The 49,560-nt window shown below is 70.6% G+C and carries 38 protein-coding genes (1 of these 38 cut by a window edge); 30 read left to right on the plus strand and 8 right to left on the minus strand.

Annotated elements, in window-relative coordinates; all coding sequences use genetic code 11:
• A protein-coding gene (locus Aau02nite_RS18020; protein WP_246595238.1) for an aldo/keto reductase crosses the window boundary here: on the minus strand, positions 1 to 240 show its start. Its footprint begins 717 nt before the window's first position; only the first 240 of its 957 coding nucleotides appear in the window; it begins with the start codon at positions 238 to 240; its stop codon lies beyond the left edge, outside the window.
• 156 nt (positions 241 to 396) lie between these two features.
• On the opposite strand from Aau02nite_RS18020, the gene Aau02nite_RS18025 reads away from it, so the two are divergent.
• Positions 397 to 2,004, plus strand: a complete 1,608-nt coding sequence (locus tag Aau02nite_RS18025) for a beta-1,3-glucanase family protein (protein WP_212989616.1) — start codon at positions 397 to 399, stop codon at positions 2,002 to 2,004.
• Between the two features lie 285 nt (positions 2,005 to 2,289).
• Here the strand turns inward: Aau02nite_RS18025 and Aau02nite_RS18030 are convergent, their stop codons facing one another.
• The 3 genes from Aau02nite_RS18030 to Aau02nite_RS18040 are packed head-to-tail and all read right to left on the minus strand — an operon-like array spanning position 2,290 to position 6,627.
• Positions 2,290 to 3,120 carry an SWIM zinc finger family protein gene (locus Aau02nite_RS18030; RefSeq protein WP_212989617.1) on the minus strand — a complete coding sequence of 277 codons (831 nt, stop codon included), beginning with the start codon at positions 3,118 to 3,120 and terminating at the stop codon, positions 2,290 to 2,292.
• A gap of 2 nt (positions 3,121 to 3,122) precedes the next feature.
• Complete coding sequence (locus tag Aau02nite_RS18035) at positions 3,123 to 6,191, minus strand: DEAD/DEAH box helicase (protein WP_212989618.1); 3,069 nt, start codon at positions 6,189 to 6,191, stop codon at positions 3,123 to 3,125.
• A 55-nt stretch (positions 6,192 to 6,246) separates the two neighbouring features.
• The gene (locus Aau02nite_RS18040; protein ID WP_212989619.1) at positions 6,247 to 6,627 is read right to left on the minus strand and encodes a VOC family protein; all 381 of its coding nucleotides are present in this window, start codon (positions 6,625 to 6,627) and stop codon (positions 6,247 to 6,249) included.
• Positions 6,628 to 6,694: 67 nt separating this feature from the next.
• On the opposite strand from Aau02nite_RS18040, the gene Aau02nite_RS18045 reads away from it, so the two are divergent.
• From Aau02nite_RS18045 to Aau02nite_RS18155, 23 genes are all read left to right on the plus strand, one after another.
• Positions 6,695 to 7,465, plus strand: coding sequence for a TetR/AcrR family transcriptional regulator (locus tag Aau02nite_RS18045; protein ID WP_212989620.1), 771 nt, complete (start codon positions 6,695 to 6,697; stop codon positions 7,463 to 7,465).
• A 33-nt stretch (positions 7,466 to 7,498) separates the two neighbouring features.
• The gene (mqnC, locus tag Aau02nite_RS18050) at positions 7,499 to 8,740 is read left to right on the plus strand and encodes a cyclic dehypoxanthinyl futalosine synthase (RefSeq protein WP_212989621.1); all 1,242 of its coding nucleotides are present in this window, start codon (positions 7,499 to 7,501) and stop codon (positions 8,738 to 8,740) included.
• 176 nt (positions 8,741 to 8,916) lie between these two features.
• Positions 8,917 to 12,438: a LamG-like jellyroll fold domain-containing protein gene (locus tag Aau02nite_RS18055; protein ID WP_212989622.1), complete on the plus strand. Its 3,522-nt coding sequence runs from the start codon at positions 8,917 to 8,919 to the stop codon at positions 12,436 to 12,438.
• Positions 12,438 to 18,857 (plus strand): RHS repeat-associated core domain-containing protein, encoded by a 6,420-nt coding sequence (locus Aau02nite_RS18060; RefSeq protein WP_212989623.1) that lies wholly within the window; start codon positions 12,438 to 12,440, stop codon positions 18,855 to 18,857. The genes Aau02nite_RS18055 and Aau02nite_RS18060 overlap by 1 nt, the downstream gene beginning before the upstream one ends.
• Positions 18,842 to 19,633, plus strand: coding sequence for a DUF4253 domain-containing protein (locus Aau02nite_RS18065; protein ID WP_212989624.1), 792 nt, complete (start codon positions 18,842 to 18,844; stop codon positions 19,631 to 19,633). The genes Aau02nite_RS18060 and Aau02nite_RS18065 overlap by 16 nt, the downstream gene beginning before the upstream one ends.
• Positions 19,634 to 19,947: 314 nt before the next feature.
• On the plus strand, positions 19,948 to 20,643 hold the full coding sequence (locus Aau02nite_RS18070) for a demethylmenaquinone methyltransferase (RefSeq protein ID WP_212989625.1): 696 nt from the start codon (positions 19,948 to 19,950) through the stop codon (positions 20,641 to 20,643).
• 52 nt (positions 20,644 to 20,695) lie between these two features.
• Positions 20,696 to 20,977, plus strand: a complete 282-nt coding sequence (locus tag Aau02nite_RS18075) for a hypothetical protein (RefSeq protein ID WP_212989626.1) — start codon at positions 20,696 to 20,698, stop codon at positions 20,975 to 20,977.
• Between the two features lie 87 nt (positions 20,978 to 21,064).
• Entirely contained in the window at positions 21,065 to 22,363 is a 1,299-nt protein-coding gene (locus Aau02nite_RS18080; RefSeq protein WP_212989627.1) for a geranylgeranyl reductase family protein, read from the plus strand.
• A gap of 79 nt (positions 22,364 to 22,442) precedes the next feature.
• Positions 22,443 to 22,808 carry an NADH-quinone oxidoreductase subunit A gene (locus Aau02nite_RS18085; protein ID WP_023357563.1) on the plus strand — a complete coding sequence of 122 codons (366 nt, stop codon included), beginning with the start codon at positions 22,443 to 22,445 and terminating at the stop codon, positions 22,806 to 22,808.
• A gap of 5 nt (positions 22,809 to 22,813) precedes the next feature.
• Positions 22,814 to 23,485, plus strand: coding sequence for a NuoB/complex I 20 kDa subunit family protein (locus Aau02nite_RS18090; protein ID WP_212989628.1), 672 nt, complete (start codon positions 22,814 to 22,816; stop codon positions 23,483 to 23,485).
• Complete coding sequence (locus Aau02nite_RS18095; protein WP_212989629.1) at positions 23,482 to 24,195, plus strand: NADH-quinone oxidoreductase subunit C; 714 nt, start codon at positions 23,482 to 23,484, stop codon at positions 24,193 to 24,195. The genes Aau02nite_RS18090 and Aau02nite_RS18095 overlap by 4 nt, the downstream gene beginning before the upstream one ends.
• Positions 24,192 to 25,532 carry an NADH-quinone oxidoreductase subunit D gene (locus tag Aau02nite_RS18100; RefSeq protein ID WP_212989630.1) on the plus strand — a complete coding sequence of 447 codons (1,341 nt, stop codon included), beginning with the start codon at positions 24,192 to 24,194 and terminating at the stop codon, positions 25,530 to 25,532. The genes Aau02nite_RS18095 and Aau02nite_RS18100 overlap by 4 nt, the downstream gene beginning before the upstream one ends.
• Positions 25,533 to 26,726, plus strand: coding sequence for an NADH-quinone oxidoreductase subunit NuoE (nuoE, locus tag Aau02nite_RS18105; RefSeq protein WP_212989631.1), 1,194 nt, complete (start codon positions 25,533 to 25,535; stop codon positions 26,724 to 26,726).
• The gene (nuoF, locus tag Aau02nite_RS18110) at positions 26,723 to 28,039 is read left to right on the plus strand and encodes an NADH-quinone oxidoreductase subunit NuoF (protein ID WP_212989632.1); all 1,317 of its coding nucleotides are present in this window, start codon (positions 26,723 to 26,725) and stop codon (positions 28,037 to 28,039) included. The genes nuoE and nuoF overlap by 4 nt, the downstream gene beginning before the upstream one ends.
• Positions 28,039 to 30,561, plus strand: a complete 2,523-nt coding sequence (locus Aau02nite_RS18115) for an NADH-quinone oxidoreductase subunit G (RefSeq protein WP_212989633.1) — start codon at positions 28,039 to 28,041, stop codon at positions 30,559 to 30,561. Before nuoF ends, Aau02nite_RS18115 begins: the two co-directional genes overlap by 1 nt.
• The gene (nuoH, locus tag Aau02nite_RS18120) at positions 30,558 to 31,949 is read left to right on the plus strand and encodes an NADH-quinone oxidoreductase subunit NuoH (RefSeq protein WP_246595239.1); all 1,392 of its coding nucleotides are present in this window, start codon (positions 30,558 to 30,560) and stop codon (positions 31,947 to 31,949) included. The genes Aau02nite_RS18115 and nuoH overlap by 4 nt, the downstream gene beginning before the upstream one ends.
• A 1-nt stretch (position 31,950) precedes the next feature.
• The gene (gene nuoI / locus Aau02nite_RS18125) at positions 31,951 to 32,607 is read left to right on the plus strand and encodes an NADH-quinone oxidoreductase subunit NuoI (protein ID WP_212989634.1); all 657 of its coding nucleotides are present in this window, start codon (positions 31,951 to 31,953) and stop codon (positions 32,605 to 32,607) included.
• Positions 32,607 to 33,383, plus strand: a complete 777-nt coding sequence (locus tag Aau02nite_RS18130; RefSeq protein ID WP_438841146.1) for an NADH-quinone oxidoreductase subunit J — start codon at positions 32,607 to 32,609, stop codon at positions 33,381 to 33,383. Before nuoI ends, Aau02nite_RS18130 begins: the two co-directional genes overlap by 1 nt.
• Positions 33,380 to 33,679 carry an NADH-quinone oxidoreductase subunit NuoK gene (gene nuoK / locus Aau02nite_RS18135; RefSeq protein WP_203772979.1) on the plus strand — a complete coding sequence of 100 codons (300 nt, stop codon included), beginning with the start codon at positions 33,380 to 33,382 and terminating at the stop codon, positions 33,677 to 33,679. Before Aau02nite_RS18130 ends, nuoK begins: the two co-directional genes overlap by 4 nt.
• A gap of 12 nt (positions 33,680 to 33,691) precedes the next feature.
• Positions 33,692 to 35,617 carry an NADH-quinone oxidoreductase subunit L gene (gene nuoL, locus Aau02nite_RS18140; protein ID WP_212989636.1) on the plus strand — a complete coding sequence of 642 codons (1,926 nt, stop codon included), beginning with the start codon at positions 33,692 to 33,694 and terminating at the stop codon, positions 35,615 to 35,617.
• Positions 35,614 to 37,152, plus strand: coding sequence for an NADH-quinone oxidoreductase subunit M (locus Aau02nite_RS18145; RefSeq protein WP_212989637.1), 1,539 nt, complete (start codon positions 35,614 to 35,616; stop codon positions 37,150 to 37,152). The genes nuoL and Aau02nite_RS18145 overlap by 4 nt, the downstream gene beginning before the upstream one ends.
• 2 nt (positions 37,153 to 37,154) lie before the next feature.
• A complete protein-coding gene (gene nuoN, locus Aau02nite_RS18150) occupies positions 37,155 to 38,687 on the plus strand; it encodes an NADH-quinone oxidoreductase subunit NuoN (protein WP_212989638.1) in 1,533 nt (510 codons plus the stop codon).
• A gap of 324 nt (positions 38,688 to 39,011) precedes the next feature.
• Complete coding sequence (locus Aau02nite_RS18155) at positions 39,012 to 40,004, plus strand: polyprenyl synthetase family protein (RefSeq protein WP_246595244.1); 993 nt, start codon at positions 39,012 to 39,014, stop codon at positions 40,002 to 40,004.
• A 76-nt stretch (positions 40,005 to 40,080) separates the two neighbouring features.
• Here Aau02nite_RS18155 and Aau02nite_RS18160 read toward each other — a convergent pair whose 3' ends face one another.
• Positions 40,081 to 41,292 (minus strand): MFS transporter, encoded by a 1,212-nt coding sequence (locus Aau02nite_RS18160; RefSeq protein ID WP_212989639.1) that lies wholly within the window; start codon positions 41,290 to 41,292, stop codon positions 40,081 to 40,083.
• A gap of 153 nt (positions 41,293 to 41,445) precedes the next feature.
• Here Aau02nite_RS18160 and Aau02nite_RS18165 point away from each other — a divergent pair, with 153 nt between their 5' ends.
• The 3 genes from Aau02nite_RS18165 (at position 41,446) to Aau02nite_RS18175 (ending at position 43,550) form a co-directional block, all read left to right on the plus strand.
• The gene (locus tag Aau02nite_RS18165) at positions 41,446 to 42,240 is read left to right on the plus strand and encodes an IclR family transcriptional regulator (RefSeq protein ID WP_212989640.1); all 795 of its coding nucleotides are present in this window, start codon (positions 41,446 to 41,448) and stop codon (positions 42,238 to 42,240) included.
• Positions 42,241 to 42,351: 111 nt separating this feature from the next.
• Positions 42,352 to 42,846, plus strand: a complete 495-nt coding sequence (locus tag Aau02nite_RS18170; protein ID WP_246595245.1) for a sigma-70 family RNA polymerase sigma factor — start codon at positions 42,352 to 42,354, stop codon at positions 42,844 to 42,846.
• Positions 42,843 to 43,550 carry an anti-sigma factor family protein gene (locus Aau02nite_RS18175; RefSeq protein ID WP_212989642.1) on the plus strand — a complete coding sequence of 236 codons (708 nt, stop codon included), beginning with the start codon at positions 42,843 to 42,845 and terminating at the stop codon, positions 43,548 to 43,550. The genes Aau02nite_RS18170 and Aau02nite_RS18175 overlap by 4 nt, the downstream gene beginning before the upstream one ends.
• A gap of 13 nt (positions 43,551 to 43,563) precedes the next feature.
• Here the strand turns inward: Aau02nite_RS18175 and rarD are convergent, their stop codons facing one another.
• From rarD to eccE, 3 genes are all read right to left on the minus strand, one after another.
• Complete coding sequence (rarD, locus tag Aau02nite_RS18180; RefSeq protein WP_212989643.1) at positions 43,564 to 44,511, minus strand: EamA family transporter RarD; 948 nt, start codon at positions 44,509 to 44,511, stop codon at positions 43,564 to 43,566.
• A gap of 90 nt (positions 44,512 to 44,601) precedes the next feature.
• Complete coding sequence (locus Aau02nite_RS18185; RefSeq protein ID WP_246595240.1) at positions 44,602 to 45,003, minus strand: phage holin family protein; 402 nt, start codon at positions 45,001 to 45,003, stop codon at positions 44,602 to 44,604.
• 162 nt (positions 45,004 to 45,165) lie between these two features.
• Complete coding sequence (gene eccE, locus Aau02nite_RS18190; protein ID WP_281420996.1) at positions 45,166 to 47,028, minus strand: type VII secretion protein EccE; 1,863 nt, start codon at positions 47,026 to 47,028, stop codon at positions 45,166 to 45,168.
• Between the two features lie 301 nt (positions 47,029 to 47,329).
• Between eccE and Aau02nite_RS18195 the strand changes: the two genes are divergently transcribed.
• The 3 genes from Aau02nite_RS18195 to Aau02nite_RS48065 form a co-directional block, all read left to right on the plus strand.
• Positions 47,330 to 47,653 carry a WXG100 family type VII secretion target gene (locus tag Aau02nite_RS18195; RefSeq protein ID WP_281420997.1) on the plus strand — a complete coding sequence of 108 codons (324 nt, stop codon included), beginning with the start codon at positions 47,330 to 47,332 and terminating at the stop codon, positions 47,651 to 47,653.
• A gap of 23 nt (positions 47,654 to 47,676) precedes the next feature.
• Positions 47,677 to 47,970 (plus strand): WXG100 family type VII secretion target, encoded by a 294-nt coding sequence (locus tag Aau02nite_RS18200; protein ID WP_212989645.1) that lies wholly within the window; start codon positions 47,677 to 47,679, stop codon positions 47,968 to 47,970.
• A 252-nt stretch (positions 47,971 to 48,222) separates the two neighbouring features.
• A partial coding sequence (locus Aau02nite_RS48065; protein ID WP_498368216.1) for an SseB family protein occupies positions 48,223 to 49,560 on the plus strand: 1,338 nt, incomplete at its 3' end.

The following is a 49,560-nucleotide window of genomic DNA, read 5'->3' on the forward strand; positions in this document are numbered from 1 at the left end:
CAGCACGATCTCGTCCCGCCGGCCCTGCAGGGCCGCACCGAGGCACTCCTCGGAACTGCCGTGCGGGGTGCCGTAGATGTCGGCGGTGTCGAACAACGTGATCCCCGCGTCGAACGCCGCGTCGACGACCGCGCGGGTCCCGTCGAGGTCGAGCTTGCGGCCGAAGTTGTTGCAGCCGATGCCGACGACCGAGACGACCAGGCCCGAGGTGCCGAGGCGGCGGTAGCTCATGTCACTCATGATCCGAGCCTATGTCGTCGGCGTTGCCGAAATAATCCGGCAACACATCAGCCGTTGTCTATTGACACACACTGTTAACTATTTGATGCTGTGAGAGCGCTCTCACGAGGGCGTTCCCCCATCCCCCCTGCGCCGTCCGTCTCCCGAGGAGTCATCGTGCGTATCCGAACAAAACTCCTGCATGCGCTGGCCGCGCTGACCGTCACGGTGCCGCTCGCGGCCGTGGCCGCGGCCACGCCGGCCCAAGCGGTCGGCCCGGCTCTGCTGCCGGTCACCGTCACCAACAACTCCGGCCGCGGCGAGGCCGTCTACGTGTACGTGATCGGCATCAACCTGAACACCAACCGCCTCGGCTACGTCAACCAGGGCGGCACCTTCACCCCGTGGCCCGCCGGCTCGCTCCCGCCCTCGCCCGCCCCCGACGTGGCGATCGGCGGCCCCGGCAACGGCGGCGCCACGACGATCAACTTCCCGCGCGGCTTCTCCGGACGGGTCTACTTCTCGCTGGGGGAGAAGCTCAAGTTCTTCCTGACCCCGGACGGGCTGGTGCAGCCGGCGCCGTGGGCCAGCGGCGACGCCAACTACAACATCCTGTTCGACTGGAGCGAGTTCACCTACAACGATGCCGGCCTGTGGCTCAACAGCTCGCAGGTCGACATGTTCTCGGTGCCGCACGCGGTGACGGTGACCGGTGCCTCGGGCGCGACCAAGAAGACCGGCGAGCCGGTGAACAACGGCCGCAACAACGTGTTCAACGCCATCAAGGCGCAGCCGGGCTGGGCCAACACGGTGTACACCCGTTCGGACGGGACCGTGCTGCGGGCGCTGGCCCCGGGCAAGGCGGCGGGCGCCGGGCTGTTCAACGCGAACTACCTGGACTCGTACATCACGTCGGCGTGGAACGCGTACACGACCAAGACGCTCACCGTGGTGCCGTTCGGTGACCAGCCGAACACCAAGTACTTCGGCCGGACCTCCGGCAACGTCATGAACTTCACGAACAGCGCCGGTCAGCAGGTGGCCTCCTTCAACAAGCCCTCGTCGGCCAGCGTGTGGGGCTGCGACGGTGACCTGCCGGCGCCGAACGACCTGGTGAAGGGCCCGATCTCGCGGACCCTGTGCGCGGCGCTGAACCGCGGCACGCTGGGCACCATCGACACCCAGCCGAGCACCAACGCGGCGCAGTTCTACCAGAACAACCCGACCAACCAGTACGCCAAGATCATCCACCAGAACATGGTCGACGGTAAGGCGTACGCGTTCGCCTTCGACGACGTCGGCGCCTTCGAGTCGCTGGTGCACGACGGCGACCCGCGCGCGGCCGGGCTGATCCTGACCCCGTTCGGTGCGGGCGGGCCGACCACGCCGCCGCCGGCGGGCGGGGGACAGGCCCTGATCAGCAACTGGAACGGCAAGTGCGTCGACGTGCCGAACGCCGGCTTCGTCGACAGCGCCCCGCTGCAGACGTGGACCTGCAACGGATCCAACGCCCAGAAGTGGACGTCGGTGGGCGGCGCCCTGCAGACGCAGAACAACAAGTGCATGGACGCAGCCGGCGGCGCGACGGCCAACGGCACGCCGGTGCAGCTCTACACCTGCAACGGAACGGCGGCTCAGCAGTTCGTGCTGTCGGGAGCGGGTGACCTGGTGAACCCGCAATCGAACCGCTGCGTGGACATCAAGGACTGGAACGCTGCCGACGGTGGCCGCCTCCAGCTCTGGGACTGCGGGGGCTCGGCCAACCAGAAGTGGCGCAAGGGCTGACGGTGCGGTGATCGGCGGGCCTGCGCGGCATTCGCAGGCCCGCCGCCCGCCACCTTGCGGTATCCGGCGGGCCTGCTGACGTGCGCAGGCCCGCCGAAATCCGTCCATTGCCGCGACCGCCCCGGCCGGCCCGGCGACCGGGGCTCGACGTGGGTAGCGGTGCCGACGACGAGCCGGACGCCGGCAGCGACCGGACCGATGTGACGACGGGCCACCGCGGCCGCGCCGGGCCTGTGCGGACAGCGAGGCGGCGTGACCGCGACAACTACCCGGCCACCCGGCGAACTATGGGGACGACGGGTCGGCGAGGTCGCGGTAGGCCGGGCGGAGGATGTCGACCAGCGGGATGTGGCGGACGCGGATCTGGGGGGCGTCCAGCACCCGCAGCAACAGCTCCGGCGGCACCGTCACCCGGCCCGGGCGTTCGCGCAGCCGGCTCAGCGAGATGGCCGGTGTGTAGAAGTCGGTCAGCCGTGCCTGGAGCTCGACCTCCTCCACCGCGAGCGGATCGATGGTCTCGACCGGCTCGGGCAGGCCGCGCAGCGCGGCCAGCAACTCGTCCCGGCCGCGTCCGCGCCAGGCCAGCACCAGGAACGGGTCGTCGTCGAAGGCCTCCGCCAGCACGTAGAGCACCGCGGACACGTGCTTGCACGGCGTGCCCCAGTCCGGGCACGAGCAGGCCATCCCCAGTGCGGACGGGAACAGCGGCAGCTCCAGCTCGTCGAACAGGTCCACCAGCTCGTGCGGGATCTCGCCGGCCAGCAGGGCCGCGCGATACAGCGCCTGTGACCCCAGTGCCGCCAGCACCCGCGTCCACTGTGCGTCGTCGTACGCCGGGATGTCGATCGTCACCTCGTACGGCTGCGGCCGCGAGCCCTGCACCCGTCCCGCGACCCGGCCCGGCGTCAGCTCGAAGCCGATGACCTGGCCTTTACGCGCGTACGCCCGCCCGCGGGACAACCGGCCCGCGTCGCAGGTGCGCTCCAGGATGTCGACGAAGCGCCGCGACCACCACTGCTCGCCGATCTTGCCGCGTTTGGCGCGTACGGCGATGCCGCCGTCCACCTGGATCGGCCCGGTGCTGTCGAACCAGCGTCCCTGCGGGTCCACGGGCATCCTCAGCTCACCGCCACCGGGTCGAGCGCGAACAGTTCCCGCAGCTGGTCGGTGTTGAGGTCGGTGACCCAGTCCTCGCCCGTACCGACCACCGAGGACGCCAGCGCCTTCTTGCGCTCGATCATCGCGTCGATCTTCTCCTCCAGCGTGCCGGTGCAGATGAACTTGCGGACCTGCACGTTGCGGGACTGTCCGATGCGGAACGCCCGGTCGGTGGCCTGGTCCTCGACCGCCGGGTTCCACCAGCGGTCCACGTGGATGACGTGGTTGGCCGCCGTGAGATTCAGGCCCGTCCCGGCCGCCTTGAGCGAGAGCAGGAACAGCATCGGCTCCGTGTCGGTCTGGAAGCGTTCGACCAGCTCGTCGCGCCGCGCCTTGGACAGTCCACCGTGGAGCCACAGCACGGGCCGGTCCAGATGCGCGGCCAGGTACGGCTGCAGCATCGTCCCGAACTCCGAATACTGCGTGAAGACCAGGGCCTTGTCGCCGTCGGTGATGATCTCCTCGGTCAGCTCCTCCAGCCGGGCCAGCTTGCCGGAGCGGCCGGGCAACCGCGAGCCGTCCTTGAGCAGGTGGGCGGGATGGTTGCAGACCTGCTTGAGCTTGGTCATCGCGGCGATCACGTTGCCCCGCCGCTGGATGCCCTCGCTGTTGTCGATGACGGCCATCATGTCCTCGACCACAGCCTGGTACAGCGTCGCCTGCTCGGCGGTGAGGGTGCACCAGACCTTCATCTCGTTCTTCTCCGGCAGGTCCGAGATGATCGACTTGTCCGTTTTGAGGCGGCGCAGGACGAACGGCCCGGTGGCGCGTTTGAGTGCGGCCGTCGCGTCGGCGTCCCCGCGTACCTCGATCGGCTCCTGGAATCGGCGGCGGAACCGCTTCGCGGGCCCGAGCAGCCCGGGGTTGCAGAACTCCATGATGGACCACAGCTCGGCGAGGTGGTTCTCCACCGGCGTGCCGGTCAGGGCCAGCCGGGTCCGGGCCGGGATGGCGCGTACCGCCTGGGCCTGCCGGGTGCCGCTGTTCTTGATGGCCTGCGCCTCGTCACACGCGATCCGTCCCCATTGGACCTCGCGCAGAACGCCGAGATCGCGCAGGGCGGTGCCGTAGGTCGTGATGACGAGATCGGCCGTGGCGACCGCGGACCGGAAGTCCTCGTCACGCTTGCGGGCCCCGCCGTGATGGACGTGCACCCGCAGCGACGGCGCGAACCGGGCGGCTTCCTTCTGCCAGTTGCTGACCAGTGACATCGGGCAGACCAGCAGAGTCGGCGCGACCGGCACGTCGGGATCCGTACGCTCGGCGAGCAGCAGCGACAACGTCTGCGCCGTCTTCCCGAGGCCCATGTCGTCGGCGAGGATGCCACCCAGGCCGAGCCGGGCCAGGAAGTGCAGCCACGACAGTCCCCGCTCCTGGTACGGCCGCAGCGTCCCCTGGAAAGCCGCGGGTGTGGGCACCGGCGTGAGCCGCTCGGCCGCCTGCCCGGAGATCAGGTCACCGAGCGCCCCGTCGGCGGCCACCTCGACCAGCGGCAGATCCTCCTCGCCGCCGTCGACCACCTGCTGCAGCACCTCGCCGGCGGTCAGCTCACCCTCGCGGCGCTTGCCCACGGCCTTGAGCGCGGCCTTGAGCTGCCGGTCGTCCAGCTCGACCCACTGCCCGCGGACCCGCACCAGCGGCACCTTGAGCCGGGCCAGCTCGGCCAGCTCCTCGGCGCTGACCGTGCCGTCGCCGATCACCAGGTCGATACGGAAGTCGACCAGCTGCTCCAGGCCGAACCCGGAGTCGGCGGCGGCCTTGCCGGACGGCGTCTTGCTGCGGGTGCGGGTGGTGAGCTTCAGCCCGACCGCCTTGCGCCCGGCCCAGGCCGGCAGCTGCACGCCGAAGCCGGCTGCCTGCAGCAGGGGAGCGGCCTGGCGGAGGAAGTCGTGGGCCTCGCCCGTGTTCAGGGCCATGCCCGCCGGCCGGGCGTCCAGCAACGCCTCGTGCAGAGCGGGGAACAGCCGGACCGCGCGGCCGAGCCCGGCGAGCAGTGTCTCGTCGGGATTGGCCGGCAGGCCGGGCATGCGCGCACCGGTCCAGAGGTCCTCGGCGGGCAGGTAGAGGCTCGGGTCGTCGGCGGACTGCAGGGCGAAGTCGAGCGCCCAGTCGTCGGTGCCGGGCGCGGGCTCGGTCAGCCGGAAGCTGACCCGGATCGGGCCGTTGGCGTCGTGCGCCGAGCGCAACCAGCCGACCAGGGGCTTGGACAGCTCGGCGACCTCGGCCGCCTTCGCCCCCGGCAGCGAGGGGTCGGCGCCGGTCAGCGAGAAGAGCCAGCGCTCGGCGAGCGCTGTCCGGGGACCGGGGCGCAGCCCCAACAGCATCCGCTCCGGCATCAGGGAGCGGGCGGCGGTGTCCACCAGGACCTCGAGCGCGTCCCGCAAGGTGCGGCCGACACTGCCCGCGGCGCCGGTGTCGTCGGACGACCCGCCCACCGCGGCCGAGCGGCACACCGGTGGCATGGCCGCCGCGAAATCCCGGTAGCCGGCCGCGTCGGCCCCGGTGAGCACCGGCCGCCAGCGCCCGGCGGGCGTCCCCGACTCCACCACCAGCTGGGGCAGCATCCGGCCCCGGCGAGCCATGTCGCAGGCGTGCCCGGCCAGCACGCACAGATACCGCAGCGACGCCGCGGCGAGCCAGGGCCCGTCCGGATCGGGCTCGGCCAGTGCACCCAGCGCGGTCAGCGCCAGCTCGCCCGGCAGCACCAGCGCCGGCGTCTCCCAGGCGGCGAGTCGCAGCCCCCGGCCCGGTGCCTCGCTGCCGGCCTCCGGCGACGGCAGCGGGCCCTTGGCCGTCCCGGGCAGCTGCAGGGTCAGCTCCGACTCGGCGGCCTTGGCCAGCGCGTCCCGGAGGTCGTCCGACGAGCCGGTCAAAGCCGCGGCGAGCCCTCCGGCCGACACCGCGAACGGGTGGGGCCGGCGGCGGGCCCGGGAAGAGGTGGTCAGGGGGAGAGCGGGATCCTCGGCCCAGAGCGCGAGCCTCCCGGGCGCCGACTCACCGGCGATCCACACGCCATGCACGACGAGCACTGCGACTCCGATTCCGATCGACCTGTCGAGGTTAACGACTGAACGCGCCCGTGGCTCAGGCGGCAGGCCATTCGACCAGCTCGTACGAGATGCCGTTGGGGTCGGAGACCATGAAGAGGCGCTCCCCCCACGGCTCCTCGCGCAGCGGGAGCGTGATCGGCACGCCCTCCGCGCGCAGGCGCTCCTGCTCGGCCTCGAGATCGTCCACCACGAAGGCCACGATCACGCCCGTCGCGCGCTGCTCCCGCAACGGCTCGGGCAGCACCTCGATGCCCCGGCGCAGGAAGACCACGTCCACCGCGCCGTCGTCCCGGCCGAGGGAGGCGAATCCGTCGGCCGCCATCCGCTCGACGAAGCCGAAGTGGGTGGCGAGAAACTTGCTCGAGGCGGCGACGTCGTCGACGGTGAGCGATACAGCAGATGATGAGACCCGCACCGGAACCCCCAGGCTGATTAGTTGGACGCCGTATAAGATACGTCGTACAAGAAAGGAGTGCCACCCCGTGGCCGAGGCGCGACGCACCATCGACCTGCTCTGGTTCGACCAGCCGGCGAGCCGGCGCGGCCGCAAGAAGGGCCTGACCGTGGCCCAGGTCGTCGATGCCGCCATCACGCTCGCCGACGACGAGGGGCTCGACGCGGTGAGCATGCGGCGGGTGGCCCAGGAGCTGGGCGTCGTGCCCATGACGCTGTACACGTACGTGCCGGACAAGGCCGCTCTGCTCGACCTCATGCTCGACGCCGTCTACCTGCGGATGTCGCGGGAAGGCGGCGCGGAGGCGTCCTGGCGGGAGCGGCTGGCGGCGGTGGCGGAGGACAACCGGCTGCTCTACGCCCAGCACCCCTGGGCGGCGGGCATCTCGCAGAGCCGGCCGCCACTGGGCCCCGGCCTGATGGCGAAGTACGAGTACGAGCTGCGCGCCTTCGACGGCACCGGCCTCGACGACGTGGAGACCGACTCCGCGCTGACGTACCTGCTCGGTTTCGTGCAGGCCTCCGCCCGGGCCGCCGCGGACGCGCGGGCCGCGGCCGAGCGCAGCGCTCGCACTGATCAGGAGTGGTGGGCGGAGAACGGCCCGCTGCTGGAGAAGGTCTTCGATCCGCAGGCCTACCCGACGGCCGTGCGGGTCGGCGCCGCGGCGGGCGCCGCGCTGGGTGCCGCCTTCGATCCCGGCCATGCGTACGCCTTCGGCCTCGAACGGGTCCTCGACGGCCTCGGTGTGCTGATCGAGCGCCGGAGCCGCGAGCGGGACGTCAGTGACCGACGCCGCTGACGACTGCCGGATCCGGGACGTAGGCTTCGGGGCGTGACGGCGAACCCGGAGATCGACAGCATCCTGCAGCGTGGGGCCGACGGTGGGCGGATCACGCCCGAGGAGGCGCTGCTGCTCTACACCGAAGCGCCCTTCCACGCCCTCGGCGAGGCCGCTGACGCTGTGCGCCGCCGGCGTCACCCGGACGGGATCGTCACCTACCTGATCGATCGCAACATCAACTACACCAACGTGTGCGTCACGGCCTGCAAGTTCTGCGCCTTCTACCGGGCGCCGAAGCACGCCGAGGGCTGGTCGCACCCGATGGAGGAGATCCTGCACCGCTGCGGCGAGGCGGTCGAGCTCGGCGCGACCCAGGTCATGCTGCAGGGCGGCCACCACCCCGACTACGGCGTGGAGTACTACGAGAATCTCTTCTCCTCGGTCAAGCAGGCCTATCCGCAGCTGGCCATCCACTCGATCGGCCCCAGCGAGATCCTGCACATGGCCAAGGTGTCCGGCGTCTCCATCGAGGAGGCGGTGCTGCGGATCAAGGCCGCCGGTCTCGACTCCATCGCCGGTGCCGGCGCCGAGATGCTGCCGGACCGGCCGCGCAAGGCGATCGCCCCGCTCAAGGAGTCCGGCGCGCGCTGGCTGGAGGTCATGACGGTCGCGCACCGCAACGGCCTCAGCTCCACGGCCACGATGATGATGGGTACCGGCGAGACCAACGCCGAGCGCATCGAGCACATCCGGATGATCCGCGACGTGCAGGACCTCGCCGTGGCGAACGGCTACGTGGACTCGGCCGTCGAGCCGGAGGGCAGCGTGGGCGGCTTCCGCGCGTTCATCCCGTGGACCTACCAGGCGGAGAACAACCACCTCAAGGGCCGCACCCAGGCCACCGCCATGGAATACCTGCGCTTCATCGCGGTCTCCCGGCTCTTCTTCGACAACATCGCGCACCTGCAGGCGTCCTGGCTGACCACCGGCAAGGACGTCGGCCAGCTCGCGCTGCACCTGGGCGTCGACGACCTCGGCTCGATCATGCTGGAGGAGAACGTGATCTCCTCGGCGGGGGCCCGGCACCGGTCGAATCTGCACGAGCTGATCTGGATGATCCGCACGGCGGGCCGGATCCCGGCGCAGCGCGACACCCTCTACCGGCACCTGGCGGTGCACGCGACCGAGGCCGACGACCCGACCGACGAGCGCGTGGTCTCACACTTCTCCTCGATCGCCATGCCCGGCGGCGGCGCGGGCCGCACCGAACTCCCGCTCGTTGACGTTCGGTAGTCGATTGACCGTTCGGCGGAGGAAGAATTTCGGCCGGTCGGACGCAAAGTTCGTCTCAAAGTTTCCTTAAGTTGATGGTGGCGGCGACGGGAAGTGCTTCTAGTCGCCGCCAACCGGTCAATACGGACGCGTGACGGGACAGCGCCGCCAGGGATTGATCAATAGCGTTCCGTCCCGTGATCCGGTCTGTCACCACCCAAAACCGCCTCGCGTCCGCCGTCGTGCCGGCCCTCGCCGTCACCCTGAGCATTGCCCTCGCCGGGGTATCCACCGGCTCACCCGCACAAGCCGCGCCGGTGACACCGGCCGCTACTGCCGTGCCCCCCGACCCCGAGACGGCTGCCTCCCTCCAGGCCCGCGCCAGCGGCAAGCCGGTCGAGGTCGACGCGCTCGGAACCGAGTCGACCCGCGTGGTCGCGAACCCGGACGGCAGCTTCACCGCCGACGTGCACGTCGGCCCGGCCCGGTTCCGGGGCCCGGACGGCGCCTGGCGCGCCGTCGACCTGGGCCTGGAGAAGCGCTCCGACGGGACCGTGGCGCCCAAGGCACACCCTCGCGGTCTGGTCCTTTCCGGCGCCGCGGGCCCCGGCGACCACGACCTCGCCCGGCTGGCCAGCGGCGCCACCGCGCTGTCGCTGGGCTGGAACGGCACGCTGCCCGAGCCGGTGCTCGACGGGGAGAAGGCCACGTACGCGGAGGTGCGGCCCGGCGTCGACCTGGTCGTCGAGGTCACCCGTACCGGATTCGAGCAGTTCCTGGTGGTGAAGAACCGGTCCGCCGCGGCCGAGGTCACGAGTCTGGCGATGCCGTGGCGCACGGACGGGATGACCCCGGTGTCGACACCGGACGGCGGCTTCAACCTGCGCGACAGCCAGGGGCGCTACGTCGGCCACGTGCCCGCGGCGGAGATGTGGGACTCGACGGTCGGGCGCAAGACCGGTGACCACACCAAGCGTGCCCCCGTACGGATGGCCGTGCGCAAGACTGCGCGGGCCTCCGCGCTGGCGCTCGCCCCGGAGACGGACTTCCTCAACAGCCCGGACACCAAGTACCCGGTCATCATCGACCCGTCGCCGACCCTCAAGCCCGGCTTCGACGCGTTCGTGCAGAACAGCTTCAACAGCGACCAGTCGGCGTCCAAGGAGCTCAAGCTCGGCTACGTCGAGGAGGGCGGCACGTTCATCGCCCGGTCCTTCCTGCGCTGGTCGACCAGCGCGCTCAAGGGCAAGCAGGTGACCGCGGCGACGATGTACCTGTGGAACCACTGGTCGTACTCCTGCAATGCCGCCAAGTGGCAGGTCTGGATCACCGGCGGGGTCGGCACCTCGACGAACTGGGACAGCCAGCCCGCCTGGGGCGGTGACGGCAAGCCCGTCGTCGAGTCGACCATGACCAAGGGCTACGGCACCGGCAACTGCGGCGACGGGTGGGTGACCGCCAACGTCCGGAGCACCTTCGAGTGGGCGGCGAAGAACAACGCCTCCACGCTGACCACGGGCATCCGCGCGGCCAAGGCGGATGAGGACAACAACAACCAGAACACCTGGAAGAAGTTCTCCTCCTCCGAGGGTGCCAAGGACCCGTACGTCTCGATCACGTACAACTCGAAGCCGAACGCGCCCAACGACATCACCATCGGCGGCAAGAGCTGCGAGCCCGGTGACCCGCAGGTGTTCGTCTCGCGGACGCCGTACTACCCGAACGTGCAAGCCAAGGTCACCGACCCGGACGGTACGGAGCGCACCCTGACCGGCCAGTTCTACCTGGCCGAGAAGGGCAAGGCCTACCCCGCCGCGGCGACCATGTCGGACACCGCGACCAACGGCACGTACGCGACGAAGGCGATCCCGGCCACCTTCGGCCTGAAGGAGAATGTCACCTACGTGCTGCGGGCGTCGAACACCGACGGGCTGGACTCCTCGGCCTGGTCGGCGACCTGCGAGTTCACCGTCGACAGCGCCGGGCCCGCCAAGCCGCCGACGATCACGTCGACCGAGTATCCGGAGTGCCTGCCGACCGTCTGCAACACCGCCGGCAGTGTCGGCGCCAGCGGCAGCTTCGTCTTCGGCGCGAACGGCGTCACGGACGTGAAGAAGTACCGCTACTGGTTCGACGGCCAGCCGAAGGTCGAGGTCCCCATCTCCGGGGGCGGGGACACCAACGCCTTCGTCCGCATCGCCCCGCCGTCGTTGCCGAGCGCGCTGCACCTCGACGACTTCGGCATCGGCGGCCAGCGGGTGCTGCACGTCGAGAGTGTCGACCAGGCCGGGCGCAGCAGCGCCGAGTACCGCAACCCGGCCCAGCCGGACGAGGCGGTGGGCTACAACATCCTGGCCGGGACCGCGCAGCCCGAGGCGGCGCGCTGGCGGATGGATGATCCAGCCGGCACCACGCTGGCCGACTCCTCGGGCCAGAACCGCAATCTGACGATCCGCGGTGGTGTGACCAAGACGCTGACGAACAACAAGGGCGACGGCGGCACCGCCTTCACCTTCGACGGGACCACCGGGCGCGCGGCTGCACCCGCCTTCCTGGACTACCACGACAACTTCACGGTCAGCGCGGACATCCGGCTCGGCGCCAAGAGCGTGGACCGGGTGATCTTCGAGCACACCACCCGGGGACTCTTCGTCCAGAACTTCTTCCTGATCTTCTACGACGCCGGCATCGACCGGCTGTGCGCGCAGCGCTCCGATGCCATCCGGCCGGAGTCGACGACCAACCCGGTGACCAACTGGAACACCGCGAGCGCCGTCTGCTCCACCGTCGCCGTGCCGTACTCGGTCACCACCAACGTCACCGCGTCCTTCGACGGGTCCCGCAAGACGCTGGACCTGTACGTCAACGGGGTGAAGGTCGGCGTGAGCAGCACGGCCCGGGCGCCGCTGCCGGCCCAGCCGTGGACCGTCGACGTCGAACTCGGCGCCGGCACCTGGAAGGGTGAGATCGACGACGTCCGGGTGTGGAGCCGCAAGCTGCACCCGGAGGAGATCGCGGCGGCGGCCGTCACCGAGGCCGGCCGCTGGGATCTCGACGGCCACGGCCTGGACACCTCGCCCATGCCGGCGCCCCGGGACCTGGTGGACCCGGCGAGCAACGAGGAGTGGTGGCTGGAGGTCGGTCACCTGGAGAGCGACCCCGGATCGGCGCGCTTCGACGGGACCAGGTCGCTGGCGGCCACCCCGTCACCGATCCGCACCGACCAGTCGTTCACCGTTTCGACCTGGGTGAACCTGGCGAGCCTGCCGACCGGCAACCAGACCGTGGTGGCCCAGGACGGCGTCAACCGGTCCGGCTTCTACCTGGGCACCCGGGGCTTCGGCACCGCCGGGATGAAGTGGTCGTTCTCGCTGATCGACGGGGACACCACCGCGACCAGCCCGATGGTGCACGCGGAGTCCGCCTCACCCGTGGTCGACGACGACACCGGCTCCTGGGTGCACCTGGTCGGGGTCTACGACGCGGCGAACGCCCAGATCCGGCTCTACGTCGACGGGGTGCTGGCCAAGTCCATCGCCCGGCCGGCCCGCTGGAACGCCACCGGTCCGCTCACCGTCGGCCGGTCCCGCTGGTACAGCACCAGCGTCTACAGCACCGACTTCCTGCGCGGCAGCGTCGACGCGACCCGCGTCTACGCCGGTGCCCTCACCCCGGGCCTCGTGGCCCGGCTCCACGACACCATGGACGGACAGCTCTGATGCGTGCACCCAGCACCCGCCGGCTCGCCGCCGGCCTGGTCGCCCTCATGGCGGTCACCTTCGCCCCGGAGATCCCGGCCTACGCCGCCGAGCCGGAGAAGGCCGAGCAGTACGTCCAGAAGACGCCGTCCGTACCGGGATCGCCGGCGCAGCCCAAGCCGGTCCCGTCGCCGAAGCTGAAGCAGTTCACCCCGCCGAAGGTCGCGTGGCCGGCCGCGGCCGTCACGGAGGTCGAGCTCGCCCCGGCGACGGGCACGACGGCCCGGGCGGCGAAGGCGGCCGAGACCCGGGCCGGGTCGATGCCGGTGTACGTCACGGCGGCGAAGCCGGCCGCCGGAGCTGCGGCGAAGGCCGCGGCCGCCGGGCCGGGCCGGGTCCGGGTCGAGCTGCTGGCCCGTGACAAGGCCCTGGAAACAGGGCATGAGCTGGCCGTACGGCTGTCCGCGCCGAGCGGTACGAGCGCCGTGAACGTCCGCATCGACTACTCCACGTTCGCCGCGGCGTACGGTGCCAACTGGGCCGAGCGGCTGCGCCTGGTCCAGGTGCCCGCCTGTGCGTTGACCGCTTCCCCGGCGGCGACGTGTTCGGCCGAGCCGCTGCCTACCGTCAACCGTGACTCCAGCGTCTCCGCCCCGGTCACAGTCGCCGCGGGCCGGGGCACGATCGTCGCGCTCGCCTCCGGGGCGTCGGGCAGTTCCGGCGACTACGGGGCCACCTCGCTCTCCCCCTCGGCGGCGTGGTCCGTCGGCGGCGCGACCGGCGGTTTCTCCTGGTCCTACGACATCAAGACGCCGCCCTCGCTGGCCGGTCCGGCGCCGGAGGTACGGCTGGGCTACTCGTCGCAAGCGGTCGACGGCCGGATGGTGACGACCAACAACCAGGCCTCCTGGGCCGGTGAGGGCTTCGACTACTCGCCCGGCTTCATCGAGCGGCGCTACGTGTCCTGCAGCGAGGACATGTCGGGCGAGCACAACAACACCACCAAGGTGTACGACCAGTGCTGGAAGACCGACAACGCCACGATGGCGCTCAACGGTTCCGCCACCGAGCTGATCTACAACAGCAGCGAGAAGCGCTGGCACGGCCGCAACGAGAACGGCGCGCGCATCGAGCGCAAGGTCGGGGCGGTCAACGGCGACGAGGGTGAAGCCGCCGCCGAGGGCAAGGACGGCGACAAGGGCGAGTACTGGGTCGTCACGACCCCGGACGGCACGAAGTACTACTTCGGGCTGAACCGCCTGCAGGGCTGGACCACGGGCAAGGCCGAGACCGCCTCGGTACAGACCTCCCCGGTCCACGGCAACAACCCGGACGAGCCCTGCCGCAAGGCGACGTTCGCCGCCTCCGCCTGTGACCAGGCCTACCGGTGGAACCTGGACTACGTCGTCGACCCGCACGGCAACACCATGTCGATGTGGTACGGCAAGGACACCAACAAGTACAGCCGCAACAAGTCCGAGACCGACCTCGTCCCCTACGACCGGGACGGCTACCTCAAGCGCATCGAGTACGGCACCCACCAGCGCGACAAGGTCGGCGGCGTCGCCACGGACACGGTGTACACCGCCACCAAGGCACCGATGCAGGTCGTCTTCGGCACCGCCGACCGCTGCTTCACCGCCTGCACCGACCGCGCCAACTGGCAGGACACCCCGTACGACCAGGAGTGCGTCACCGGTAAGAAGTGTGAGAACTGGAGTCCGACGTTCTGGTCCACCCGCCGGCTGTCGACCGTCACCACGAAGGTCTGGAACCCGGACGCCACCGACTACCGCGACGTGGAGCGCTGGACCCTCACCCACCGCTTCCCCGACAACGGTGACGGCACGCCGGGCAGCCTCTGGCTGAGCGAACTGGCGCACGAGGGGCTGCTCGGCACCCGGGCCACCGTGCCGAACATCGTCTTCAACCCGACGGCCCTGGACAACCGCGTCGACACCGCGCTGCAGAACGGCCTGCGCCCGATGCGCCGGCCCCGGATGGACACCATCGTCACCGAGACCGGCGCCAAGATCGACGTCAACTACAAACCGGTGGACTGCGCGGCCGGTGCGCTGCCCACGCCGGAGACCAACACCAAGCGGTGCTACCCGGTGCGCTGGGCGCCGGAGGACCTGGGCCAGGCCCCCGGCACCGAGATCACCGACTGGTTCCACAAGTACGTGGTCGACAACGTCATCGAGAACGACGCGACCAGCCGGCCCACCGGCAGTCCGCTGGCCACCGTCACCCGTTACGCCTACGAGGGCGGCGCGGCCTGGCGGTACGCCGACGACGACGGTCTGACCAAGGCGAACCGCCGTACCTGGAACCAGTTCCGCGGTTACGAGCTGGTCCGCACGACCGTCGGCGAGCCGGGCGAGCAGAACATGAGCGAGAGCCGCTACTTCCGGGGCATGCACGGCGACCGCAAGGAGAAGGCGGGCGGCACCAAGGTCGCCCGGGTCACCGACTCCAAGGGCGTCGCCACCATCGACGACCTCGACGAGTACGCGGGCATGCTGCGCGAGAGCATCACCTACGACGGCCCGGGCAAGCCGATCTCCGGTGAGCTCGAATGGCCGTGGCGCGGCGAGCCGACCGCCACCCGCACCCTCGGTACGCAGACCACGCACGCCCGGTTCGTCAGCACCGGCGAGACCCGGGGCTGGGCCGCGCTCGACGGCGGCCGCCCGGACCGCTGGACCCGTACGGTGCAGGAGTTCGACGACTTCGGCATGGCGGTCAGGTCCACCGACTACGGCGACACCGGCGTCCCGGGCGACGAGAAGTGCACGCTGACCGACTACGCCCGCAACTCCACGGCCGCCTGGCTGATGAACTACCCCTCGCGGGTCCGGGAGTTAGCCCTGACCTGTGCCGAGGCCACCCAGAGCGGACGGGTGCTCACCGAGGCCGACGTCATCGGCGACGTGCGGACCCACTTCGACGACAAGGCCTGGGGTGCCGCGCCCACGCGGGGCGAGACCACCCGGATCGAGGAGCTGAAGGCCTGGCGGAACAACGCCCCGGAGTACCTGACCACCAAGACCGCGGTCTACGACGACTACGGCCGGGTGACCGACCTGTACGACGTGGCCAACCGGCGTACCCGGACCGCCTACACGCCCGCGGTGGGCGGGCCGCTCAGCAAGGTCGTGGTGACCAACCCGGCCGGCTGGACCGACATCACCGAGTCCGACCCGATGGGCAACGCGACCCGGATCGAGGACGCCAACAGCCGGGTCACGACGAAGCGGTACGACGGCCTCGGCCGCCTCACCGACGTCTGGCTGCCGGGCCGCAGCACGAGCGCAACCCCGAACTTCGCCCATGCGTACGGGATCAGCAACACCGCGGCCACCTGGGTGGAGACGAAGACGTTGAACCCGGCCGGGGCGCAGGTGCCGATGGTCGAGTTCTACGACGCCCTGCTACGGGTGCGGCAGCGGCAGTACGGCTCGGGGACCGGTGTCGGCCGGATCGTGTCGGACAGCTTCTACGACTCGGCCGGCCGCCAGTACCTGACCTGGGGTCCGTACCACGAGCAGAGCAAGGGCGTGGAGCGCGCGCTGTGGGTCCCCGCGGACGCGCACGAGAAGATCGACATCTGGAACCGCAAGTTCTACGACGGTGCCGGCCGGGTCAAGGCGGACGTGCAGTACAGCCGGCTGACCGAGACCTGGCGGACGACCACGACGTACACCGGTGACCGGACGACCGTCGTACCGCCGCTGGGTGGCACGGCCAGCGCCACCGTGACCGACGCCGCCGGCCGCACCACCGAGCTGTGGCAGTACAAGTCGCGGGACCTCGTCGGCGGTTACGACCGCACGGTCCACACCTACGACCGCAAGGGCAAGCAGAGCAAGGTCCGCAACCAGGCCGGCACGGAGTGGCGGTTCGGCTGGGACCTGCGCGGCCGGCAGACCTCCGCGGTGGACCCGGACAAGGGCACGTCGCGGACGACCTTCGACGACGAGAGCCGCGTCGTCACGGTGACCGACGGGCGCGAGCGGACGCTGACGTACAGCTACGCCGACCCGCTGGGCCGCAAGACCGCGCTCCACGAGGGCACCGAGGTCACCCCGGCCCGGCAACTGGCCGCCTGGGGCTACGACGAGGTGCTGGACACCGCCGGTAAGAACATCTCCCTGGGTATGCAGACCTCCAGCACCCGCTACGTCGGCGGGGCCACCGGGGCCGCATACCGCAAGGCCACCACCGGTCTCGACAGCGCGGGCCGGGTCACCAAGTCGACCGTGACGGTGCCGTCGGCCGCCACCGGCCTGGCCGGCACCTACGAGTACCAGTCGAGCTTCAAGGTGGACGGTTCGCCGGCCACGACCCGGCTGCCCGCCATCGGCGGGACCGGCGGGCTGGGGGTGGAGACCCTGTCGTACGGCTACCAGTCGACCGGCCTGGCCACCACCCTGGCCAGCACGCTGGGCTCGAGCTACGTGGTCTCGACCGGCTACACCGAGTACGGCGAGACCGGCCTGATGACGCTGCGCAACGCCAGTGGCCGGACGGCTCAGATCGGGCAGTACTACGAGACGAAGACCCGGCGGCTGAACCGGATCTGGACCACCCGGGAGCAGAACCCGGCCAGCGTGTCCGACCTGTACTTCGGCTATGACGACATGGGCAACGTGATCTCGGCCAAGGAGTCGTCGAGCACCGCCGGCGCCGAGAACCAGTGTTTCTCGTACGACTATCTCGCCCGGCTGACCGAGGCCTGGACGCCCGCCGACCCCGACTGCAAGGCCGCCCCGACGACGGCCGCGCTCACCGGGCCGGCGCCCTACTGGACGTCGTGGCGGTTCGACACCGCCGGTAACCGCACGGAGCAGATCGAGCACCGGACCCCGGCGGGCGAGCGGACCACGACGTACGCGTACCCGGCGCAGACGGCGGCCCGTCCGCACGCGATGACCGGTACGACGACGACCGACACCGCCGGCACGAGGACGGCGGCCTACGGCTACGACAACTCGGGCAACACGATCACCCGTCCCGCGGCCACCGGCACCCAGACCCTGGGCTGGAACGCCGAGGGGCGCATGGAGAGCAGCACCGACAGCACGGGCATCACCACCTACCTGTACGACGCGGACGGCGGCCGGCTGCTCCGCAAGGATCCGAACGGCACGACGCTGTACCTGCCCGGCCAGGAGCTGCGGGTGGATCCCCAGGGTCAGCGCATCGGCTGCACCCGCTACTACCAGCACGCGGGCAAGGCGGTCGCGATGCGGACGACGGCCGGGGTCACCTGGCTGGCCGGCGACCACCAGGGCACGTCGAGCATCGCCATCGACGCGGTGTCGCAGGCGTTCTCGGTGCGGCGGCAGGACCCGTTCGGCAACGCGCGGGGCGCGGTCACCGGCGCCTCCTGGCCGGCCGCGATGGACAAGGGCCTGGTCGGCGGCACGAAGGACAACTCCGGCCTGACCCACCTGGGCGCCCGGATGTACGACCCGGTGATCGGCCGGTTCGTGTCCGTCGACCCGATCGTCGACTTCAACGACCCGCAGCAGATCCAGGGTTACTCGTACGCGAACAACACCCCGGTCACCAAGAGCGACCCCAGCGGCCTGATGCCGATGATGGACGACCGGACGCCCTGCACCCCGGACCTGTGCGGCAACAACTACAACCGCGGCGGGCAGACGGGCAAGAAGCAGAAGCGGGACAACCCGTACCGCAGCGATTACGAGGAGCGGCAGGCCACCGGCAATCCGGCCGAGGCCGAGCGGATCCGCGCGGTGCGCAAGCGGCAGATCATGGAGGGCAAGTTCGGCATCCGGGACCGCCTCAAGGAGCAGATGGACAAGGCGTTCGACCAGGCCGAGAAGAACGCCGCCGCGGCCAGCGGCGGGCGGCGCTGCGCCCTCTGCAGGATCGCGAAGCCGCTGATCGAGGACTTCACCGAGGACATGATGGTGGAGGCGTGGATCGACGCCGCGCTCGCCCGGATCGACGAGTCCCGCCACGACGACAAACACAAGCAGAAGGACAACGTCGCCTTCGACGACGACGAGTTCGTCATCGCCTTCGAGCTGGCGCACACCGGGCGCATCGTGGAGTCACGGGACGAGAGTCTGCGGACGGTGGGCAATCCGGACTCCAAGGTGTTCGACGCGTACGTGGACGACGTGCGCTCGGAGTTCAAGAGCACCACCTCGAACAGTGCCAACCGGATCGGTGACATCTACAGCGGGGCCAACAAACAACACGCCACCCGGCTCTACCTTTACACCGGCGACGACACCGAAGCGGAGAGTGTGAAGAAGGGCCAGGCGAACTTCGCCCGGATGTCCAAGAACCGCGACGTACAGGAACTCCGGGAGGTCCAGGTGATGGGCGAGGTGACGGCGCCGCTGCAGAGCCTCTCCGAGGACCTCGACTGCGAGGGCTGGGACTGGTGGAACGGTTGTTGACCGGGTACGGGCTCGCCGACGTCCAGGAGTCGACGACGGCGGGCGGGGTACGGCTGCTGAGCGCGGCCGTACCCCCGCAGGACCACGACCACATCTGGCGGGCGTTGCGGGCGGACCACGGCCGTACCGGCTGGTGGCCGGTCCTGAGCTGGTCCGCCCGCGAGGCGCACCGGAGCACCTTCGACTATCCGGTGGAAGCGCAGGGCACGGACGCGCTCCGGCGGGCCTTGGCGCTGGACCCCGTCGAGTGCTTCGCGGAACTGACCCGGTCCCGGTGGGAGGAACGGCTCGCCGACCTCGAACCGGCCCAGCGGGCGGAGGTCTGGGCGGAGGACTACGACGCGCAGGCCCTGGCCGGCCGGCTGACCCGGGTCACGTCCCCGCCGCCCGGCCGCCGCCGGGAGACCTCGGCCTACCCGCCGGGCGAGGTGCTGCTGGTGCCGGCCGCGGCCGGCCACGAGGTGCCGGTCCTGGTGCCGGGACTGATCGAGCCCGCCAACTGGTTCGGCGGGCCCGGCCACCCGGATCTGGAGCCGGCGGACCACCTCGCGGTGCTGCGGTTGTGGCACGAGCGGCACGCCGCCGACCTCTACTTCGCCAACGGCTCACGGCTCGAGCTCTCCGTGGGCCGGCCGCCGGTGGAGCCGGTCGAGGTGGCGCAGTGCGCGGTGGAGCAGTTCGTCTACTGCGGCGATCTGGGGCAGCTGGTCGGAGATCCGATCGATGTGGCGCGCAAGCAGGTGCCGGCCGGCCACTGGTCCTTCTGGTGGGACTGAGCGGGCCCCCGCGCTGAGGGGTGTCGATGGGCCGGATGACCGAGGCGACCGGCCGATCGGCCAGGTGCGCCTCGGTGAAGCGGTGAGGTGCTGATTGCTCCTCGGTAACGAGCCGCGTGTGTCTCTGGTCCGGCGCGTTCTCGCTGGTTACGTTGCCTGCGTAACACCGCAACACTGAAGCGTCGCCACGACTCATGACCGTCGGCGGCGGGGTCGGACCCGACCGATGGCGGTCGTATATATAACGCACGAGGCACGGGCGGGATGGGTCACCATCCCGCCCGTTCTGTGTGTGGACCTGGCAGGATCCATACGTGACGCGCGCAGATCTGGACAAGCAGCCGCACGAGGTCGCCGAGATGTTCGACGGTGTGGCCGAGCGGTACGACCTCACCAACACGGTGCTCTCCTTCGGCCAGGACCGCGGCTGGCGCCGGGCCACCCGGGCCGCCCTGGGGCTGCGGCCGGGGGAGCGGGTCCTGGACGTCGGCGCGGGCACCGGGGTGTCGACCGAGGAGCTGGGCCGTTCGGGGGCGTACGCGGTCGGGGCCGATCTCTCCACCGGCATGCTGCGCGCCGGTCGGGCTGCCGGCCGGGCCGTGCCGCTGGTGGCCGGCGACGCGCTCCGGCTGCCGTTCCCCGACGAGGCGTTCGACGCGGTGACGATCTCCTTCGCCCTGCGCAACGTCGTGGACACCGGCGCGGCGCTGCGGGAGCTGGGCCGGGTCACCCGGCCGGGCGGGCGGCTGGTGGTGTGCGAGTTCAGCCACCCGACCAACGCGGCGTTCCGCACCGTCTACCTGTCGTACCTGATGCGCAGCCTGCCCACTGTGGCCCGCGGCGTGTCGAGCAACCCCGAGGCGTACGTCTATCTGGCCGAGTCGATCCGCGCCTGGCCGGACCAGGCCGGTCTCGCCGCCCGCGTCGCGGGCTCGGGTCCGTGGGCGCGGGTCGGGTGGCGCAACCTCACCGGTGGGGTCGTTGCCCTGCACCGGGCCACGAAGATCTGAAAAATTAGCGTTTGCCCGGTTGTCACCGGTCCGGGGTGTTTGACTCGGAGGCATGACGACAATCGACTGCCTGGTCGACGACTCGGACATCGACGTCCCGATCGACGACCGTGACGAGGGCGAACGCCGGGCCCTGGAGCTGGCGCATCGTATCCGGTTGGTGGCCGTTCGGGACCCCGAACAGGCGCAGCGGTTGGTGGATGAGCTGATCGTCGCGCTCGATGCCGCGATGGGCGGTACGTTTTCGGAGCACCTGGACGGAGTCGCCCGCGACGTCCTGCAGCGGGCTCTCGCGAGAAGCCGGAACAGTTCCGAATCAGTTAGGGTTCCCTAACCCCTATCCGCTTCGATGGCCGTCTTAGACTCCGACTGGGCTGGCTTGTGAACTGTTTCACGAGCCCGCGCTTGACGGAGGTGAGCCGTGAACGACCTCGCTGTCTCAGGAGGAACCGTCGCCGACGAGGCCGACGTGATCGTGGTCGGGGCGGGGCCGGGCGGCTCCGCCGCGGCGTACCACATGGCGCGCCACGGCCTGCGCGTCCTGCTGCTGGAGAAGACCGAGTTCCCGCGCGAGAAGGTCTGCGGTGACGGGCTCACTCCACGCGCGACCCGCCAGCTGATCCGGATGGGTGTGGACACCTCCGAGAAGGCCGGCTGGCTGCACAATCGCGGCCTGCGGGTGATCGGTGGCGGCGTCCGCCTGGAGCTGGACTGGCCGGAGCTCGCGAGCTTCCCGAACTACGGACTCGTGCGTACCCGCCTGGACTTCGACGACATGCTGGCCAAGCGCGCGGTCGAGGCCGGCGCCCTGCTGCGCACCGGGGTCACCGTCATCGGCCCGGTGCTCGACGCCGACGGCCGGGCCATCGGTGTCGAGGCCAAGGCCGGCCCCGGTAAGGAACCCGTCCAGTATCGCGCCCCGCTGGTCATCGCGGCGGACGGCGTGTCCGGCAAGTTCCCGCTCGCGATGGGGCTGGCCAAGCGCGACGACCGCCCGCTCGGCGTGGCCGTCCGGCGCTACTACCAGTCGCCGGTGCGCGCCGACGACGACTACCTGGAGTCCTGGCTGGAGCTGCGCAGCGCCCAGGACCGCGACCGGCTGCTGCCCGGCTACGGCTGGATCTTCGGCCTGGGCGACGGCCGGGTCAACGTGGGCCTGGGCATCCTCAACTCCTCCAGCGCCTTCGGCAAGACCAACTACCGCGCCATGCTCACCGACTGGCTGAACACCACGCCCGAGGAGTGGGGCATGCGCGGCGAGGACAACGCCGACGGCCCGGTGCTGGGCGCCGCGCTGCCGATGGGCTTCAACCGGGTGCCGCACTACACGCGCGGCGTCATGCTGGTCGGCGACTCCGGTGGCATGGTCAACCCCATGAACGGCGAGGGCATCGCGTACGCGATGGAGTCGGGTGAGCTGGCCGCGGAGGTCGCCGTCCAGGCTCTCGCGCGCCCCGCCGGCGCCGACCGCGAGCGGGCCCTGCAGGCCTACCCGTCGGAGTTGAAGATCCGATTCGGGGGGTACTACCGCCTGGGCGGGGTGTTCGTGAAGCTCATCGGCAACCCGCAGATCATGCGGATCGCCACCAAGCACGGCATGCCGCACCCGACCCTGATGCGGTTCGTGCTCAAGCTGCTGGCGAACCTGACGGACCCCCGGGACGGCGACGCCATGGACCGGATCATCAACGGCCTGACGAAGGTCGCACCGGCGGTATGAGAGACAAGGCGACCCCGGTCGACAAGACGCCAAAGCGGATTAATAGTGTGAAGCGGCTAACAGTCGAGCAGGAGACGGTATGACGCTCAATCCCTACGTACCGATCGTCGGGCTGCTGATCCTCGGTGCGCTCTTCGCCCTGTTCTCGGTGTCGATCGCGCCGATCGTGGGCCCCAAGCGCTACAACCGGGCCAAGCTCGAGGCGTACGAGTGCGGCATCGAGCCGGCTCCCCAGCCCATCGGTGGCGGTCGCTTCCCGGTCAAGTTCTACTTGACCGCGATGCTGTTCATCATCTTCGACATCGAGACCATTTTCCTCTACCCGTGGGCAGTGTCCTTCGAGGCGCTCGGCCTGTTCGGCTTCGTCGAGATGGTCCTCTTCATCGTCACTGTCTTCATCGCCTACACGTACGTGTGGCGACGCGGCGGATTGAACTGGGACTGACTGATATGGGAATCGAAGAGAAGCTGCCGAGCGGCATTCTGCTGACCTCGGTGGAGAAGCTTTCCAACTGGGCCCGCAAGTCGTCGTTCTGGGGCGCCACCTTCGGCCTCGCCTGCTGCGCCATCGAGATGATGGCCGCCGGCGGGCCGCACTACGACCTCGGCCGCTGGGGCATGGAGGTCTTCCGGGCCTCGCCGCGGCAGGCCGACCTGATGATCGTCGCCGGCCGGGTGAGCCAGAAGATGGCCCCCGTCGTGCGCCAGATCTACGACCAGATGCCCGAGCCGCGCTCGGTCATCTCGATGGGCGTCTGCGCGTCCTCCGGCGGCATGTTCAACAACTACGCGATCGTCCAGGGCGTGGACCACATCGTGCCGGTCGACATCTACCTGCCCGGCTGCCCGCCGCGGCCCGAGATGCTGATCGACGCGATCCTCAAGATGCGCGAGAAGGTCATGGCCGCCCCGCTCGGCCCGAACGGCCGCAAGATGCTCGAGGCGCGCCGGGCCGAGGGCAAGCTGCCCGTCGTGGCCCCGGGCGCCATGCCGTCCTCGTACCGGGTGGACAAGGTCCGCCGGGCCGAGTGGACGCAGGCCGTCAAGGAAGGCCGCGAGGAGCAGTTGCGCATCGAGAACTGGATGAAGCTGCAGCCGCACCTTCGGGAGGGTGGCAAGTGACCAACGAGTCCGACGGCGGCGTACCCGCCACTCAGCCGGTCGGCGCCGACCTCGACGCTCCGGCCCAGACGCCGCCGAGCCCGGACAAGGGCATGTTCGGCGTCAAGGGCACCGGCGACGTGTCCGGCTTCGGTGGCCTGGCCCGCCGGCGACCGACCACGGCCGACACCGCGCGCCCGTTCGGCGGCTACTTCGACGAGGTCCACGACGCGCTGGAGGAGGCCTACCCGGGCTTCGCCGACGCGATCGAGAAGGTCGTCGTCGACCGCGGCGAGCTGACCCTGCACATCAAGGCCGAGCGGATCGCCGAGGTCTGCCAGATCATGCGCGACGACGAGTCGCTGCGCTTCGAGCTGTGCTCCTCGGTGGACGCGGTCGACTACCTGGGCAGCGACAACCGCCGCTTCCACGTCTCCTACCAGCTCACCTCCATGACGTACCGCCGCCGGGTCCGCCTGGAGGCGGCCGTGGCCGAGGGCGTCAGCCTGCCGAGCGTGACCAGCGTGTACCCCACTGCCGACTGGCAGGAGCGCGAGATCTACGACATGTTCGGCGTCGTGTTCGACGGCCACCCCAACCTCACCCGGATCCTGATGCCGGATGACTGGGAAGGCCACCCGCAGCGCAAGGACTATCCGCTCGGCGGCGTACCCGTCGAGTACAAGGGCGCCGAAATTCCGCCGCCGGACCAGCGGAGGGTCTACCAATGACAAGCCAGACGACCAGCGGAGCCGGGTACGCCACCGAGCGCGAGACCACCGAGGGCCGGGTCTTCAACGTCACCGGTGGCGACTGGGACACCATCACCGGTGGCATCGACCCGCTGAGCAACGAGAAGATCGTCGTCAACATGGGCCCGCAGCACCCGTCGACGCACGGCGTGCTGCGGCTGGTGCTGGAGCTCGAGGGCGAGACCGTCACCCAGGTCCGCCCGGTCGTCGGTTACCTGCACACCGGCATCGAGAAGAACCTCGAGTACCGCAACTGGACCCAGGGCACGACCTTCGTGACCCGGATGGACTACCTCGCGCCGCTGTTCAACGAGACCGGCTACTGCCTCGCGGTGGAGAAGCTGCTCGGCATCACCGACGACATCACCGAGCGGGCGAACACCATCCGGGTGCTCTTCATGGAGCTCAACCGGATCTCGTCGCACCTGGTGTGGATCGCCACCACGGGCATGGAGCTCGGCGCGATCTCGATGATGCTGTACGGCTTCCGCGAGCGTGAGTACATCCTCGACATCTTCGAGGAGACCTCCGGCCTGCGGATGAACCACGCGTACATCCGCCCGGGCGGGGTCGCGCAGGACATCCCGGACTCCGCGGTCCGCAAGATCCGCGATTTCCTGAAGTACCTGCCGAAGAAGCTCAAGGAATACGAGGACATGCTCTCCGGCCAGGTCATCTGGCAGGAGCGCACGCAGGGCGTGGGCGTGCTCGACGTGACGGGCTGCCTCTCGCTGGGCGTCACCGGCCCGGTGCTGCGCTCGGCCGGCCTGGCCTGGGACCTGCGCAAGACCATGCCGTACTGCGGTTACGAGGACTACGAGTTCGACGTGCCGACCGCGACCACCGCCGACGTCTGGGGCCGCTACCTGGTCCGGATGGCGGAGATCAGGGAGTCGCTGAAGATCGTCGAGCAGGCGCTGGACCGGCTCAAGCCCGGCCCGGTGATGATCGCGGACAAGAAGATCGCCTGGCCGGCGCAGCTGGCCGTGGGGGTCGACGGCATGGGCAACTCGCTCGAGCACGTCGCCAAGATCATGGGTCAGTCGATGGAGTCGCTGATCCACCACTTCAAGCTCGTGACCGAGGGCTTCCGGGTGCCGCCCGGACAGGTCTACGTCGGCATCGAGCACCCGCGCGGTGAGCTGGGTGTGCACGCCGTCTCCGACGGTGGCACCCACCCGTACCGGGTGCACTACCGCGACCCGAGCTTCGTGAATCTGCAGGCCATCCCCGCGATGGCCGAGGGTGCGCTGCTGGCCGACGTCATCGCCGGCGGCGCCTCCCTGGACCCCGTGATGGGTGGGTGTGACCGCTAAATGTCCGATGTGACTGTGGACTTCTCCCCGGCAGCAGCGCCGCTGGCCGAGAAGCTCCTGGAGCCGGCGCGCGAGATCCTCGCGCGCTACCCGGCGGGACGCGAGCGCTCGGCGCTGCTCCCGCTGCTGCACCTGGTGCAGACCGAGGAGGGCTTCGTCAGCCCCAACGGCGTCGCCTTCTGCGCCGAGATCCTGGGCATCAACAAGGCTCAGGTCGGCGCGGTGGCGACCTTCTACACCATGTACAAGCGCAAGCCGACCGGCGAGTACCTGGTCAGCGTCTGCACCAACACGCTGTGCAACGTGCTCGGCGGCCAGGAGATCTACGACGGCCTGGTCGAGCACCTCGGGGTCGGCCACGACCAGACCACGCCCGACGGCAAGATCACGCTGGAGCACGCCGAGTGCCTCGCGGCCTGCGACTACGCGCCGGTCGTGACGGTCAACTACGACTTCGCGGTGGACAACAGCACCCCGCAGGCGGCGGTCGAGCTGGTCGAGCAGCTGCGCCAGGGGGAGCGGCCGATGCCGTCCCGTGGCGCCCGGATCTGCTCGCTCAAGGAGATGCAGTTCCAGCTGGCCGGCTTCGCCGACGAGCGCGAGGGCGCGGTCGCCGACGGCCCGGCCGGGGCGCCCACCCTGCGCGGCGTGACCCTGGCCCAGGAGCACGGCGTCGCGGTGGCGAACTTCAACATCGACACCCCGATCGCCACCACCAAGCCGGCCCGCGACGAGTCCGCCAAGGCCGTCAAGGACCCCGGCCCGGTCTCCGCGGCCAAGCCGGCCGAGGAGAAGCACGGCGGCCTCATCGCCAACGTGGCCTCCAAGGTCAAGTCCGCGGCGGCCACGGTGGCCGACAAGGTCGAGCACCGCAAGGCCGGTGCGCCGGTCAAGGCCGGCGACGACAAGGACCCGGAGACCCGGGCCGCCGAGGCGCGCAACCCCACCGGCGACACCCCGGCCCCGGACGCGACCAGCGCCGGGCTGCCGAACCAGACGCCGGCGCCGACCAACGCGGCCGAGGCCGCCGGTGCGGCCAAGAACGAGGTCGCCGGCGACGGCAAGCCGGCCGGCGACACCGAGCGCGGCGAAAGCATCGTGCAGGAGAGCGCAGCCGCCCAGAAGCAGCCGGCCACCACGAACGACAACCCCGGTTGGCAGAACGCTCCGCGCGGCAACGAGGAGAAGAAGTGACTCAGCCCCGGCGTGAGGTTCTTCAGAAGCTCACCCCCGTCCTCACCAAGCGCTGGCTCTCGCCGGACGCCTGGCAGATCGACACGTACGAGCGGCTCGACGGTTACGCCGCCGTCCGCAAGGCGCTGGACGTCCACCCCGACGACCTGATCCAGCTCATCAAGGACTCCGGCCTGCGCGGCCGCGGCGGTGCCGGCTTCCCGACCGGTCTCAAGTGGGGCTTCATCCCGCAGGGCGACGGCAAGCCGCACTACCTGGTCGTCAACGCCGACGAGGGCGAGCCGGGCACCTGCAAGGACCTGCCGCTGATGACGTACGACCCGCACTCGCTCGTGGAGGGCGCGATCATCGCGGCCTACGCGATCCGGGCCAGCCGGGCGTTCATCTACATCCGCGGTGAGGCCGTGCACGCCACCCGCCGGCTGCGCAACGCGGTCAAGGAGGCGTACGCCCGGGGCTACCTCGGCGAGAACATCCTCGGCTCCGGGTTCGACCTGGACCTGGTCGTGCACAGTGGCGCGGGCGCGTACATCTGCGGCGAGGAGACGGCGCTGCTGGACTCGCTCGAGGGCTTCCGCGGCCAGCCCCGGCTGCGCCCGCCGTTCCCCGCGGTCGCCGGCCTGTACGCGAGCCCGACGGTGGTCAACAACGTCGGCACCATCGCGTCGGTGCCGTACATCGTGCTGGGCGGCGCGGACTGGTGGAAGAGCATGGGCACGGAGAAGTCGTCCGGCCCGATGATCTACTCGCTCTCCGGCCGGATCGCCAACCCGGGCCAGTACGAGTGCGGCCTGGGCATCACCCTGCGCGAGCTGATCGAGCTGGCCGGCGGCATGAAGCCCGGCCACAACCTGAAGTTCTGGACGCCGGGCGGCTCCTCGACGCCGCTGCTGACGGCCGACCACATCGACACCCCGATGGACTTCGAGGGAGTGGCCGCGGCGGGCTCGATCCTGGGCACCACGGCGATGCAGATCTTCTCCGACCAGGACTGCCCGGTGTACGCGACCTGGCGCTGGCTGGAGTTCTACCACCACGAGTCCTGCGGCAAGTGCACCCCGTGCCGCGAGGGCAACTACTGGATGGTCCGCACGTACCGCCGGATCCTGTCCGGCCAGGGCACCGTCCAGGACCTCGACACCCTGCAGGACACCGCTGACAACATCTTCGGCCGTTCGTTCTGCGGTCTCGGCGACGGCGCCGCGACGCCGGTCATGTCGACGCTGAAGTTCTTCCGCCAGGAGTACCTGGACTACATCGAGGGCCGGACCGCTCCGCGGCTGTCCGAGAAGGCCCTGGTAGGAGCGCACTGATGACCGATGTCGCCAAGAAGACCGACGAGGTCACCCTGACCGTCGACGGCGTGGAAGTGACGGCCGCCAAGGGCGAGCTGGTCATCCGGGTCGCCGAGCGGATGGGCATCGCGATCCCGCGGTTCTGCGACCACCCGCTGCTGGCCCCGGCCGGCGCCTGCCGCCAGTGTCTGGTCGAGGTGGAGGGCCAGCGCAAGCCGGTCGCCTCCTGCACCCAGACGGTGGCCGAGGGCATGGTGGTCAAGACCCAGCTCACCTCCCCGGTCGCCGCCAAGGCGCAGGGCGGCGTGATGGAGCTGCTGCTGGCCAACCACCCGCTCGACTGCCCGACCTGCGACAAGGGTGGCGAGTGCCCGCTGCAGAACCAGGCGATGTCGAACGGCCGCGTCGACTCGCGCTTCCACGAGCACAAGCGCGAGTACGAGAAGCCGATCCACATCTCCAGCCAGGTGCTGCTGGACCGGGAGCGCTGCATCCTCTGCCAGCGCTGCACCCGGTTCTCCGAGGAGATCGCCGGCGACAAGTTCATCGACCTGATGGACCGCTCGTCCGGCGAGCAGATCAACGTCTACCGCGACGACTTCTTCGGCGGCGAGGGCACCGGTGACGGCCAGGTCGGCGAGGGCGAGGGTGACGTCGCCTTCAACTCGTACTTCTCCGGCAACACCATCCAGATCTGCCCGGTCGGCGCGCTGACCGGCGAGCAGTACCGGTTCCGGGCCCGCCCGTTCGACCTGGTCTCCTCGCCGACCGCCTGCGAGCACTGCGCGGCCGGCTGCTCGATGCGGGCCGACCACCGCCGTGGCAAGGTGCTGCGGCGCCTGGCCGGCGACGACCCGGCGGTGAACGAGGAGTGGAACTGCGACAAGGGCCGGTGGGGCTTCCGCTACACCACCGGCTACGACCGCATCACCACCCCGATGCTCCGCGACGCCAAGACCGGCCAGCTGCGTGAGGCCTCCTGGAGCGAGGCGCTGCTGGCCGCCGCCGAGGGGCTGCAGGCAGGCAAGGGTCGCGGCGTCGGCGTGCTGACCGGTGGCCGGCTCACGGTGGAGGACGCGTACGCGTACGCGAAGTTCGCCCGGGTCGCCCTCGGCACCAACGACATCGACTTCCGGGCCCGTCCGCTGTCCGGCGAAGAGGCGGACTTCCTGGCCTCCTCGGTCGCCGGCGTCACGGACGTCACCTACGACGACGTCGAGAACGCGCCCGCCGCGGTCATCGTCGGGCTCGAGCCCGAGGAGGAGTGCCCGATCCTCTTCCTGCGGCTGCGCAAGGGCCACGGGAAGAAGAAGCTCAAGGTCACGGCCGTGGCGCCGTACCTCAGCCGGGGTTTCGAGAAGCTCGGCGCGACGCTGGTTCCGGCCGTGCCCGGCGACGAGGCCCGCCTGCTCGGCACCGACGCGACGGTGAGCGCCGCCCTGGCCCTGCCGGGCGCGCTGCTGCTCGTCGGTGAGCGGCTCGCGAGCGTGCCCGGTGGTCTCTCGGCCGCCGCCGCGCTGGCGGATCGCACCGGCGCCCGGCTCGCCTGGGTGCCGCGGCGCGCGGGCGACCGTGGCGCGGTCGACGCGGGCTGCCTGCCCAACCTGCTGCCCGGCGGCCGTCCGGTCACCGACGCGGGGGCGCGGGGCGAGCTCGCCACGGCCTGGGACGTCGAGGCCGGCGCGCTGCCCGGCACGGTCGGACGCGACACGGACGCGATCGTTGCGGCCGCCGCGGACGGCACCCTGGGCGCCCTGCTGGTCGCCGGCGTGGACCCGGCCGACCTGGCCGACCCGCGGCTGGCCGACCAGGCCCTCGACGCGGTGCCCTTCCTGGTCAGCCTCGAGCTGCGGCAGAGCGCGGTCACCCGCCGCGCCGACGTCGTGCTGCCGGTCGCACCGGCCGCCGAGAAGCCCGGCACCTTCATGGACTGGGAAGGCCGGCTGCGCACCTTCGACGCCGTGCTCAACACCACCGCGATGACCGACGGCCGGGTGCTGGAAGCCATCGCGGCTCTCATGGAGGTCACGCTCGGCACCGGTGATGTCGCCGCCATCCGCCGTGAGCTGGGCAGCATGCCCGCGAGCCGCGCCGACCGCCCGGCAGTGCCGGCCGTCGCCGCTGCCGCGCTGCCCCAGCTCGGCGCCCAGGAAGCGGTCCTGGCGTCCTGGCACCACCTGATCGACCTCGGCTCGATGCTCGACGGTGACGAGGTGCTGGCCGGCACGGCCCGTACCCCGGTGGTCCGGCTGGGCAAGGGTCTCGCCGAGGCGCTCGGGGTGGCCGACGGCGACGCCGTCACGGTCGGCACCGACCGCGGCGCGATCACCCTGCCGGCGGCCATCACCGACCTGCCCGCGCAGGTGGTGTGGCTGCCCACGAACTCGCCGGGCTCGACGCTGCGTCGCAGCCTCGGCGTCACCTCGGGTGCGGTGGTCCGGCTCAGCGCCGGCAAGCCTGGCCCGATCCTCGCTGCGTCTGCTGAAGGCGGCTCCGCCGCACTGCACGGAGAACCCCATGTGAAGGGGGCTACCGCATGAATTCGCTGATTCTCGCGAAGGCACAGGACCCGACCCTGCAGACGTTCGAGAACGACGTCTGGTGGATCGTCCTGATCAAGCTGCTGGGTGTCTTCGTCATCCTGCTGCTGCTGACGCTTTTCACGATCAACTACGAGCGCAAGGTCGTGGCCCGGATGGCGGTCCGGCCGGGCCCCAACCAGGTCGGGCCCAAGGGCTGGCTGCAGAGCCTCACGGACGGCGTCAAGCTGCCGTTCAAGGAGGAGATCATCCCGAAGACCGCCGACAAGGTGGTGTACTTCATCGCCCCGGTGATCTCGGCGACGGTGGCGTTCACCGCGTTCTCGGTGATCCCGTTCGGGCCGGTCGTCTCGATGTTCGGCCACAAGACGGCGCTGCAGCTCACCGACGTACCGGTCTCCGTGCTGGTGCTGCTGGCCTGCTCGTCGATGGCCGTCTACGGCATCGTGCTGGCCGGCTGGGCGTCGGGCTCGACGTACCCGCTGCTCGGCGGCCTGCGCTCGGCGGCCCAGATGATCTCGTACGAGGTCGCGATGGGGCTGAGCATCGTGGCGGTCTTCATGACCGCGGGCACCATGAGCACCTCGCAGATCGTCGCCGCTCAGGCCGGTAACAACCCCACCACGGCGTTCGACATCTTCGGCTGGAGCCCGACCCCGCCGAGCTGGTACGCGGTGCTGCTGCTGCCCAGTTTCATCATCTACTGCATCGCGGCGGTCGGCGAGACCAACCGGGCCCCGTTCGACCTGCCCGAGGCGGAGTCCGAGCTGGTCGGCGGCTTCCACACCGAGTACTCGTCGTTCAAGTTCGCGCTGTTCTTCCTGGCCGAGTACATCAACATGATCACCGTTTCGGCGTTCGCCACCACGCTGTTCCTCGGCGGCTGGCGGGCTCCCTGGCCGATCACCACCTTCTGGGAAGGCGCCAACTCCGGCTGGTGGCCCCTGATGTGGTGGTTCGGCAAGGTGCTGCTGTGTCTCTTCGGCTTCATCTGGCTGCGGGCCACCCTGCCCCGGATGCGCTACGACCAGTTCATGCGTTTCGGCTGGAAGGTGCTGATCCCGGCCAACCTGGTCTGGATCCTGTTCCTGGCCGGCGTCCGGGTCACCAACACCCGCGTCGACGGCGGCGCCCGCTGGCTCGTCTACCTCGCCGCGGCGGTGGTGGTGCTCGGCATCGCGCTGCTCTGGCCGGCCAGCAAGAAGCCCCGCGAGTTCTCCATCGAGGAGCAGCTGGCCGCCCGGCCTCCGGGCAGCTTCCCGGTCCCGCCGATGGACCTCCAAGTGCCACCCAGCCCACGGGCCCGCCGGGCGGTCGCCGAACGGCAGCCGGCCACGGTCGGCGGCACGACGCCCGCTCCGGACAACACGTCAGAAGAGGAGGTGTGAGGTGGGATCGTTCACCGGCTCTTTCAAGGGCTTCGGGGTGACCTTCGCGCACATGTTCCGCAAGGTCATCACCACCGACTACCCGTTCACACCGCCGACCCCGGCGCCGCGCTACCACGGGCGGCACATCCTCAACCGGCACCCGGACGGCCTGGAGAAGTGCATCGGCTGCGAGCTGTGCGCCTGGGCCTGCCCGGCGGACGCGATCTACGTCGAGGGTGGCGACAACACCGAGGAGCAGCGTTTCTCTCCCGGTGAGCGGTACGCCAGCATCTACCAGATCAATTACGCCCGCTGCATCTTCTGCGGACTGTGCATCGAGGCTTGCCCGACCCGTTCGCTGACCATGAGCAACGAGTACGAGCTGGCCCGCGACAGCCGCCAGGACCTCATCTTCACCAAGGAAGACCTCCTGATGCCCCTGCTGCCCGGCATGGAGCAGCCGCCGCACCCCATGCGGCTCGGCGACACCGACAAGGACTACTACCTCGGTGCCCTGACCAACCCGGGCACCTCGGCCGGTGCCGAGCGGGCGCCCTGGTCGGACTCGGGCTCCGAGGACGCGGCAACGGCCGCCGGACCGGGCGACCGGGCGGAGACCGCCGGCACGCTGCGCCGTAAGGACGCCGGGGACCAGCCCGCGGAGGTGAAGGGATGATCGAGTACGCAGTGGTGGCGGCGGCGGCCGGCCAGGTCTCCACCGGCGAGCAGTGGGGTTTCTGGATCCTGGGCAGCCTCGCCGTCATCGGCGGCCTGGGTATGGTCATCGCGCGCAACGCGGTGCACTCGGCCCTGTGGCTGGTTGTCACGATGCTGTGCCTGGGCTTCATCTACGTGATCAACCAGGCGCCGTTCCTGGGCGCGGTGCAGATCATCGTCTACACCGGCGCGATCATGATGCTGTTCCTGTTCGTGCTGATGCTGGTCGGCCGGGACGCCTCCGACTCGCTGATCGAGACCCTGCGGGGGCAGCGCGTCGCGGCCATCCTGCTCGGCGTCGCGTTCGGGGCCCTCGTCGCCACCGGGCTGGCCCGCTCGCTCGGCGGCACCGAGGTCGTCGGCCTGGCCGAGGCGAACAGTGCCGCCGGCGGCAACGTGCAGGGCATCGCCCGCCTGCTGTTCACCAAGTATGTCTTCGCCTTCGAGGTCACCTCGGCGCTGCTGATCACGGCGGCCGTCGGGGCCATGGTGCTGGCCCACGTCGAGCGGGCCAAGGGCGACATCGCCGACCAGGTCACGCGCATGAAGGCGCGCTTCCGGCCGGGCTCGTACCCGGGCGCGAAGGCCGGCCCGGGCGTCTACGCGAACACCATGTCGGTTGCCGCGCCGGCCCGGCTGCCGGACGGCAACGGCTCCGAGCGCAGCATCTCGGCGATCCTCCCGGTGCGTGAACTGACCGCCGAGGAGATCGCACCGAAGGGGACAGAGAAGTGACACCCGACTACTACCTCGTCCTGGCGGCGATCCTGTTCACCATTGGGGCCGCCGGGGTGCTGGTCCGCCGGAACGCGATCGTGCTGTTCATGTGCATCGAGCTGATGCTGAACGCCGCGAACCTCGCGCTGGTGACCTTCAGCCGGATCAACGGCACGCTCGACGGCCAGATCATCTCGTTCTTCGTGATGGTGGTCGCGGCGGCCGAGGTCGTCATCGGGCTGGCCATCATCATGTCGATCTTCCGGACGCGGCGCTCGGCCAGCGTCGACGACGCCAACCTCCTCAAGTACTAAAGGGGCCTTCACGTGGAACAGACAGTGGAGTATGCCCACGCGACGGGGCTGCTGAGTGGAATCTGGCTGCTGGTGGCCATCCCGCTCGCCAGCGCGACGGTCCTGCTTCTCCTGGGCAGGAAGGCCGACAAGTGGGGGCACTGGCTCGGCGTCGCGGCGGTCGCCGCGACGTTCGTCCTGGGCTTGGCGATGTTCTTCAGCTTGGCCGGGCTCGACGCCGAGGCGCGGTCGGCGGAGCAGAGCCTGTGGGACTTCATCGTGGTCGGCGAACTGCACGTGGACTTCGGGTTGCTCTTCGACCCGCTGTCCGGCGTCTTCGTCCTGCTGATCACCGGTGTCGGCTCGTTGATCCACCTGTACGCGGTGGGCTACATGGAGCACGACGAGGGGCGGCGGAAGTTCTTCGCCTACTTCAACCTCTTCGTCGCCGCGATGCTGCTGCTGGTCCTCGGCAACAACTACGTGATGCTCTACTTCGGCTGGGAGGGCGTCGGTCTGGCGTCGTACCTGCTGATCTCGTTCTGGTACACCCGGCCGTCCGCGGCCACCGCCGGCAAGAAGGCCTTCCTGATGAACCGGGTCGGCGACGCCGGCCTGGCCATCGGCATCTTCCTGATGTTCGCCACGCTGGGCACCACCCAGTACGACGAGGTCTTCAACGGCGTCGGCGCGCTCTCCGCCGCTACCATCCTGGTGCTGGGCATCCTGCTGCTGCTCGGAGCGGCCGGTAAGTCCGGCCAGTTCCCGCTGCAGGCCTGGCTGCCGGACGCGATGGAGGGCCCGACCCCGGTCTCGGCCCTGATCCACGCGGCGACGATGGTCACCGCGGGCGTCTACCTGATCGCCCGGTCCAACCCGATCTTCTCGGCGAACACCACGCTGCAGACGATCGTGGTCAGCGTCGGCGCGCTCACCCTGCTGATGGGCTGCATCATCGGCGCGGCCAAGGACGACATCAAGCGCGTCCTGGCCTGGTCCACGGTCAGCCAGATCGGCTACATGTTCCTCGGCGTCGGGCTGGGCGGCGGGGCGTACGCCCTGGCGATCATCCACCTGCTGGCGCACGGCTTCTTCAAGGCCAACATGTTCCTGGGCGCCGGCTCGGTCATGCACGGCATGCACGACCAGGTCGACATCCGGCGCTTCGGTGGCCTGCGCAAGTACATGAAGTGGACGTGGCTGACCTTCATGATGGGCTGGCTCGCCATCATCGGTATCCCGCCGCTGTCCGGTTACTTCTCCAAGGAGCCGATCATCGCCGCGGCCTTCGAGCGCGGCGACTGGACCTCCTGGCTGTACGGCATGGCCGCCCTGCTGGGCGCGGGCCTGACCGCGTTCTACATGACGCGCCTGTTCGTGCTGACCTTCCACGGTCCGGAGCGGTACACCGAGGACAACAAGCATCCGCACGAGTCGCCGTACATCATGACGGTGCCGCTGATGCTGCTGGCCGTGGGCTCGATCGGGGCCGGCTTCCTGATGGCCAGCAGCGTGCCGGACTGGCTCGAGCCGACCTTCGGCGCCGAGGCCGTGGAGCACCACGCGGTCATGCCGCACTGGTTGATCACGGTGCTCTCGCTGCTCGTCACGGTGCTGGGCGCGGGCCTGGCCTGGGCGCTGTTCCGCAACGGCACGGCCAAGCAGGAGCAGCCGGCGGGCGTGCTCGTCACCGCGGCCCGCCGCAACCTCTACACCGACGCCTTCAACGAGGCGGTCTTCGAGCGGCCCGGCATCTACCTGACCCGCGCGTTGGTCTTCCTCGACAACAAGGGCATCGACGGCGCGGTCAACGGCCTCGCGGCCGCTGTCGGCGGCAGTTCGGGTCGCCTGCGCCGGCTGCAGACCGGTTTCGTCCGCTCGTACGCGTTGTCCATGCTCACCGGCGTAGTCCTGGTCGTCGGTGCCTTCCTCGCAATCCAGTTGGGATGGTTGGCGTGACCGACTTTCCGTTCCTGTCCATCCTGACGCTCTTCCCCCTGGTGGGGGCGGCGGTGGTGGCCTTCATCCCGAAGACCAGGGGCCAACTGGCCAAGGCGATCGCCCTGGGCTGGTCGCTGGCGGTGCTCGCGCTGAGCATCGTCATGTGGATCGCGTTCGAGGCGCGCGGCGACCGGTTCCAGTTCCGCGAGTCCTACCAGTGGATCCCCACCTGGGACGCGCGCTTCACGTTCGCGGCGGACGGCATCGCGCTGGTGATGCTCATGCTGATCGCGATCCTGGTGCCGGTGGTGATCCTGGCCTCGTGGAACGACATCGACGAGACCCAGCGGTCGGTGCCGGTCTACTTCGCGCTGCTGCTGGCGCTCGAATGCACGATGATCGGCGTCTTCGCGGCCGCCGACGTGTTCCTGTTCTACGTGTTCTTCGAGGTCATGCTCGTGCCGATGTACTTCATCATCGGTTCGTACGGTGGCGCCCGGCGGCAGTACGCAGCCGTCAAGTTCTTCCTGTACTCGCTGGTCGGCGGTCTGTTCATGCTGGCCGCCGTGATCGGCCTCTGGGTCGTCGGCGGGAACACGTTCGACTGGCAGAAGCTGAGCGACGTCTCGGCGGCGTTCGACACCGGCACCGCCCGCTGGCTGTTCCTGGGCTTCTTCATCGCGTTCGCGGTCAAGGCGCCGTTCTTCCCGTTCCACACCTGGCTGCCCGACGCCGGTGTCGCCGCTCCGGCGCCCGCCGCCGCGCTGCTGGTCGGTGTGCTGGACAAGGTCGGCACGTTCGGGATCCTGCGCTACTGCCTCTCGCTGTTCCCGGAGGCGTCGCGCTGGTTCGCCCCGGCGGCGCTGATCCTCGGCGTCATCGGCATCATCTACGCCGCACTGCTCGCGGTGGGCCAGCATGACCTGAAGCGGCTGGTGTCGTACACGTCGATCGCCCACTTCGGCTTCATCGGCATCGGCATCTTCGCCTTCACCACCCAGGCGGGCACCGGCGCGGTGCTGTACATGGTCAACCACGGTCTGGCCACCGGCCTGCTGTTCCTGGTGGTCGGCATGTTCGTGGCCCGCCGCGGCTCGGCGCTGGTGAGCGACTTCGGCGGGGCCGGCAAGCTGGTCCCGGTGCTGGCCGGTGTCCTGTTCTTCGCCGGTCTGGCCTCGCTGGCGCTGCCCGGCACGGCGCCGTTCGTCAGCGAGTTCCTGGTGCTCATCGGCACGTTCACGGTGCACAAGGTGTACGCGGTCATCGCCACCGTGGGCATCATCCTGGCCGCCGCGTACGTGCTGTGGATGGTGCAGCGCACCACGCAGGGCACGCTCAACCCGATGCTGGTCGCGGTCCCGGCCATGCACAAGGACATCAGCCTGCGCGAGAAGGTCGTGGTCGCGCCGCTGATCGTGCTGCTGCTGGTGCTCGGCTTCTACCCGAAGCCGGTCACCGATGTGATCAACCCGGCGGTCGAGGCCACCATGCAGGACGTGGGCACGACCGACCCGGCGCCGACGGCGGTCGCAAACGGAAAGGTGGCGCCGTAGCCATGGAGGACCTCCAACTACCCGCGATCAACTACGGTGCCCTGTCGCCGATGCTGATCCTCTTCGGAGCGGCCTGCCTCGGCATCCTGCTCGAAGCGTTCCTGCCACGCGGCCGGCGCAACGCGATCCAGCTGACCGTCGCGCTGGTCGCGCTGGTCGCGGCGCTCGTCGCCGTCATCCTCGGCCGGAACACCCGGGTCGTCACCATCGGCGGCGCGGTGGCCATCGACGGCCCGACGTTGTTCCTGCAGGGCAGCATCCTGCTGCTGGGCGTGGTGTCGTTGCTGCTGATCGGCGAGCGCGCGGTCGAGAACGGCGGCGCGTTCGTGTCGCAGGCGGCGCTCACGGTCGGCTCCGAAAAGGATCTGCGGCAGGCGGGTAGCGCACCCGGCAACACCGAGGTCTACCCGCTGACCATGTTCTCGCTGGGCGGCATGCTGCTCTTCGTCGCGGCGAACGACCTGCTGACGATGTTCATCGCGCTCGAGGTGCTGTCGCTGCCGCTCTACCTGCTGTGCGCGCTGGCCCGCCGCCGGCGCCTGCTCAGCCAGGAAGCGGCCCTGAAGTACTTCCTGCTCGGCTCGTACGCGTCGGCGTTCTTCCTGTTCGGCGTGGCCCTGATCTACGGCTTCGCCGGCGCGGTCGACCTGGCGTCGATCCACGCCGCGGTGGCCGACCCGGTCCGCAACGAGGTGCTGCTCTTCGGCGGCCTCGCCCTGGTGGCGATCGGCCTGCTGTTCAAGACCGCGGCGGCGCCGTTCCACGTGTGGACGCCGGACGTCTACCAGGGTGCCCCCACGCCGATCACGGCGCTGATGGCGGCCTGCACGAAGGTGGCCGCGTTCGGTGCTCTGCTGCGCATCCTCTACGTCGCCTTCGACGGGGTCCGCTGGGATTTCCAGCCGGTCCTCGGCGCGATCGCGGTCCTGACGATGCTGACCGGCGCGATCCTGGCGGTCACCCAGACCGACATGAAGCGCCTGCTCGCCTACTCGTCGATCGCCAACGCGGGTTACCTGCTGGTGGGCGTCCTGGCGCTCAACAAGGAGGGCCTGTCCAGCACGATGTTCTACCTGGTGGCGTACGGCTTCTCGGTGCTGGCGGCATTCGGCATCGTCTCGCTGGTGCGCGACGCGGACGGCGAGGCGACCCACCTGTCCCGCTGGGCCGGCCTGGGCCGCCGCAACCCGCTCTACGCGGGCGCCTTCTCGTTCATCATGCTGGCTTTCGCCGGTATCCCCCTGACCAGCGGCTTCACCAGCAAGTTCGCGGTCTTCGGGGCAGCGATCGAAGGCGGCCAGACCTGGCTCGTCATCGTCGGCGTGATCACCAGCATGGTGCTGGCGTTCCCGTACCTGCGGGTGATCGTGATGATGTGGCTGTCCGAGCCGGGGGAGAGCACGCCGACGGTGTCCATCCCGGGCTTCCTGACCTCGGCGGCACTGGTCATCGGCGTGATCGTGACGCTGGCGCTCGGCGTGGTCCCGGCGCCGCTGCTCGACCTCACCAACGACGCGGCGCAATTCGTCCGGTAACGAGGAAATCGGTGGCGGCAGCCCCGGCCGGGTTCTTCCCGGCCGGGGCTGCTTGCTGTTCGCGGCCGGGGATCCCCGGCCGCGGCGGTGTGCCATCTTTGCGCGGGCGGGGTGATTTCGCCCACCGGTGCCGCCCGGACCGGCGACTCGGCCGGCAGCCGCCTGATCAGCGGGAGCAGGCACATACGCCGGGCCTGGGCGGAGGGGACTTTTCCGGATCCGTACCTCCGAGGGTTTTTTGATCTTGCTGGTAGGACCCCTGAGCCCGCCCGGGTCGAGGTCGTATGGCATCGTGAAAGTGTGGTGAGCACCGGTGACAGCGCGCTGACGTCGTTCGGCCTCGACATCGATCCTGCGGTCGACGCGTCGGTGTCGGCGACGCTTGCCGTTGTGGAGGATGCGCTGCGCAGCAATGTCGCCAGTGCCGATCCGCTCGTGGCCGAGGCCGCCCGGCATCTCATGGATGCCGGTGGCAAGCGGTTCCGGCCGCTGATCCTGGCCCTCGGCGCGCAGATGGGTGACCCGAGCCGGCCCGAGATCGTCACGGCCGCCCTGGTCGTCGAGCTCACCCACCTCGCCACGCTGTACCACGACGACGTCATGGACGAGGCCACCGTGCGGCGCGGCGCTCCCAGCGCCAACGCCCGGTGGGGCAATTCCGTCGCGATCCTCGTCGGTGACTATCTCTTCGCGCGGGCGGCCGACATCGCCGCCTCGCTCGGGCCCGAGGCGGTGCGGCTGCAGGCGCGGACGTTCGCCCGGCTCGTGCACGGCCAGATCGCCGAGACCGTCGGGCCGCGCGGGTCCGATCCGATCGAGCACTACCTCAGCGTCATCGCCGAGAAGACCGCGTCGCTCATCGCGACGTCGGCGCGCTTCGGCGGCCTCTTCTCCGGCGTCACCCCCGAGCAGGTCGAGGCCCTCACCGGGTACGGCGAGACGATCGGTATCGCGTTCCAGCTCTCCGACGACCTGCTCGACATCGCGTCCGAGTCGGTGCAGTCGGGCAAGACGCCGGGCACCGACCTGCGCGAGGGTGTCCCGACCCTGCCGGTGCTCTACGCCCTCGCCGGGGACGACACCGACGCCTCCGCCGTCCGCCTCCGTGAGCTGCTCGCTTCCGGGCCGCTCGTCGACGACGCGCTGCACGCCGAGGCGCTGGGCCTGCTGCGTGAGTCCGGTGCGATGAAGCGGGCCCGCGAGACCGTCCGGACGTACGCGGAGGAGGCCCGGTCCCGGCTCACGCCGCTGCCGCAGGGCTCCCCGCGTCAGGCCATGGAGTCCCTCTGCGACTTCATCGCCGACCGCACCAGCTGAGCCGCCGTTCTGCACGTCTGAGGGCCGCCGCTCGCCCGGGCGAGCAGACTGACCGTTCGGGTCGTCAGCCGGCGTCTCAGGCGATCTGGGCTCGGTTCGCGTGGCGCCGCAGCAGGCGGCTGCCGAGCACCATCGCCGCCGCCGCGAAGAGCATGGCGATGCCGGCGACTGTCCACATTGTCGGGTAGCCCGCCGCCGCGGCCAGCGCTCCCAGCCCCAGCGGCCCGACGCACCCGCCCGCGTACACGCCGGTCTGCGTGATCGACGTGGCTGCCGCCGGCGCCTGCGGGTGCAGCCGGACCACCGCGAAGTTCATCAGCCCCGGCCACGCCCAGCCCAGGCCGAACCCCAGCACGACCCCCGCGATCAGCGTCGCCGTGTTGAGCATCGCCAGCATGGCCAGGCCGGCCGCGCCGACGGTCAGCATGCCGGCGATCACGCTGATCTGCCGGTCCGGCATCCGGTCGGCCAGCCAGCCGCCGACGATCCGGGCCGCGATGCCGACCGCGCTGCCCAGGGTCAGCGCCAGTCCGGCGGCGGCCGGGGTGACGCCGTGCGCGACCGCGGAGTCGACCAGGAATGTGCCCAGCGCGTTCGCCGAGCCGGCCGCCAGGGTAGCGCCGAGGCCGATCACGATCAGCGCCCCGGTGGCCCGCTCGCCGCCGGCCCGTTTCGCCGCCCGGCCGTCGTCGCGCTCGACCGGCACCAGCCACAGCGCGCCCAGGGCCCCGGCCGCGGCGAAGACGAACGCCCAGCGCCAGCCCAGGGTCAGCGCCACCACCGGTACGGCCGCGCCCGCGAGCATCGAGCTGACCGGGATCGCCGCCTGCTTCACCCCGAACGACAGGCCCTGCCGGCGCACCGGTACGTGCCGGGAAAGGCTCGTGTTGCTCGCCAGCTGGCCCATGGCGTTCGCGCCGGCGCCCAGGGCCAGGATCGCGATGAGACTCCACAGTGAGCGGGCGGCGACCGCGATCGTCAGCAGAGAGGCCGCCGCCAGGCCGACGCCCGTGCGGGCGATGGTGGTCGAGCCGTACCGTTCCACGAGCGCGCCGGCGGGCACCGAGGCGAGCGCGCTGGCCCCGAAGTACGCCGAGACCGCGAGTCCCAGACCGGCCGGGCTGAATCCGAGTTCCTCGCGGATCTGCACCGCCAGACCGCCGACCAGGAATACCGGGACCGAACAGGCGATGGTGGTGGTGAGGGCGCTCGTCACGGCCCGCCGCGGGCGTACCGCGTTCGCGCTGGTCGCGGCGGTTTCAGCGGGGGAGATCTGCGGCTCGGCCATCAATCGCAGAGTATGCCCGGGCCCGTGGAGCCGAAGACGGTGAGTGGTAATGACCACACGTCGCGTAGATATCAGTCATGGTCGACACGCTTCAGGCATTCCGTCCGAGGAAGATTATTCATATGGTGTAAGTCCCCGGCGTCGGAGGTGGCTGTGCGCGACCCCCTGGCGGAGCCGTCAGATCTCATCCGGAGCGTGTCACGCGCCTTGCGTGTACTCGAATCGGTGGGTCGGGCCCCGCGCGGACTCACCGTGAAACAGATCGCACGACGATGCGAGCTGACCGTGGCGACGACGTATCACCTCGTCCGTACCTTGGCGTACGAGGGCTACGTGATCCGTCGCGAGGACGGCACCTACATCGTCGGTCTGGAGATCGCGGATCGGTACCGCGAACTGGTCTCCGCTTTCCGCGGGCCGCCGTCCGTCGGTGAGGCGTTGCGCCGGGCCGCGGTCGAGACCGGTTACAGCCACTATCTGGGTCGGTTCGTCGGTGGCCGGATCGCCGTGACCGCGTCCGCCGAGGGCGCCCGGTCGCCGTTCATGGACGACATGGTGCCCGGTTTCGACGAGGGTGGTCACGCCACCGCGCTCGGCAAGGCCCTGCTCGCCACGCTGACCGCCGACCAGCGCGCCCGTTACCTGCGCGACTGGGGCATGCGGGCGTTCACCCCGGCCACCCTGACCTCGCCGGAGGCGCTGGAGGCCGACCTGGCCGCCGGTGAGCGGCGCGGGATGCAGCTGGAGATGGGCCAGTTCCGTCAGGGCCTGGCCTGCGCCGCGGTCAACGTCGTGGCCGACCGGGACATGGAGCGCCGGCTGGTGCTGGCCTGTGCCCTGCCGGCCGCCGAGATGCTGACCTCGGCCCGGGTCGTCCGGGCCAAGCTCACCGCGGCTGCCCGCAGCGTCGCCGAGGCCCTCTCCGCGGGGGACGCCGCCACAGCCTGACCTGCAGAAGTGCCGCCTCGAGACTCCGTTGAACCGCCCGACCCCACTGCACGTAGTACGGGTTGGAACGCGCGGAGGAGGTCGGCAGGCTTGGAGGATCAGGATGCCGAGCTGTTGCGTGCGCTGCAGGACGAGCACGGGGAAGCACTGTTCGCGCACGCCGTCCGCCTCTCCGGGGGCGACCGGCAGCGGGCGGAGGACCTCGTGCAGGAAACGCTGCTGCGGGCCTGGCGCTACCCGGAGGCGCTCGACCCGGAACGCGGCGCGGTGCGGTCATGGCTGTTCACCACGGCGCGCAACCTGGCGATCGACGCCTGGCGACGCCGATCGGTCCGGGTGGGCGAGGTGGTCACCGACATGATTCCCGAGCCGCCGCCCAGCGCGGACGAGGCCGACCGGGCCGTGGAGGCCTGGACGGTCGCGGAAGCCCTCGGGCGGTTGTCCCAGAGCCACCGCGAGGTCCTGGTGGAGTGCTTCTACCAGGGGCGCTCGGTGGCCGAGGCCGCCGCCCGGCTGGGGGTGCCGCCCGGCACGGTCAAGTCGCGCACGCACTACGCGCTGCGTTCGCTACGCCTGGTTCTGGACGAGATGGGGGTGACGGGATGAGATGCGACCACGAGCACGACGATGGCGCGTACGTCCTCGGCGCCCTGTCGCCCGCCGAACGCGCCGCCTACGAACGGCACCTGGCCACCTGTTCGTTCTGCCGCGAGGCCGTGGCCGACATCGCCGTCCTGCCCGGCCTGCTGGGCCGGCTCGACCCCGACGACTTCGCCAAGCTGCTCGCCCCCGACCTGCCGCCGCCGCGGACCCGGCGCAACAGCATGCCGGACCTGGTCATGGCGGCGCAGTCGACGCGGCGCGAGGAACGCCGCCGGGTCCGCTGGCGGGTGCTCGGCTCGGCCCTGACCGCGGCCTGCCTGGCCCTGGTGGTGGGCATCGGTGCGGTGTTCTGGATGGGCCGCGGTGGTACGCCGGATCCCTCGGTGCCCGGCCCGACGGTGGCGATGACCCCGGCGAACGAGCGGGTGCCGGTGACCGCGCGGATCAACCTGGCCTCGGCCGGCGGCGGCACCCGGGTCAACCTGATCTGCTTCTACAACAAGGGCGACGCGGCGTCCGAGCCGTACACGATCCGGCTGATGGCGTACGGGCCGGACGACGAGAGCGAGCAGCTCGGCTCGTGGACGGCGTCGCCCGGCAAAGAGGTCAAGATGTCCGGCTTGACGCACTTCACCGCCGGGACGCTCTCCCGGCTGGCGCTGGTGCGCACGGACGACCGGACTCTGCTCTCCTACGACGTGCCCTGACGGGTTCCGCCCGTCAGCGCGGTGGAACGGCGGCGGCCGGCTCGGCGGTGGCGGCCGCTGAGGCGGCCGCCGTCCTCCCTTTGGCGGCGGCCCGGGCGCCGCGCAGGCCGTCCACGGTGAAGATGATCAGCGCGACCCAGACCAGCGCGAAGCCGGCCAGCCGGGCCGGCGGCATCGGCTCGTGGAAGAGCAGCACCCCGCAGGCGAGCTGCAGGATCGGCGCGACGTACTGCAGGATCCCGATCCCGACCAGCGGCACCCGGTTGGCCGCGGCGGCGAAGAGCATCAGCGGTACGGCGGTAGCGACGCCGGCCAGCAGCATCAGCACCGTGTGCCCGGCCGAGACGTGGCCGAACTCGGCGCCCCCGGTCGCGTTCAGCCAGCCCAGGTAGCCCAGCGCGGGCAGCGCCAGCACGGCCGACTCGATGAACAGGCCCTCGGCGGGCGGCAACGCGAGCCGCTTCTTGATCAGGCTGTACGACCCGAAGCTGGCCGCCAGCACGAGCGCGATGTACGGCAGGTGCCCGTAGTCCACGGTCAGCACGGCAACGGCCAGCGCGCCGAACCCGATGGCGATCCACTGCCACAGCCGCAGCCGTTCCCGCTGCACGGTCACGCCGAGCAACACGACCACCAGCGGCGTGATGAAGTAGCCCAGCGCGGTCTCGACCACCCGCGAGGAGTTGACGCCGTAGATGTAGGTCGCCCAGTTCACGCCGATCAGCACCGCGGCGAGCGTGATGCCGCCGAGCAGCCGGCGGTCGCGCACGATGCGGCCGAGGAAGTGCAGATTGCGCATGGCGATCAGCACCACGCTGACGAACGCCACGGACCAGATCACCCGGTGCGCGAGGATCTCCAGCGGCGGGGAGGGTGCGAGCAGCTTGAAGTAGATCGGGAAGAAACCCCACAACACGTACGCCGTGAGGCCGTACAGGTAGCCTCGCCGTTCCTCGCCCATGCGCTCACCGTAAGGTGCCGGCGGCGGGCCCGCTCCTTGCTTATGTTCTAGCTCACCAGGCCAATCGGGCGGTGGCGGCCCGCGCCCGGCTCAGTCGTCGCCGCCGTCCGGGACCAGCATGTTGAGCACCCAGCTGACCACGCCGACCAGCAGGGCGCCCAGGATCGCGCTCGGCCAGAAGTCGTCCACGTGGAACGGCAGGTCGAACTGCCCGGCGATCCAGCTGACCAGCAGGAACAGCAGGCCGTTGATGACCAGGGAGATGAGCCCCAGGGTCAGCACGTAGAGCCCGCAGCCGATGGTCTTGATGATCGGGCGCAGCACCGCGTTGACGATCCCGAAGATCACCGCGACGGCGAGCAGCGTGCCGATCTGACCCCCGAGAGAGTCCGTGGTGAGGCGGATGCCGTCGATCACCACGGTCGCGATCCACAGCGAAACGGCGGTGATGACCAGCCGGATGAGGATGCCCATGGCACGGGATGGTGCCATGCCCGGGCCACCTGGCGGGGCGACACTCCCCGATCTTGTCCAGGTCGTTGCGCTCGATCCACCGGCGTCGCTCGCCGGGCCCGGTCCGCGGCCCGATCAGCTGGCCTGGTCCGCGGCCGGCTCGGCTGGGATCGGGCTGCCGGCCCGGGCCGGCGGTTGCGGTCAGCCGCGGACCGGGGGGCCGATCAGCTGGGCTTCGATCGGGGTCTGGGAGAGCGCGGCCCACCGGACCGCGCGCCGGTTGATCACGCCGACCATGTCGGCGCGGATCTGGGTCAGCCACTTCGCCGCCTCGCCCAGCCCCAGGGCCGCGCCCACCAGGGCCGCCTCCTCGGGCCGCAGTGGCTGCACGAGCAGCAGGTCGGCCCGGGAGGCCGCGTCGGCGTCGGCCGGGCTGAAGTCGTCGCGGACCACCAGCGTGGCCTGCCAGCCGGCACCCGGGCGGTTGTCCGCGCCCACCGGGCCGATGTCGATCACCACGAGCAGCGGGTGCAGCGCCGAACCCGGGGGGATCTCCACCGCGCGGCCCGGCGGGATGACCGCGATCGCCTCACCCGGCACTGCCGCGCCCCGGATGAACGGCTCCCACGCCTGCGGACGCGCGGTCTGCACGACCACCCGGGCGCCCAGCGCCATCGCCCGCAACGCCACCAGCTGAGCGCAGCGCACGCCGCCGACCAGCAGTGCCCGGGTCTGCTCCGGCCGGAACAGCCGGGCGATCACCGGCTCGCCCTTGCGGTTGCTACCGATCATCAGGCCGGCGTTGCTGATCGGGAGCTGCAGGTCGTCGAGCAGGTCGGTGCGGGCCACGTCCGGGTTGGGCCGGCCGGGCACACCCGGATTCGCCGGGATGCCCAGCGGCAGGGTGGCGGTGAGCCCGTCGAGGTGCTCCCCGTCCAGCCGCCGGGCCGTGGCCCGTTCGCCGGCGAGCAGCTTGCGCAGCGCCTGTGTGGCGAAGGACAGGGCTGCGGTGTCGGGCGCCGCGAGCCGGACGGTCAGGTCGGTGGCTGTGTCCGTACCGGTGGCGGAGCGCGGGCCCACGCCCAGCGCGACCGTCGTAGCGGCCGCGGGCAACGTCAGCATCCGGGCCACCAGCCGGCGGGAGGTCTCGATGCGCAGGTCGGGCCAGCGGCGCAGCCGGAACGTGGCCTGGGTCAGGCTGCCCACGCGCAGGCCCGGCCAGGTCTCCTGAGCTGTGCCGATGCCGTCGTCGTGGGCCAGCTCCGCGACGACCCGCAGGGCCGCGGCCTCGCCGAGCGGCCGGGCCGGGGTGGGACCGAGCCGGCGCAGCAGCTTGCGCACCAGGCCGGACAGGGCCCGCCGGAGGTCCTCCTCCGACCAGCCCTCGGCGCGCAGCACCCGCACGGCCAGCAGCGCCCGGCTGTGGCCGAGCAGACGGCCGTCGGTGAGCTGACGGTACGAGTTCGCCGGGGTGCCGCCGCCGGCCCGCAGCGAGGGAGCCGGCGCGCCGACCAGGATGAGCTGCAGGCGGCACGGCGGGTGCTCGGCCCCGGCCGGCGGCAGCAGACCCGCGGGAGAGGGCAGCGTCACCGGCTCCTCGGCGAGCAGGCCGCTGGGATCGCCCAGCTCCAGCACCGCCGTCAGGCCGTGACCGTCGACGATGACCGCGGCCGGGTCGCCGGCGAGCTCGGTCTGCTCGATGCGGGCGCCGGGCGCCACGAACTCCAGCAGCGCGGCCGGCCCGTCCGCGGCAGGCGCCGTGTGCCGGCGGCCGGCGAAGCGCACCGCGGTGCCCAGCCATTCGAACGCCCAGCGGCCGCGCAGCCGCAGCCACGTGACGGTCAGCAGCAGGATCGCCACGAGGGCCGCGGCGGCGAGCGCGAGCGGACCGTTCACGGCGCCGATCCACAGGGCGACGATCGCCAGCTGGGTGCTCACCCACTGACCGGTGCGAATACCGAACAAACGTCCATGTCGGACACGCTGGGGGCGTACCCTCGGCAGCCGCTCGCCCGCGCCGCTGAGCTCGGGGAAGTCGCGGCCGCCCACCAGGTCTGCCGTCACCGTCGCGCCCGCCTTTCGCTGAGTACCTGCCTGCGCGGCCTCATCGTATGGCGCGCACCGCGTACGCAGGGGGCGGCGTCGATATCCACAGGCGGGCCGGCCGGACTACCATCGCCGCGCCCGGCCGGTTACCGTCAGCGACGCCAATGGATGAACGGCAGCTCAGAGGAGCCCCCCACCGCTGTGCGGGAGCGGTTAATCTGAGGGCCACGTCGACGCACCGGGGCTCGGTCCAGCACGGCTCATCCCTACCGGACCCGAGTGCGAGACAGACGATCGAGGAAGCGGGGTGACGTCCGGGGTGTCCGAGACGACGCAGGCAAATTCCGGGGACATGGCGAAGGTCGCCGGAGAGTTCGACCAGGTCAACCAGGATCTGACCAGGATGCTCAACAAGCTCATGAACGAGCTTTCCGTGCTGCAGACCGCCTGGGTCGGCAGCGGCGGCCGGGCCTTCGAGTCCGTGAAAACCCAGTACCAGCAGGACCTCGCGCAGCTGAACAAGGCGCTCGCGGACACCGCCGAGTCGATCAAGGCCTCCGGTGTCGGCTACGACAGCTCCGATTCCTCGGCCGCCAGCATGGTGGCCAAGTCCGGTGGCGGCGGCGTCAGCCTCCCCCTCTAACTCCCACCTGGAAGGAGCACGACATGAGCGACGGTTTGCTTCGCGTCAACTTCAGTTCCCTGGCTCAGGCCGGCGTCGACATCAACAAGGCCGTCAACGAGCTCGACACCAAGCTGAGTCACCTCGACTCGGTCGCGCGTCCGCTGGTGGACACGTGGGAGGGCAAGGCGCAGACGGCGTATCACCAGCGCCAGCTGGCCTGGACCAACGCCGCCACCGACCTCAAGACCATCCTCCGCGACATCCAGCTCGCCGTGGGCAAGTCGGCGCAGGACTACGCGGCGACCGAGAGCAACGCGGAGAAGCGCTTCCTCTGAGACGCCGGAGCACCACCTTCGCGGCGCGGCCGGGACGTCTCGTTCCGGCCGTCTCCGTCTCCCCGGCCGAGTCGGCTACCCCGAGTCATCGGACAGTATCGCTGCGCGACACAATCATGCTCTGACGGGCACCGATGACGCCGCTGGACACCTTCTCGGCTGTATGCGTACAGCCGCCCATTGTGATCGTGGCCTGACCTTGTAGGTTGTACGCGTTGAGATGGCCCGTTCGCCGCGAAGGGAGAGGTGGACGTGACCGAGTGGGAACCGGCTACGGACGCCGAGATCGCGATGCGCAACGCTCTGCGCACCGACGATCAGGAGTCCTACTTCCGCATTCTCGCCGGTGTCGACCTGCTCCTTCCGGTCTCGGCGGATGCCCTCGCCGGCCTCGCCCCGCTCGGCTGGGGCACGTGGAGCACCGGCGGCCGTACGCACGTCCTCGCTTTCACCTCGCCGTCGGCGCTGCAGGCCTGCCTGGCCGACTACACCGGCTCGGCCCGCCGCGTCGCGTACGCGGAGCTGGCGGACACCTGGCCGAACCTCGAATGGTGGCTGGCGGTCAACCCCGGCCTGCCGATCGAGGGCTACCTGCCGGCCTGGTTCGTCGCCCAGCTCTCCCGCGGTGACCTGCGCCTGCCGACCCGCGGACCGGGCCCTGCGGGCAGCAACGCGCCCAACCGCATCCAGGACCTGCACGCGGCCGCGACCCTGGCGGCCACGGCGGCGGCTCAGGGCTACAACGCCTCGGCGCAGAACTACGCGGCCCCGGCCTCCGGGGGCCCGCTTCAGGGCAGTCCCGCGCCTGCTCCCGCGGGTTCCGGTGGTTCCGCATACGGGGCTTCCGGCTCCGGCGGGGCTTCTGGCTCTGGCGGGGCTTCTGGCTCTGGCGGGGCTTCTGGCTCTGGCGGGGCGTCTAGCTCAGGCGGGGCTTCCGGCGATCCGGCTTACGGGGGTGCCGAGCCGGGTGGTTCGGCCTATGGCAGTGGCGGCTCGGGGCCCGGTGGCCCGGCCTATGGCGCTGCCGCCTCGGGCGGTCCTGCCTACGGCGGGTCGGCTTACGGCGGTTCCGGTGGTCCGGCTTCCGGCGGTGGGGCCCCGAGCGGGGCTGTCGCGGCCGGTTCCGGTGGCGCCGTCCCGGCCGGCCTGGCTTCGTCTCCGGGGGATTCCGCGGCGCCCGGAGGGTCGGCGGCATCGACCGGCTCCGGGTATGCCGGTGGGCCGACGCCCGGGAACCGGTTCGCCGACGCGGCACCGGGGCGACCGACGGCAGCTTCCGGTCCAGGTCAGCCCGGCACCGCGGACGCGGCCGCCGGACAGGTCGGCCCGGGCGGTCTGCCGCTGCGCACGCCCGGCGCCGTGCTGCCGAGTGGGCTTCCCTCCCGCGTGCCGGGGACGCCCGCCGGACAGGACGGCGGCATTCCCGGCGGTCAGTTCAACGGCTTCGGTACGTCGGCCGGCCCCCGGCCGGCGCAGCAGGACAGCCCCGCCGGCTACGGCAGTCAGCCCGACCCTCGCGCGCAGCCCGGCGGCTATGGCAGTCAGCCTGACCCTGGCGCGCAGCCGGGTGGCTATGGCAGTCAGCCTGAC

The sequence above is a fragment of the Actinoplanes auranticolor genome (assembly GCF_018332655.1).
In the GTDB taxonomy this organism is placed as follows: Bacteria; Actinomycetota; Actinomycetes; order Mycobacteriales; family Micromonosporaceae; genus Actinoplanes; species Actinoplanes auranticolor.

What these genes read in the sequence shown, in the direction of transcription:
- Aau02nite_RS18175 (WP_212989642.1), top strand. Translation starts at nt 42,843, where the DNA reads ATGAGATGCGACCACGAGCACGACGATGGCGCGTACGTCCTCGGCGCC.
- rarD (WP_212989643.1), bottom strand. Translation starts at nt 44,511, where the DNA reads ATGGGCGAGGAACGGCGAGGCTACCTGTACGGCCTCACGGCGTACGTG.
- Aau02nite_RS18090 (WP_212989628.1), top strand. Translation starts at nt 22,814, where the DNA reads ATGGGAATCGAAGAGAAGCTGCCGAGCGGCATTCTGCTGACCTCGGTG.
- nuoH (WP_246595239.1), top strand. Translation starts at nt 30,558, where the DNA reads ATGAATTCGCTGATTCTCGCGAAGGCACAGGACCCGACCCTGCAGACG.
- Aau02nite_RS18160 (WP_212989639.1), bottom strand. Translation starts at nt 41,292, where the DNA reads ATGGCCGAGCCGCAGATCTCCCCCGCTGAAACCGCCGCGACCAGCGCG.
- nuoE (WP_212989631.1), top strand. Translation starts at nt 25,533, where the DNA reads ATGTCCGATGTGACTGTGGACTTCTCCCCGGCAGCAGCGCCGCTGGCC.
- Aau02nite_RS18200 (WP_212989645.1), top strand. Translation starts at nt 47,677, where the DNA reads ATGAGCGACGGTTTGCTTCGCGTCAACTTCAGTTCCCTGGCTCAGGCC.
- Aau02nite_RS18075 (WP_212989626.1), top strand. Translation starts at nt 20,696, where the DNA reads ATGACGACAATCGACTGCCTGGTCGACGACTCGGACATCGACGTCCCG.
- Aau02nite_RS18185 (WP_246595240.1), bottom strand. Translation starts at nt 45,003, where the DNA reads ATGGCACCATCCCGTGCCATGGGCATCCTCATCCGGCTGGTCATCACC.
- Aau02nite_RS18085 (WP_023357563.1), top strand. Translation starts at nt 22,443, where the DNA reads ATGACGCTCAATCCCTACGTACCGATCGTCGGGCTGCTGATCCTCGGT.
- nuoN (WP_212989638.1), top strand. Translation starts at nt 37,155, where the DNA reads ATGGAGGACCTCCAACTACCCGCGATCAACTACGGTGCCCTGTCGCCG.
- Aau02nite_RS18115 (WP_212989633.1), top strand. Translation starts at nt 28,039, where the DNA reads ATGACCGATGTCGCCAAGAAGACCGACGAGGTCACCCTGACCGTCGAC.
- Aau02nite_RS18060 (WP_212989623.1), top strand. Translation starts at nt 12,438, where the DNA reads ATGCGTGCACCCAGCACCCGCCGGCTCGCCGCCGGCCTGGTCGCCCTC.
- Aau02nite_RS18030 (WP_212989617.1), bottom strand. Translation starts at nt 3,120, where the DNA reads ATGCCCGTGGACCCGCAGGGACGCTGGTTCGACAGCACCGGGCCGATC.
- Aau02nite_RS18100 (WP_212989630.1), top strand. Translation starts at nt 24,192, where the DNA reads ATGACAAGCCAGACGACCAGCGGAGCCGGGTACGCCACCGAGCGCGAG.